The sequence below is a fragment of the Pseudarthrobacter sp. NPDC058196 genome, from assembly GCF_042882685.1.
Classification (GTDB): domain Bacteria; phylum Actinomycetota; class Actinomycetes; order Actinomycetales; family Micrococcaceae; genus Arthrobacter.
In genome coordinates this window covers 158,660-214,026 of the sequence record NZ_JBHVVN010000009.1, presented here as the reverse complement: position 1 = coordinate 214,026, position 55,367 = coordinate 158,660, and the positions used below count along the sequence as shown (strand labels likewise).

The following is a 55,367-nucleotide window of genomic DNA, read 5'->3' as shown; positions in this document are numbered from 1 at the left end:
ACGAAGAACTGCCGGAGGACAAGCCGCGCCACCTGCTGGGGATCTCCGAGCCCGACGACATTTTCACGGCCATCGAGAACGGCGCCGACACGTTCGACTGCGTCTCCCCTACCCGCGTGGCCCGGAACTCGGCCTTCTACACTCCTTACGGCCGGTTCAACCTTTCCGGCGCCAAGTACAAGCGCGATTTCGGGCCCCTGCAGGAGGGCTGCGACTGCTACGCCTGTGCCAACTATTCGCGGGCGTACATCCACCACCTGTTCAAGGCCAAGGAGATGGTCTCGGCCACGCTGATCTCCATCCACAATGAGCGGTTCGTGGTGAAGATGGTGGACGACGCCCGGCTGGCCATCGAGTCCGGCACGTTCTTTGACTTCAAGGCGGAAACCCTGGGCCGGTACTACTCCTGAGCGTTGCTCCCGGCTGCCTCCGTTATCCTGACCAGATGCTCATCGAGATCCAGGCCGCAGCAGGCCCTGCCGAAGCCCTTGTCGCCCGTCCGTCCAGCGGAACCGGCCCGTTCCCCGGGGTGATTCTCTACATGGACGCCTTTGGTTTGCGCCCGCGCATCGAGGAGATGACCCAGCGCATCGCGGACTGGGGCTACGTGGTGCTGGCGCCCAATGTCTTCTACCGTGAAGGGACGGCCGCAGAGCTGGCCCCGGCTGGTGACATGTCCAGCCAGGAGGGCCGGGAAGCTGCCGGTAAGGCTGCCTTCCCGCGGGTGGGCCGGCTGACTCCGGACAAGGCCCTGCCGGACATCGATGCGTGGGTCGCCGCGCTGGCCGGACTCGACGGCGTTGCCCGCGGCCCCATCGGAACCACCGGCTACTGCATGGGCGCCCGGCTCGCGGTCCGGACTGCCACCGCGCACCCCGAGGTGGTGGCAGCGTGCGGCGGCTTCCACGGCGGCGGGCTGGCAACGGACCAACCCGACAGCCCGCACCTGGGGCTTGGCAATGCACGGGCCCGCTTCGTGTTCGGCCACGCCGACAACGACAGGAGCATGGCACCGGACGCTGTGGCCCGCCTGGGCGGCGCGCTCCGGGACGCAGGACTGGAGGCATCCAATGAGATTTACGAGGGCGCGCCGCACGGCTACTCCATGGCGGACACCTCCGCATTCCACCCGGAAGCCACGGAGCGGCACTTCCGGGAGCTGCGCGCCCTGTTGGACGGGACGCTGAAGGCCTGACCCGGCCGCGCGCCGTCGAACTCGCCGGAAAGCTGCCGAATCGCCGGAACGTTGCGGCGAGCCGGACGGGTTCCGGCGATCCCGGGAGGCAGGACGGCCCTGGCGGGTTTTCCACATGACGACGGCGGCGCCTTACGTAGCTGACGGAGCGGGCGGATGCTGTCGGGATGACAGCGCAACGGCCAGTCCCTCTCCCCGCGCTTCCGGGCTCTGGCAACCTGTGGCGAACGGGGCAACTGCAGGAGGAAGGCCTCAATGACCGCGCCATCAAGGCCTTGGTCCTCCACGGGAAGCTGGTCCGCCTCCGCTACGGCTGCTATATCCGCGCCGAGCTATGGGAGAAGCAGACGCGTACCGTCCGCAGCCGGCAGCTGATCCGCGCCCATGCGCACGGGACGCTGACCACTGCCGCGGGAAACTATGTGTACAGCCATACCTCTGCGGCCCGTTTGCACAGCCTGTGCCTGTGGAACGTTGACGACACGATCCACCTTCTGCTGCCCGGAAATCCTTCCAGCCAACGGCTCGGAAAAGATGTCCGCGGCCATACGCGGCCGTGGACGCCACCGGAGGTGGTAACTCTCGGCGGCCTCCGGGTGACCTCGCTGGAGCGGACGGTGGTGGACTGCGCCATGATGTTGGGCTACCGGCAGGCGCTGGTGCTGACTGACCACGCACTGCGGCTCGGTGCCGACACAGCCCTCATGGAGTGCATGGCTGAGGGGCTGCAGGGACGCCGCGGTGTCCGGACCCTCCGGCGCGCCCTCGCGCACGCAGACCCACGTTCGGAGTCAGCCGGGGAAACACTCACGCGCGAACTCCTGGTGCGACTGAAACTTCCCCTGCCGGAGCCCCAGGTCGCGGTGGCTACGCGTGCCGGCCGGTACCGGCTGGATTTCGCCTGGAAGGAGAAGAAGGTGGCCCTCGAATTCGACGGGAAGACGAAATACTTCGATTACAGCCCGACGGCCGAGGTGCTGTTTCAGGAGCGGCAGCGCGAGAAGGCCCTCACCGAGAATGGCTGGACCTTCCTTCGTCTGACCTGGGCCGACCTCTTCCGCGAACATGAGTTCAAAGCCCGTGTCCTTACCGCACTTGGGCGGTAGCCAAACCGCGGGAACGCGACCAGGTCGCCGGTACTTTCCGGCGATCCAGCATCATTCCGGCGTGTGGAACGAGCCAGCCACGCGATCAGCAGTCAGAGCACCCGACGCCGGGTGGCAGGATGGAAGCATGACTTCCGTTTCACCTGACGCACCCCTGTCCGCCGCCGGCCCCGCCGTCGTCCTCACCATCGCAGGCTCCGAGGCAACCGGCGGTGCCGGCGCCCAGGCCGACCTGAAAACATTCCAGGAGCTGGGCGTCTTCGGCATCGCGAACCTGACCTGCATCGTGTCCTTCGACCCGAAGGACAGCTGGAACCACCGCTTCGTGCCCGTGGACCAGCAGGTGATCGCTGACCAGCTGGAGGCGACGACGGCGGCGTATGGTCCGGCGTCCGGCGCACCATCCGCGCTGGACACGGTGAAGATCGGCATGCTGGGCAGCCCGGCAACGATCAGCACGGTGGCCTCCGCGCTGCAGGAGAACAGCTTCGCCAACGTGGTCCTGGACCCGGTGCTGATCTGCAAGGGCCAAGAGCCGGGCCACGCGCTGGACACGGACCAGGCGCTGAAAGCCCAGATCCTGCCGCTGGCCACGTTTGTCACGCCCAACCACTTCGAGGCGGAGTCCCTGTCCGGGCTGGAAATCACCGACGTCGAGTCGCTGAAGGCCGCCGCCGTCCGGATCCACGAGCTCAGCGGTGCGGCGGTCCTGGCCAAGGGCGGGGTGCGGCTGGACGGCCCGGACGCCGTCGACGTGTTCTACGACGGTGAGACCCTGGAAGTCCTGAGTGCTCCCAAGGTTGGCGAGGTTGCGGTCTCCGGTGCCGGCTGCTCGCTCGCCGCCGCCGTGACCGCGGAGCTGGCCAAGGGCGCCAGCCCGCTGGAGGCTGCCCGGACCGCCAAGGAGTTCGTCACCGCAGGGATCCGCAACCGCGTCGCCTCCGGTGCCCCGTTCGACGCCCTGTGGCAGGGCGGCGCCCGCTAGAACCTCTCTCCCCGCGCCGGGTTCGCCGGAAACCCTCGAGATCGCCGGAAATTTGCGGCGAACCCGGCAGTTTCCGGCGAACTCGACATGTGCCTAGCGCCGGGGGATGTTGCGCAGGTTGCTGCGGGCCATGCTCACCGCTTCGCCGGCGCCGCGGTTCAGCACCACCTTGGACATGGCGGTGGCGAACCCCAGCACCTGTGAGCCGGAGATCTTGGGTGGGATGGACAGTGCCTTGGGGTCGGTGATGAGCTCCACCAGGGAGGGGCCGGGGTGCGCGAAGGCCTCACGGTATGCCGCCTCGATCTGGGTCGGATCCGTCACGCGCACAGCGTGGAAGCCCAGCGCCTGGGCCACTGCGGCGTAGTTGGCGTCCGGCACGTCCACGCCGAAGTCGGGGAGGCCGTCCACCAGCATCTCGAGCTTGACCATGCCCAGGGTGGAGTTGTTGAACACCACTACGTTGACCGGCAGCTTATAGGCGGCCGCGGTGATGAGCTCGCCCAGCAGCATGGACAGCCCGCCGTCGCCCGAGACCGAAATGACCTGGCGGCCCGGGTATGCCAGTTGCGCACCGATGGCGTGCGGGAGGGCGTTGGCCATGGAGCCGTGCAGGAAAGACCCGATCAGCCGCCGGGTGCCCAGCGGGTTGATGTAGCGCGCAGTCCAGACGTTGCACATGCCGGTATCCGCAGTGAAGATGGCGTTCTCTGCCGCCACCTGGTCCAGCAGCGATGCCGCGTACTCCGGGTGGATGGGCTGCTTCTTTTCCACCTTTCGCGTATATGCGCCCACGGCCTTGTTCATCAGCCGGTCGTGCTTCTTCAGCATCTGGTCCAGGAACCGCCGGCTCTTCTTGGCTTTAACCAGCGGCAGCAGGGCCCGCAGCGTGGGCAGCACGTCTCCGTGGACGGATATATCGACATCGGTGCGCCGGCCCAGGCGCTCCGCCGCCCGGTCCACCTGTGCTGTGCGGGTGTCCGGGAGGAACTGATCGTAGGGGAAGTCGGTGCCCAGGAGGATCAGCAGGTCGGCGTCCTCGATGCCCTCCGCCGCGGCACCGTAGCCCAGCAGGCCGGTCATGCCGATATCGAACGGGTTGTCGTACTGGACAAAGTCCTTGCCCCGCAGCGAGTGGCCCACCGGGGCCTTGGCCAGCTCGGCGAGCGCCATCAGTTCACTGTGCGCCCCCTCAACGCCGGCGCCTGCGAAAATGGCGACCTTGCCGGCGTCGTTGATGGCATCTGCGAGCGCCTGGACGCTGGCAGGGTCCGGGACCAGGCTCGCACGCCGGAAAGTGGCGGGCAGGGGCGTGGGTGCTGTGGCCTCCAGTCCGGCGATGTCGCCGGGAAGGGTCACGACGGCGACTCCCCCAAGCCCCAGCGCGTGCTGGATGGCGCTGTGCATGACGCGCGGCGCCTGCTCGGCGGTGCTGACGAGCTCCGAGTAGACCGAGCATTCGTTGAAGAGCCGGTCCGGGTGGGTTTCCTGGAAGAAGGTGCTGCCGATCTGCTTGCTGGGAATGTGCGAGGCGATGGCCAGTACTGGCGCTCCGGAACGGTTGGCGTCATACAGGCCGTTGATCAGGTGCAGGTTGCCGGGGCCGCACGAGCCGGCGCAGACGGCAAGCTTCCCGGTGAGCTGCGCTTCAGCCGCTGCGGCAAAGGCGGCCGCTTCCTCATGCCGGACGTGGATCCAGTCGATGCCGCCCTTGGCCGCGCCGCCGGTTTGGCGGACTGCGTCCACGATCGGATTGAGGCTGTCACCCACAATCCCGTAGATGCGCTGCACTCCCGCAGCCTGGAGTTGTTCGACGAGCTGGGTGGCAAGTTCCTTGGCCATAGGTGCAGACTCCCGCGATTGTGGTGGTGTTCTGACATGGCCAATATAGTCCGCCCGCGCCCGGCGGACCGCCCGCCGCCAGCGGCCGCGGTGGTGCAGCTAGCCGGGCGCGTTTGCCAGCGCTGCCTGCGCCTCCGCGAGGAGCGCGCCGGCGAGCAGGGTGGCGGTCCGCACAATGAACGCACGACGCAGGGCGGTGCGGTCAGGGCTGCTGCCCGCGAGGAGGGTGTCGATCTGGGGCAGGACGGGCCAGCCGTCGCAGAGGGTGATGACGGTGATCAGCAGGTCCGCGGCGTCCGTGCGGTCGATCCCGGGCAGGACGTCAAGCACCTGGCCCACCTTGATGGCGCAGTGGTCGGACCGGGTGGCGCGGCTGACGGTTTCCTTGCCGCGTTCAAGGCCTTCCCAGAACAGGAGCCGCGGCAGGACGCCGTCGGTGGTGTGCCGGTCAAAGAGGCGGCCGGCGTATTCCCCGAACGCTTCCGGCCCGCTGCCGGTAATGGGTACCTCGGTCATGACCCGGACCATTTCGGCGGCCAGGACGGCGTCGAAGAGCTCGTCCTTCTTGCCGAAGTACTGGTAGATGCGTTCCTTGTTGATCCCTGCGGCAGCTGCGATCCGGTCCACCCGCGCTCCGGCCAGGCCCTTGGCGCTGAACTCCTCCGTGGCAGCTGCGAGCAACAGCTCTCTGGTCCGCTCCGTGTTCCACGCCATGACATAAGTCTACGCAATTCCAACCAGGTAGTTGCAATTGCGTCTGGCCACATTTATTGTCGAGGCAAGCAAAAAGCAACTAACTAGTTGGAGTTTTCATGGACACGGTTTCACAGCCCGCAACCCCCGTAATCGCCCAACCGGCCGCACCAACCCCATCGGGGCCCGCAGCGCTGCCCGCTCCGCCGTCGATCCACGTCCGGGCCGCTATCACCTGGCTGGCGATCTTCCCGCTTGTCGCTATCGGCATGATGGCCTCCGCCCCCCTGACGGAAAACTGGCACCCCATCTTCCGCGCCATGGGGCTGACCATGGTGGTGGTGCCTACTGCGGTGTACGTGGTGCTGCCCCGCCTGTTCGCCGCCCACGGCTTCCTGGCGCGCCGGCGGACTGCCCGGCGCTAAGGACCCGCAGCGCACAAGGGAGGCGTACGACGGCGGCCTGGCAGCCGTCGTCGTACGCCTCCTTTTGGGAATCAGGCACCGTGGCGCCTCCCGGACTACACGCCGAGCGGATCCTTGTCCTTGCCGCCGCCCCGCGGCGCCTGTTCCCAGGCGTGGCCCTGTTCGTCGTCGAGGTGGGTGGCCTTCTTGTTCTTCAGGGCGAAGATGTAGACCAGCAGCGAGATGCCGATCGCCACGGTGACGTACGTGAAGAGGAGCTCAACCTGCCCGGCCTTCTGCAGCGCGGCACCGATCAAAGGCACCGTGCCGCCGAAGAGGGAGTTCGCGATCGCGTAGCCCAGGCCGACGCCGAGGGCGCGGATGGAGGCCGGGAACAGTTCAGCCTTCACCAGGGCGTTGATGGAGGTGTAGCCGCCCACGATCAGCAGGCCGCCCATCATCAGCATGAAGGCCACGAAGGGATCCTTCGTCCCGGCGAGCGCGGACATCAGCGGCCAGGTCAACAGCACGCCGGTGATGCCGAACCAGAGCAGCAGCGGCTTGCGGCCCACCTTGTCCGAAATGATGCCGTAGACGGGCTGGAGCAGCATGAAGATGAACAGCGCCCAGAAGTTGATCACCGACGTCGTCTCCTTGGCGATGCCGCTGGTGGTGTTCATGAAGCTGAGGATGAAGTTGGTGTAGGTGTAGAACGCCACGGTGCCGCCGAGGGTGACGCCAATGCAGATGAGCAGCGCCTTCCAGTGCTTGGTGAAGAGCAGCTTGAGGGTTCCCGGCTGGGCTTCCCCTGATGCCTTGGCGTTTGCTGCCGCCTCCACCTGGCTGGCAGAGACGGTTTCCTCCATGGAACGCCGCAGCCACAGCACCACCAGTGCGGCCACGCCGCCGATGGCGAACGGGATGCGCCAGCCCCACCCGGTTAGGGCCTCCTTGTCCAGGACGTTCTGCAGGACCACGAGCACCAGCAATGCCAGCATCTGGCCGCCGATCAGCGTGACGTACTGGAAGCTGGAGAAGAACCCGCGGCGTTTGGCGGTGGCAGCCTCCGACATGTAGGTGGCACTGGTGCCGTATTCGCCGCCCACCGAGAAGCCCTGGACCAGGCGCGCCAGCACCAGCAGGACCAGCGCCCAGACGCCGATCACGTCCTTGGTGGGCAGGATGGCGATGAAGAATGAGCCCGCGGACATCATGGTCACGCTCAGCGTCAGGGCCGCCTTCCTGCCCTTGCGGTCGGCGAACCTGCCGAAGAACCAGCTGCCGATGGGCCGCATCAGGAACGTGACGGCAAAGACCGCCGTGCCTTCCAGTGCGCCCTGCAGCGGATCTGTGGAGTTGAAGAAGTGTGGCTGGAAGTACGCCAGGAACGCCGTGTAGATGTAGACGTCGTACCATTCCACGAGGTTGCCCGCGGAGCCCTTCAGGATGTTGCCCACCGCCCGGCGGGTCTGGGCTGCCTCCGACTGGGGCGCGGCTTGTTGGGTGCTCATCGGTGAGTTCCTCCTGATAGTAACCTCGGCCTCCTGCGGCGGAGGGCCTCATCCACGGTATGGGTGATCCACCGCACAACCAACGAGGAACGCACTTTCCTAACACTTCCTTAGGTTTCGCCGACGGCCCGCTTTCCCTCCTGCCGGACCTCCGCCGTCGGGCAAATTGTGCCGCCACGCGGTAGTCTCACGGGGCGGGGATGAACCGGCAACTGGACCACGAACCACAGGAAACGCGGCAAGGAAGATGGCGATGGACGTGCTGATCGTCGAGGATGACGACGCCATGGCCGGCGCGCTCACGGCCGCCGTCGAAAGCGCCGGGCACCACCCGCTGCGGTTGTCCCGGGGCGCTGACGCGCTGCTCGCCCACCGGAATTTCCAGGTGATCCTGCTGGACCTGGGGCTTCCGGACATGGACGGCCTGGAGGTGCTGCGCAAGCTCAGGCAGGTGACCGACGTGCCCATCCTGATTTTGACCGCGCGCGACGACGAACGCAGCGTGGTGCTCGGGCTCCGCTCCGGCGCGGACGACTACCTGGTCAAACCGGTCAAGCTGGTGGAACTGCTGGCCCGGATAGAAGCTGTGACGCGCCGCGCCGGGCGCAGCGGGGGGAAGCCGCAGGAGGTGATCGTGCTTGATGACGTGGAGATCGACCTGGCCAAGCGCACCGCGTCCAGGGCCGGCGAACCGGTACCGCTGACCGCCACGGAGTTCGAACTCCTGGCGTTGCTGGCCCGCCACGCGGGCTCGGTGGTCACCAGGGAACAGATCCTGGACGCCCTCTGGGGTGACGCCTTCCTGGCCTCGTCCCGGTCCCTGGACGTGCACCTCACCGGGCTGCGGGCAAAACTCGCCAAGCCAGGATTCATCATCAATGTCCGCGGCGTGGGCTACCGCGTGGAGGCGGCTGCCGGATGAGGCTGCGGGTACTGGGGGTCCTCAGCGTGCTGTGCCTGGTGGTGGTCTTCCTGATTTCGGGGACCATCCTGACCTCCGCTTCCCGGGAGCTGACCCAGGAACTGCAAATCAACAGGGCGGCATCCTTGAACCGGCTGGCCCAAGTGGCCTTTGATGCCGCCGGCGACGGCGACACCGTGCGCCTGCAGCGGGAGATGGACACGTATTCGGGCCTTTACGGCGAAGGGATTGTGGTCCGCGTCCAGCAGGCCACCCTGCGGTCGGGGGACCTGGACGCTGGCCGGCCCGACGTGCAGGACGCGCTGTCGCTGGCCCGGCTGAATGTGAGCAACACGTCCCTGGAACCGCTGGAGCCCTTCGGAACGGGGTCGCACGTCATTTTCCGGCCTTTCGGCAGCGCCAGTCAGGTGCTCGGCGCCGTGGTCCTGGACGTCCACGCGGAGACGGCCCGGCAGAAGCTCCAGCAGCGATGGCTCGGTGTGGGCGTTGCTGCCCTGGCGCTTGCAGCCGTGCTCCTGGTGGGGGCGGCCAGGGTCACCGGGTGGGTGCTGCGGCCCGTCCTCCGGCTCGATTCGGCGGTGCACGAGCTGGAGCGGACCGGGCGCACCGAACGGCTACCTGAGGAAGGTCCCCCGGAACTGCGGGAACTCAGCCGGTCCTTCACGGCGATGGCCCGGACCGTGAGCGCCAGCATGGAAGCGCAACGGCAGTTGATCGCGGACACGTCCCACCAGCTGCGAAACCCCGTGGGCGCACTCCGGCTGCGGCTGGACCTGCTCCAGCTTGAGCTGGAATCCGATCGCGAGCACGACGCGGCGGACCGGGCCGTGGCGGAACTGGAACGGGTGGAGGACATCCTTGACGGGGTTTTGAAACTTGCCGCCGCGGAGCACCGGGCCTCGGAAGGGTCCCTGCGGGTTGCCGGCAGCCCCCAGGGGCACGCCACTGCCCCGCCCATCGACCCCTTCCCCGTCCTCCAGGGCGAAATCGAACGGGTGGCACCGTTGGCGGACCAGGCCGGGTGCCGCCTGGTGCTCGTGCCGGCGCCCCATCCGGCGGCCCTGATTGCGTGCCGGGCAGCCGAGCTGGCCCAGATGCTGGACGAACTGCTCGGCAACGCCTTCAAGTACGCACCGGGGGCCACCGTCACGGCCGCGGTACGGCTGGAACGGGAGGCGGTGGTGGTGGAAGTGTCCGACGACGGCCCTGGCCTTTCCGCAGCCGAGCGCGCCTCGGCTGCCGCCCGGTTTTGGCGCTCGCCGCGGCACGCCTCGGTTCCGGGAACCGGGCTTGGCATGACGATTGTGGATGAGCTTGCCGCAGCAAACGGCGGCCGGCTGGTCCTGGCCGAGGCCTCCCCGCACGGGTTGTCGGCACGGATCGAATTCCACGTCAACGCAAACGCCGCCCCTGATGCGATGCCCGGCGGTGGTACCGGTGCCTAGGTTTTCCACCCCGGCCCCGCACCCGTCGCGCCGGTCCGTGCTGACGTCGGCCATCGCCGTCGGACTTGCAACCGTGCTGCCGCCCGCCCTCAGTGCCTGCACCGCGGGTGGCCGGCCGGACACGCTGACGGTGGCCGGCGGCGAACCCGGCGGCTTCTACCTGGAGTTCTCGACACTGTTGGCGGCGGCCCTGGAGCGTCACGGCGTGGCCAACCATGCACGCGCCGTGGCCACTGGCGGAAGCCTTGACAACATTGCCGAGCTTCGGGCCGGGCGGGCCGCGTTTGCCGTGGCCCTCGCGGACGCTGCCAGCCAGGAGCCGGGCACTGACGCGTCCGGGATTGCCGCGATCGGCAAGGTCTACGAAAACTACGTCCACTGCGTGGTGCGCAAGGACAGTGGAATCCGGGGTGTCTCCGGGCTTGCCGGGCGCCGGGTGGCCGTGGGACAGCCGGGGTCCGGCACTTCCCTCACCACCCCCAGGCTCCTTGAGGCGGCCGGCCTGGGTGCCTCGGCCAATGCCGCAGCGCCCGCGGCCGGGACCGCCGTCGTCGAAAATCTTGGCCTGAACGACGGTATTGCGGCACTGAAGGCTGGGGCCGTGGATGCCTTGTTCTGGTCCGGCGGCGTGCCGACGGCCGCCATCGCCACAGCCCAGCAGGAGGTGGCGTTGGCCCTCTTGGACCTGTCAGCGCTGCTGCCGGAACTACGACGGCGGTACGGCGGGATGTACGACCGCGTGCTCATTCCCGAGGGCAGCTATCCCGGAATTCCCGCAGTGTGGACGGTGGGGGCTCCCAACCTGCTCCTGTGCCGCAGGGACCTGGACAACGCCACGGTGGAGCGGACGGTGCAACTGCTGGTGCATAACGCCGGCGAACTTATTCCGCAGTCCAGCCTGGGCGTGCAGTTCCTCAGCGCCGAAAGCCTCATCAATACCGCCGGCGTCCCCCTGCACCCCGCAGCGGCCGACGCCTACCGGGCCCTGCACGGCTGACCCAACGCCCGCTCACCTTTGACACCAAATCCCCACACGCCCGCTCACCTCCGACAGGAAGACCACCAACGCCCGCTCACCTCCGACAGGAGAACCACCAACGCCCGCTCACTTTCCTGGAGAAAGTGAGCGGGCGTGTAGGGAGTAACGGCAAGATCTGAGCGGGCGTTGCGGTCAGCTCCCGGAGTGGGCCTGCAGGAAGCTGTACACCTCGGTCTCGTCCACGCCGGGGAAGGCGCCCGGGGGCATGGCGGCCAGCAGGTGCGAGTGGGCCCGCGCGGAGGGCCACGCATTCCCTGCCCACTGGTTGGTCAGTTCGGCAGGCGGGCGCTTGCAGCAGGTCGGATCCGGGCAGTTGGAGGTGGCCCGGGCGGTGGTCTCCCGCCCTCGGAACCATTTCACATGCTGATAGGGCACCCCGATGCTCAGGGAGAACTCCCCGGCGGCGGAGCGCTCCGTGCGGGCGGTGCACCAGTACGTGCCCGATGGCGTGTCCGTGTATTGGCTGTAGGCACTGAACTTGTCCGGCACATCGAACACGGCACGGGAGGTCCAGGCCTTACACGACGGCTGCCCCTCGATGGCGCCGGTGTGGTCCTGGGGGAAGTTCACGCCGTCGTTCTCGTAGGCCTTGTAGATGATCCCGCTCTGGTGCGTTTTCTGGAAGTGCGTGGTGATGCCCAGGTGCTTGGTGGCCAGGTTGGTGAACCGGTGCGCTGCAGTCTCGTAGGAGACGGCGAAGGCGTCCCGGATGTCCTCCACCGCGATTTCCTTGGCAGCTTTGGCTTTCTGCAGAAATTCCACCGTGGCCTGTTCGGGCAGGAGCAGGGCGGCCGCGAAGTAATTGGTGGCCACCCGCTGGGCCAGGAAGTCGCCGTAGTTCTTGGGCGTTTCGTGGCCCAGGACGTAGTGGCCCAGGGCCTGCAGCAACACCGAGCGGGGGTCGTGATCCTGCCGCTGGCTCTGCGTCAGGTAAATTTTGCGGTTCTTCAAATCCGTCACCGAACGGGTGGAATGCGGCAAATCCCCCACGTGGTGCAGGGTGAATCCCAGGTGTTCGGCGATGTCCGCGATGACATGCTGGCTCAGCGGACCCGTGGTGTAGCCCACCTCCTTGAGGACCTTCTGGGCCTCGGCCTCGTACTCCGGAAAGTAGTTCCCCCGCTCCCGCATCATGGCCCGCAGTTCACCGTTGGCGCGGCGCGCTTCCTCGGGGGTGGCCACCTGTTCGTTCATCTTGCGTTCCAGCTCATGCAGCAGCCCCACTTGGGCCTCCAGGACATCCAGCGGAAGCCGCGAACTGATGCGGATTTTGGGCAGGTTCAGCGATTCGTACAGCGGTCCGCGCTGGTACCGTTCCAGCTCAATTTCCAGCGCGGCCCGGCGGCTGGGCGGCTCGGCCCCGAGCAGTTGGTCGATGCTGACATTCAGGGCGCCTGCCAGGTGCTGCAGCAGCGTCAGCTTGGGTTCCCTCTTGCCGTTTTCGATCAGGCTCAGCTGGCTGGGCGCGGTGCCGACGACGGCGCTCAGGTCATCGAGCGTCAGCCCGGCTTGTTTGCGGAGATGGCGGACGCGGCGGCCCAGCGCGATGACGTCCAGTTCCGCTGCGGCGGTGGACGGCGGCTGGGAAACGTCCCTGTTCCAGCTTGAAGGCGACATTTCTGAAGAATACGGGAAGAAGTGCATTTCTTTCCAGAGTTTTCATCTAGAAAGGAGGTTGAAAGTGCTGAAAAGTAGTGGTCACGGAAAGAAACACCGCACCGGATAAGCCGGTGGGAACCTCAACGACGCGGTTCCCACCTACCCGATCCGGAGCTCAATCAAGGAGATCAACGATGACTGCAGCATTTGAGCCCACCCAGCAGACGCCCGAACAGCAGGCCGCCGCCCTGGAGCTCGAGTGGGCCGCCAACCCCCGCTGGGAAGGTGTGACCCGTGACTACTCAGCGTCCGACGTCGTCCGCCTCCGCGGCCGCGTCTCCGAAGAACACACGCTGGCCCGCCGCGGCTCCGAGAAGCTGTGGAAGCAGCTCACCGAGGAGCACAAGACCGGCGGCTACACCAACGCGCTCGGTGCCCTGACCGGCAACCAGGCCGTGCAGCAGGTCAAGGCCGGGCTCCGCGCCATCTACCTGTCCGGCTGGCAGGTTGCAGCCGACGCCAACAACTCGGGCCACACCTACCCGGACCAGTCCCTTTACCCGGCAAACTCCGTCCCCACCGTGGTCCGCCGGATCAACAACGCCCTGCTCCGCGCAGACCAGATCGAATTCTCCGAGGGCATCCAGACCGTCGAGGACTGGCTGGTCCCGATCGTCGCCGACGCCGAGGCCGGCTTTGGTGGCCCGCTGAACGCCTACGAGCTCATGAAATCCATGATCCAGGCCGGCGCCTCAGGCGTTCACTGGGAAGACCAGCTCGCCTCCGAGAAGAAGTGCGGCCACCTTGGCGGCAAGGTCCTCATCCCCACCCAGCAGCACGTCCGCACCCTGAACGCCGCCCGCCTGGCAGCCGATGTCGCCGGCACCCCCACCGTGGTCATCGCCCGCACCGACGCCGAGGCAGCAACCCTCATCACCTCGGACGTCGACGAGCGCGACCAGGAATTCATCACCGGCGAGCGCACCCCAGAGGGCTTCTACAAGGTCCGCAACGGCATCGAACCCTGCATTGCCCGCGCCAAGGCCTACGCCCCGTACTCGGACCTGATCTGGATGGAGACCGGCACCCCGGACCTGGAACTGGCCCGCAAGTTCGCCGAATCCGTCAAGGCCGAGTTCCCGGACCAGATGCTCTCCTACAACTGCTCGCCGTCGTTCAACTGGCGCAAGCACCTCGACGACGCCACCATCGCGAAGTTCCAGCGCGAACTCGGCGCCATGGGCTTCACCTTCCAGTTCATCACCCTGGCCGGCTTCCACGCCCTGAACTACTCGATGTTCGACCTCGCCCACGGCTACGCCCGCAACGGCATGAGCGCCTACGTCGAACTCCAGGAGAAGGAATTCGCCTCCGAGTCCCGCGGCTACACCGCCACCAAGCACCAGCGCGAAGTCGGCACCGGCTACTTCGACACCATCTCCACGGCGCTCAACCCGAACGCGTCCACCCTCGCCCTGGTGGGATCCACCGAAGAGGGCCAGTTCCACTAACGCTTACGACGGCGGCGCTTCCGTCCGGCCTTCGGACCGGCATCGCTCTGCCTGCTATTCCCCACGTCCGGCCTTGGGCTCGTAGAACTCGCCGAGGCCGGACGCAGGGCCCCTTTTACGCAGGCTGCCGCGACACCGGCTCCTCGGCCTCGTGCCTCAGTCGCCACCCTGCCGCTACCCGCCGTCGAACTTCCCTTTCGTCTTTAAGGAGACTGAAATGAACAGCTTCACTGACAGCTTCACGATCAATGGAATTACCCTGACCGCACAGCCCATCTGCCGTCAGGATGAGGTGCTTACTCCGGACGCCCTGTCGTTTATCGCGAAGCTGCACCGGGCCACCGCCGACCGCCGGCAGGAGCTGCTGCAGGGCCGCCGCACCCGTCGGGCCGATATTGCCGCAGGCGCCGACCCGCGGTTCCTCCGGGAAACCGAGCACATCCGCACCGATCCGTCCTGGCGGGTCGCTCCCCCGGCACCCGGCTTGGAGGACCGCCGCGTCGAAATCACGGGCCCGGTGGACAAGAAGATGACCATCAACGCCCTGAATTCGGGCGCCAAGGTGTGGCTGGCTGACATGGAGGACTCTTCCACCCCCACCTGGCGCAATGTCATCAAGGGCCAGCTGAACCTCACCGACGCCCTGGAACGCCGGATCGACTTCACCACCGAAGAAGGCAAGGAATACAAGCTCCGCCCGGCCGGCGACCTGCCCACCATCGTGGTCCGGCCACGCGGCTGGCACCTGCCCGAGAAGCACATGCTCATCGACGGCCAGCCCATCGCGGGCGGCATCGTGGACTTCGGCCTGTTCTTCTTCCACAACGCCCGCCGCCTGCTGGCGCAAGGCAAGGGCCCGTACTTCTACCTGCCCAAGATCGAGAACCACCTCGAAGCACGGCTGTGGAACGACATCTTCATCCTGGCCCAGGACCTGCTCGGCATCCCGCAGGGCACCATCCGCGCCACCGTGCTGATCGAAACAATCACCGCGGCGTTCGAAATGGAGGAGATCCTCTACGAACTCCGCGACCACGCCTCGGGCCTGAACGCCGGCCGCTGGGACTACATCTTCTCCCTGATCAAGAACTTCCGGACCCGCGGCCCGCGCTTCGTCCTGCCGGACCGCGGCCAGGTGACCATGACCCAGCCGTTCATGCGGGCCTACACGGAGCAGCTGGTCCGCGCCTGCCACAAGCGCGGCGCCATGGCCATCGGTGGCATGGCAGCGGCCGTCCCCAACCGCAAGGACCCGGAAGCCAACGCCAACGCCCTGGAGAAGGTCCGCGCGGACAAGACCCGCGAAGCCAACGACGGGTTCGACGGTTCCTGGGTGGCCCACCCCGACCTGGTGCCCGTGTGCCGGGAAGTGTTCGACGGCGTCCTCGGCAGCAAGCCCAACCAGCTGGACCGGCTCCGCGAGGATGTCACCCCCGACGACCGCGCCCTGATCAACGTCGCTGCCACCACCGGCACCATCACCGAGCAGGGCATTCGGAACAACATCGAGGTGGGCATCCGCTACATCGAGTCCTGGCTCCGCGGCAACGGCGCCGTTGCCATCCACAACCTCATGGAAGACGCCGCCACCGCGGAGATCTCCCGGTCGCAGCTGTGGCAGTGGATCTTCGCCCGGGCCATCACGGACCAGGGCGAGATCGTCAGCCACGAGTGGGTGGAGGAACTCCTGGACGAGGAATTCGCCCGGCTGGAGCGCTTCGACGGCGACCGCTTCGAGGACGCCCGGGACATCTTCGAGGAAGTCACGCTCAGCCGTGAATTCCCGTCCTTCCTCACGCTCCCCGCCTACGCCCGCTACCTGACCGAGGCCCGCGAGAAGGCCACGGTCGAGGAGCTGGCAGCCGCCTGAACCACCACAACTTCCGTTTGCCGGGCCGGCATGCCCTTCGCAACAGGCCCCCCGAAATCCGGGGCGCCGGCCCGGCGACGGAGCACCACGCACACCCCCGCTCACTTGTTGCGGGAAAACCCGGAACGCCCGCTCACTGTCCCAAAGAAAGTGAGTGGGCGTTCCGCCGTTTGGTGCAATACGTGAGCGGGCGTTCCGCCATTTGGTGCAATACGTGAGCGGGCGTCGGGGTGGCGTAACGTCCGACGGCGGCGCCGCGCCTCAGCGGCCCTTCGGCACCTTTCGCACGGACAGGGTGGTGCTGGCAAAGAAGGTCAGCACGGAGGCCAGGATGACCAGCAGGGCCGGCGTCCATGATCCCGAGGTGTCGTGGACGAAGCCCACCAGCGGAGGAGCAACGGCAGCGAGGCAATAGCCAAGGCCCTGGACCGTTGCGGACATCCGGCCGGCGGAGGCCTGGTCGCGCGCCAGCTTGATCACGGCGATGAAGATCAGGGTGATGCCGCCGCCCTGGGCGATGCCGCCGGACGTGGACCACAGCCACCACAGCTGCGGCAGGACCAGGAGCCCCACGGGAACGGCAAGCCACAACGTCCCCAAGGTGACCGCCACCGCCGTCGTACTCATGTATTTGGCTGCAAACGGAACGCCGAGGCCGCCCACGATCGCCAAAATCTGGAAGATCGAGGACGCGGCACCGGCTTCGGTGGTGGACATGGCCAGTTCATCGTGCAGGTAGCTGGGCAGCCACGCGGTGACGCCGTAGTAGGAGAACGCCTGGCCGCCGAAGCCCGCCGTCAGCCCGAAGGTCGTCCAGCCGGAGGTGTGCGCCGTCGTCCGCTGCCCGTCCCCACCGGTGGCCTCATCCGGATCCGACACCAGGAAGGCCGTGCGCGGCCCCACCGCCAGGACCCAGACCACGATGGCGGCGACGGCAAGGACGGCGACGGCGGCCAGCGCCAGCCGCCACCCGGTGACCGCCGCCAGCGGGGCCATGGCCACCGAGGTCAGGAAGGACCCGATGTTCAAGGCCGCCGTGTAGATCCCCATGGCGGTCCCCTGCCGGCGCGGTGCGAAATCGCGGCGGATGATCAGGGGCACTGCAATGTTTCCCACCGTGATGGCCACCCCGATGAGCACCGTACCTGCCACCACGAGCACCGGGCCGCCGGCGGAGCGGACCAGCACACCGGCCAGCACCCCCAGGATGGTCAGTGTGACGGCGAACTCCGCCCCGAACCTCCGCGCCGCCAAGGAGGCCAACGGGGCAGCGAGCGAGAAACAGAGCACGGGGATACTGGTCAGCAGGCCTAGCAGGACCGGCGAAAAGTGCAGTTCCGCCTGCATGAGGTCCACCAAGGGCGCGACCGCCACGAAGGGGCCCCGCAGGTTCAGGGCCAGCAGGCCGATGCAGGCCAGCAGGATCCAGCTCTTGGGCATGCGGGAAAGGACGCCGGCGCTCACAGGGACAACATGGGGAATGGGCTTGGATTCATCACCCTCATTGCTATCACGCCGCGAGTGCCCGGGACTCCAGGGCCCTGCCATACGATGAACGTGACCCTGGACGACTGGACACCGCAAAGGACACCCTTGACGCACCGGCTTGCCATCCTTGATGACTACCAGGACGTGGCCCACGGCTTCGCCGATTTCGCGGCCCTGGAGGCTGCCGGCGTCACCATCACCTCGTACCGGGAGCCCTTCGCCTCCCGCGACGCCCTGGTCTCGGCGTTGGCGGGCACCACCATGGTGATCGCCATGCGCGAGCGGACCGCGTTCCCGCGTGAGGTGTTTGAACAACTTCCCGCCCTGCAGCTGCTGGTGACCACCGGCATGGCCAACGCCTCGATCGACGTCGCGGCGGCAACTGAACACGGAGTCACCGTGTGCGGCACGCCCGGCTCGCCCACCGCAGCCCCGGAGCTGACCTGGGCCCTGCTGTTGGCCATCGCACGGCACCTGCCGGCCGAGGACCACTCGCTGCGCGCCGGCGGCTGGCAGTCCACCGTGGGCTTTGAGCTGGCCGGGAAGACCCTGGGCATCGTGGGACTGGGCAAGATCGGCCGGCGGGTGGCGGCATACGGCCAGGCCTTCGGGATGGACGTGGTGGCGTGGAGCCGGAACCTGACGGCGGAGGCTGCAGCCGAAGCCGGCGCGCGCCTGGTCTCTAAGAAGGAACTGTTCACCTTGGCCGACGTCGCAACCCTCCACCTGCGGCTCTCCCCGCGCTCCGAAAACATCGTGGGCGAGGAGGAACTGCGGCTGCTGGGCCCCGAAGGCATCCTGGTGAACACGGCGCGGGGTCCCCTGGTTGACCAGGAGGCACTCCTCAGGGCGCTGACCGAGGGCTGGATCCGCGGCGCCGCCCTGGACGTCTTCGACCAGGAACCGCTGCCGGCCGGGCACCCGCTCCTGGCCGCCCCCAACACGGTACTCTCGCCCCACCTGGGCTACGTGACGCAGGAAAGCTACCGGCAGTTCTACGGCGGAGCCGTGGAGGACATCACCGCCTGGCTGGCCGGCTCACCCGTCCGCACCATCACCGCCTGAGCCGGAAGGAATCCCCATGACCCACAGCATTCGCAGGGCAACAGCGGACGACGCCGGCCCGCTGGCCGCGCTGGCTGCCGTCACCTTTCCGCTTGCCTGCCCGCCGTCGTCGTCACCGTCCGACATCGCCGCGCACCTGGCCAACACGCTCAGCGAAGGACACTTCGCGGTCTACCTCGCGGACCCGGACACCACCATCCTGGTCATCGACGCCGACGGTCCACTCACCGGCTACAGCCTGCTGGTGGACCGGCCCGCCATTGACCCGGACGTGTCCTCCGCGCTGACGCTGGTCCCGTCCGTGGAGATCAGCAAGTGCTACGTCCACCCTGACTACCACGGGCTGGGCGCTGCCGCTGAGCTCATGCACGCCAGCCTCGAGGCGGCCGCCACAACCGGTGCGGCCGCCGCCTGGCTGGGCGTCAACAGCCAGAACGCCCGGGCCATCCGCTTCTACGAGAAATCTGGCTTCCGCAAGGTGGGAACCAAGTCCTTCCGGCTGGGCAGCACGGTGGAACACGACTTCGTGCTGGAACGCCCCCTCCCTTAGGGGAGCCTGCGCGCGCCAAGGCCCGCTGCCGCCCCTTCCAACGGGTAGGCCAGCGGCGGCCGGGGCTCGGCCACCAGTTTCAGTCCCGGTGGAAGGCCTTCAATGGTGCCGGTGGTTCCGGTGGCTTTGATGGTCACCCGGCTCCCGTCCAGCAGGACATTTTCCGCCCGGAACGTGCCCACGGACTCCGGCAGGATCGGGGCCAGGTGCACCACCCCGCGGGTGAAGACGGGGTCGAACCGCAGCAGGATCCGTGCCAGTTGCACCGGCGCCGCCGCCGCCCAGGCCTGCGGCGAGCACGCGGTGGGATACGGAACCGGGCCAGGGTACTCGCCGCGGTCGAACCCGCAGAACAGCTCCGGCAGCCGCCCGTCGAAATGCCGGGCTGCGTCGAGGATCCCGGAGGCCACCCGCTTGGCCTCGTCCACGAACCCGTACCGCATCAGCCCGGTGGCCACCAGGGCCGTGTCGTGGGGCCACACCGAGCCGTTGTGGTAGCTGACCGGATTGTAGGCGCCCATGTCGGAGGCCAGTGTGCGGATGCCCCAACCGGTGAACATCTGCGGGGACATCAGGTTCTCCATGACGGACACTGCTTTGTCTTCGTCCACGACGCCGGTCCAGAGGCAGTGGCCGATGTTGGAGGTCAGCGCATCGACGGGCCGTTTGTCCTTGTCCAGGGCCACGGCATAGTAGCCCTTGTCCGGCAGCCAGAACTTCTTGTTGAACTCCTCCTTGAAGGCTGCTGCCTTGTCTGCCCAGTGCTTTTCGAGGGCGGAATCGCCGCTCCAGTGGGCCAGCAGGGACCTGCCAAGGTAGGCGGAGTAGACATACGCCTGGACTTCACAGAGGGCGATCGGGGCTTCGGCGATGGTCCCGTCGGCGAAGTTGATCCCGTCCCAGGAGTCCTTCCAGCCTTGGTTCACCAGGCCGTGGTCGTTGGGCCGGAGGTATTCCACGAAGCCGTCGCCGTCGCGGTCGCCGTATTTTTCGATCCATTCCAGCGCCCGGTCCGCGTGTGGGAGCAGCGGCTGGATCGCGTCCCGGGAGAGGCCCCACCGGCTCAGCTCGCCCAGGGTGGAGACGAAAAGGGGGGTGGCGTCGGCCGTGCCGTAATACGCCGTACCGCCCAGGGACAGGCCGGCGGTGACGCCGAGCCGGACTTCATGCGGGATGCGGCCGGGTTCCTCTTCGGAATCCACATCCACTTTGGTTCCCTGGATCCCGGCCAGGGTTTGGAGCGTGCCCAGGGCCAGGTTGGGGTTGACCATCAGGCTCATGTAGGAGGTCAGCAGCGAATCCCGGCCGAACAAGGCCATGAACCAGGGCGCCCCGGCCGCCACCGCAGCCCGGTTGGGATGGTGGGCGTCAAAGATGCGCAGGGCACCAAGATCGCTCTGGCTCCGGTTAAGCACGTTCTGGAAGCTGGAGTCCTCGATGCTGATCCGCGGAACGCCTTCCTCCCAGTCCAGGTGCCGGCGCACCCCTTCCCGGTGGTGGGGAAGCCGCCCCTCCTTGAAGGGCTCCTCCGGCGCCTCACCGTTGACCAGGGGCACCACGATGACGCTGGTGCTCCACTTGCCCCGCGCCGGAACCGTGACGTGGAACCGCAGCCCGTCCGTGCTGACCTCTGCTCCCCGTGCGCCGAAGGCGGTGCCTCGTTGCTGGCCATGCCGTGATGCCTCAATGACCAGCCTCCCGTCCGTGATGGCCCGGGTGGTGTCGTCCAGGCCGCTGGTACGGCCGCCCTTCACCTCGAAAAGGTCGGCCTGGTCGGCATCGACGAGCAGCTCGATCTCGCAGTCCACCGGCTCGGCTGCATAGTTTTCGAGGGAAATGTCGTCCTGCAGCCCCGGGCCGATGTGGCGGACCTGGCGGACCACCAGGGGGCTGTCAAACCTGCCGCCGGGCCATTTGGCGCGGCCCACGAACGTGGCCTCGAACGGTTGGGGACGCTGGGCTGACAATGGTTCGCGCAATGAGCCGTTGATCCGCAGCATCCAGCGCGAGATGATCCGCGTGTCCTGGAAGAAGACTCCGTTGGTGCCGGCGTCAGGACTGATGTCGCCCGTGCCGGAGGAGATGCAGAACGATGATCCCTCCAGGACCGTGACCGAGCCCGAATCGGATACTGCTGCCTCGTTGTCTGCATTCCAGGCGGTCATGGAAAGGCTCCCTTCTCGGGCAGATGCCCCCGGGGGATCGGGAAGCATTCAGGCCCCCAATAAATTCTGGTGTACCCGGGGGACCTGCGGAACCCCTGAGGGCGTCCTCCCTTCAATGAGTTCGGCGTAGAGCTCCAGGTGGTCGGCAACCATGCGGCCGGCGCTGAACCGCTCTTCCACCGTTTGCCGGCACACAGCTCTGTCCAGCCCGGCCGCGGCCGCCACAAAGCCGGCCAGTTCCTCGGTCTTTCCCAGGAATCCTGTCCGGCCGTGCTCCACGATTTCCGGGGCCGCGCCGATGAGCGTCCCGATCACCGGGGTGCCGGTGGCGAGCGCCTCGATCATCACAAGGCCGAATGGTTCGGACCACTGGATGGGGTTCAGGAATGCCGTTGCCCCGCCCACCAGCCGGTATTTGGCGGCATCGTCCACTTCCCCGACGAAGTCCTCGTTGGGGCCCAGGATCGGTTCGATGACTTCGCGGAAAAAGCGGACCTCTTCCGGTTCGCGCATCTTGACGGCAATTTTGAGGTGCATTGCCGCCTGCCTGGCGATGGTAATGGCCTCGAGCAGGCCCTTGTCCGGACTCGAGCGGCCAACGAAGCACAGATAGCCGCCGCTGCCGGTCCCCACGGGCACGGCGGAGAGGTCCATTCCGTGGTGGATGACGCGGGTGACGGGAACCGCGGGGGCGTGCGACGCCTGGTCCCTGGAAATGGCGATCACGGCCCCACGCCGGGCAACGGCACGGTAGATATCCGCCGCCTGGGCGTCGATGGGGCCGTGGATGGTGGTTACTACCGGCACTCCGGCCGGCCGGTGCAGGTAGAGGGGCCCGGCCATGGTGTGGTCGTGGATGATGTCCACATCCTGCAGACCCTCGTAGGCCCTGACAACATGGCTGAGCTCGCTGATGCTGGTACCCAGCCCCTCATACTCGGCGGCTCGCATCCCGGGAACGAGCCTTACCGGGCACGTACTCTCGAGCGGTGCCGCGAGCAGGACTTCATGCCCTGCGGCGGCGAAGCCCCGGGCCAAGGTGTCCACCACCCGTTCCGTGCCACCGTAGGTTGCCGGCGGGACCGGGATCCACGGCCCTGAGACAAGTCCAATCCGCATTCCTGGCCTCCCAGGTTACAGGCCGGGCTCCCCAGCAGGCCGGGCAAAATAACACCGGATGCGCTCTTGCACCCGATGATTCTTCGATTCCGAGGGCCCGCTGCATGACCGCCTGATCCGACTATTACCCACGACGGTCGCCGCCACAAGACCCAATGTGGCGGATCTCATAGCAGATGCCGGAATGGCGGCCCACTGCCGGCCGGTTATGCAGGCCATGAAGATTGAGATCTGGTCCGACGTTGCCTGCCCGTGGTGCTTCATCGGCAAGCGCCGCTTTGAGTCCGCCCTGGCGTCCTTCCCGCACCGTGATGCCGTTGACGTCGTGTGGCGGAGCTACCAGCTGGATCCCGGGCTGCCGGACCACTTCGATGGCACCGAACTGGAATACCTGAGCAGCCGCAAGGGGATGCCGGCGCAGCAGGTCTCGCAGATGTTCGACCATGTGGCGCAGCAGGCCAAGGACGAGGGCCTGGACTACCGCTTCGACAAGGTAGTGGTGGCCAACAGTTTCACGGCGCACCGGCTGATCCACCTCGCTGCCGCCCACGGCCAGCAGGACGCAGCCAAGGAGCGCCTGCTCAGCGACCATTTCGAGCACGGCAAAGATATCGGCAGCCGCGAGTACCTGGCAGGACTGGGCCGGGAGCTGGGCTTGCCGGAGCATGAAGTGGACGAACTCTTCAGCACGGACAAGTACTCGGACGCGGTCCGGTCTGATTTCCGGGAAGCCCAGTCCCTGGGCATCAGTGGTGTCCCGTTCTTTGTGATCGACCGCAAGTTCGGCCTCTCCGGCGCCCAGCCGGCGGAAACGTTCACCCGGGCGCTCCACCAGGCGTGGCAGGAAGCCAACCCGTTGGTGCTGGTCGATTCCACGGAAGCCGGGGCCTGCGGGCCGGACGGTTGCGCAATCTAGCGCCTTTTACTGACACATCGCGGTAAAGTGTCTGCATGCCCAGGATTTCAGCGGCCAGCAACGCCGAGCAACGCGCTGACACGCAGCGCCGTATCCTCACAGCCTTCGGCGAACTTCTTTTCACCCATGGCCTTCCCGGGTTGACCATGACGGACGTGGCCCGGCACGCAGGGGTGGGCCGGACCGCCGTCTACAACTACTACGCGGACATCGAAGAACTGTTGATTGCCTACGCGCTGGAGGAGACGGAAAAGTTCCTCTCGGACCTGCGCGATTCGCTGGGCCGCCTGGAGAACCCGGTGGAACGGCTGGCCCTCTACGTCCGCGCCCAGGTGGTTGACCTCAGCCGCCGCCACCTTCCGCCCGGGCCGGCCATGGGAGCTGTGCTGTCGCCGTCGTCCTTTGCAAAGCTCTCCGACCATGTCAGCGAGCTCAGCACCCTGCTGCAGGGCATCCTGCGTGACGGCATGGAGCAGGGCTACCTGCCGGTGGCGGACGTGGGCCAACAGTCCCAGTTGATCCTGGGCACGTTGTCCTCCAGTGCCGCCAGGGGCAGCGACGAGCCCGCCGAACTGGAAGCGCGCGTGGCCCGGACTGTGCGGTTCATCCAGTTGGGGGCGGGGGCAAGGTTCGACGACGAGGGGCGGCCGCTGCGCGTGGCCGGCCTCCCGGCGGCGGCCGGCTAAGCCGTGGTCAGCGCGCCGGCACGGCGGCCGGCGTCACCGGAAGCTTGTTGGCATCCGCAGTACGGCGGCTTTCCCGGGGGCAGCCCAATGTGCCAGGGGTCTGGTCCACCACGTCCGCCGGGACGAGGGCTGCGAAGTCATGGGCCAGGATCACGTCCACGCTGGCGTCGGTCCTGCTGTCCTGGAAGTAGTCGGACCCGGGCACATTCCGCTGCACCGTGAAAGCGGCAGCCTGCCCGGCGGCGCCTGAGACCACCGCCGCAACGCCCCGGTAGCCGGCGTTGACGTTCGAAACATTGCCCACCGCGAACTTCCGCGCCAGGAACTCATCCGCCACGGAACGGGCCAGGCCGGCCCGGGTGGTGGAGTTGTAGACGTTGAGGCTGACCTTCTCATTGGGCGTGTAGTCGAACACCGCAGCAGGGCACGAAGCCACGGCCTTCTGGCTCGGCTCGGCCGTCGGCACCTTCAGCCGCCCGTTAATGATGGCCAGGGCAACGATGATGGCGGCGGCGATCAGCCCCACCAGCAGGACCAGCACCACACCGTGCAGCACGCGGCGGCGGACCCGGGCCGTCTCGTCGGCGTCTTGGGCAGCTTCCATCGCCGCCCGCAGTTCGGCGCCGGACACCACACGGTGGCCATGCAGGACGCTGAGGTCCTTCGGCGCGCGGCTAGCCATCGAGCACCAGGACACGGGCGTGGATCGCGGTGCGCTGGTGCAGTGCCGTCCGGACCGCGCGGTGCAGGCCGTCCTCCAGGTAAAGGGTCCCCTGGTACTGCACCACGTGCGGGAACAAGTCACCGAAGAATGTGGAGTCTTCGGCCAGCAACGCCTCCAGGTCCAGCGTGCGCTTGGTGGTCACCAGTTCGTCCAGCCGGACCGGCCGCGGCGGCAGCGACGCCCACTGTTTCGGCGTGCTGTAACCATGGTCGGGGTAAGGGCGGCCCTCGCCCACAGCTTTGAATATCACCATGCAACAGTAGGCACCGTGCCGCCCCAGGGAAAGTATCAGGGCGGACCGGCGCCAGGTTGTAGCCAAACAGTGACCATCCGTCACATCGCTCCGCTCCACGGCGGCGGGGCGGTTCCTGCTGACAGAATGGAGCCATGACCGCATCCGAGTCCCCTGCCATGTCCGTGCCCGGAACCCGCCTGCCCTCCACGCCCCCGCTGGCGCTGCTGCTTGATGTGGATGGGCCGGTGGCAAGCCCGGTGACCCGCGACGTAAAGCCGGACATCATCCTTGACCTGGTGGCACTCGCAGCAGCCGGAATCCCCGTCATCTTCAATACCGGACGCTCGGACGCGTTCATCCGCGAACAGGTCATGGAACCGATGATCGCCGCCGGGATACCGGCGGGAACGGTCATCCACGCCGTTTGCGAAAAGGGCGCGGTCTGGTTCAGCTATACCTCCGCGGGGGCCGGCCCCATCCACGTAGACCGGGAACTCGCCGTGCCCGCAGCGTACGGCGACGACATCCGGCGCCTGGTGGCGGAGGATTACGCTGCCCACATGTTCTTTGACGAAACCAAACGCGCCATGGTCTCGGTGGAGCAGCACATCGACGTGCCAAGCGCCGACTACCTGGCCGAGCAAAAGCTGTTCGACGCGGACGCCATGGAGCTCATGGGCCGGCACGGACTGGGTGTTGTCCGGCTGGACCACCATGCGCCCAATTCCGACGACGAAGTGGATTACCGGGTGGATCCCACCATCATCTCCACCGACATCGAGTCCGTGCGGCTGGGCAAGGATCTCGGCGCCAGCCGCGCGGTGGAACTGCTGGCCGCCCAGGGCATCACGCCGCAGGCCTGGCGGACGGTGGGCGATTCCCGGACCGACTATGCGATGGCCGACTGGCTCCACCACAACGACCACCCGGTCAAGCACGTTGACGTCCGGCCCGCAGATGGTGTGCCCGGCAAGCCCTACCCGGTCCTCACGGCAGCGGACCTGGGGCTGGACAGCACGGTGATCCACGACGACGCCGGCGGCGCTTTCCTGCGCGCCTGGCGGGAGGCACTGGGCGCCTGAGTCCCTGCCGCCGCAGTCCGAAACCTGGCGTTACCACGGCAGGACTATCATGCAGGTAAGAAAGCTTACTTCGACCACCACGGAGACAACCATTACAGAAGCACCGGTCCAGGACGAGGTCTACTACGGCGGCCAGGCGTCCGTGGAGGAACAATTTCACGCTGAGATCACGTCGGCGGCGGCGGAACAGCGCCTCAGGCACCGCCCCGATGTCATCCGGCACAAGGGCCGCTACGCCCTGATCAACGACACCAGGACCCCGTACCAGGCAATGGTGGAGGACCTGCTGTTCCTGCGCAACGTCCTGGCGAACGCAGGCCTCGCCTACCTCCTGGTCCGCGGCAACAACGATCGGCCCGTGGTGGCGCTGGACTGGAAGAGCCGGAAGAAACTCCGCGCCGCCCTGGTTGAGGCGTGCAGGGACGAGCCCTTTTACTCCATGACCGTGGACGCCAAGAAGAAGACCTCCGTCCTGGTGGCCGACGGCGAGCTGTCCTCCAACCGGCAGGCACGGATCTTCCGCCTGTACCGGCCACGGGTGGAGCCGGTCGGCGGTTTCGAGTTCGGCGCCTCGGCCGGCGTCCAGATCGAGCTGTGGTCCTTTGAAGGCGAGGAACTGATCCTCCCCATCGAGAACTCCCTGACCCGCAGGACCATGCTGCGGCAGGACGCTGTCCGCGGCACCGTGGAACGCTACGGCCACACCTGGCCCACCATCGAGAACATGTTCGCCGACCATGCCAGCGACATCAGCTTCGATATCGACCTGGTCTTTTCCTGGGTGGACGGAAGCTCTCCGGAATACATCGCGGCCCGCCGCGCCCAGCAGCAAGGCGTGGTCCTTGGCGAGGGCGACGACCATGAGGCCCGGTTCCGCCAGATCAACGAACTCAAGTACGCACTGCGCTCCGTGTACATGTTCGCCCCGTGGATCCGCCGCATCTTCATCGCCACGGACTCCCCCGCTCCGGCCTGGCTGGCAGAGCACCCGTCCGTCACGATCGTCCGCAGCGAAGAGTTCTTTGCGGATCCCTCAGTGCTGCCCACGCACAATTCCCAGGCAGTCGAGTGCCAGCTGCACCATATCGAGGGGTTGTCCGAGCACTTCCTCTACTCCAATGACGACATGTTCTTCGGCCGGCCGGTAGGCCCGGACATGTTCTTCACCCCCGGCGGCATCACCAAGTTCATTGAGGCCGAAACCAGGATCGGCCTGGGCGAGAACGCTGCCGAGCGCAGCGGGTTTGAGAACGCCGCCCGGGTCAACCGCAAGCTCCTCTGGAACCGGTTCGGCCGGATCACCACCAGGCACCTGGAGCACACCGCCGCTCCGCTGCGGCGCAGCCTCGTGGCCCAAATGGAGGAGGAATTCCCGGAAGAGTTCCGGAAGACGGCGGCCAGCAGGTTCCGCGCGGCGGACAACATCTCCGTCACCAACTCGTTCTATCACTACTACGCCCTGCTGACGGGCCGCGCGGTTACGCAAACAGCCGCGAAGGTGCGCTACGTGGACACCACCATGCGGGCCGGGATTAACTACCTGCCCAAGCTGCTCGCCAAGCGGAACATGGACTTCTTCTGCCTGAACGACGGCAGTTTCCCCGAAGTCAGTGCCGACGAACGCGCAGAAGCCGTGACCGAGTTCCTAGACAAGTACTTCCCGATCAAGGCGCCCTGGGAAAAGTAAGTCCGGGCACGAGTGCCCGGACTTACCGGCTGGCCGTCTCCGGGAGCCGCCGCTCCTAGTTGCGGCTGGTCACTCCCTGCTTGGTGCTTCGGCGCTGCTTGGCGGTTTCGGGGATCCGAACTCCGGCAGCTGCCAGGCGCCGGGCGGTTTCCTCGGGCGAGACGTACTCACCCACCGTGGCCGCATGGCCCATCGGCACCACGGAGTGCACGATCGTGTGCTCGTAGACGTGCACCAGGTTGAAGGCCTGTCCGCCGTCTTGCCCGCGGGTGCCTCCCACCGGAACGTTGAGGTCCTGCGTGTAGCAGGATGCGGAAGCGACCGAGACCGGAACACCGGCGAAGCTGGCCGTGGTGGAGTAATGCAGGTGGCCGGCCAGGATGGTGCGGACGTCAGAGTTGCGGACCACCGCTGCCAGGGAGGCCTGGTCGCGCAACTCCACCAGCACCGAAAGATCGAGCACCGATGGGACCGGCGGGTGGTGGAGCGCCAGGATGGTGCCGTCCGGGGCGGGCGTCTCAAGTTGCCGGGCCAGCCACTCAAGCTGCGCTGCACTCAGCTCGCCGTGGTGAAACCCTGGGACGGTGGTGTCCAAGGTAATGACGCGCAACCCGTTGATGAAGTAGCTGTGGTCCACCGGCTCATCGGTGCCTGGCTGGTCCAGCAGGCCCCGGCGGAAGTTCGCGCGGTCGTCATGGTTCCCCATGGCCCAGATCACCTTGGCGCCGAGTTCCTCGCATGCCGGGTCCACAATGGCCCGCAGTTTCACATAGGCTTCGGGATCGCCCTTGTCTGCGAGGTCGCCCGTGAAAATCACGGCCTCCGGCCGTGCGCCGGACGCTTTGACTTCCTCGAAGAGCTGGATGAGGCGTGCTTCGCTGTCGACGGTTCCGTAGAGGGGTTCTGGACCTCCCAACAGGTGGGGATCACTCAAGTGGAGTAGGAAGTGGCGTGGCCGGGGATGTTCGGCCTCGATGTGCTCCATTGCTACCTCTATGGTCGGTGGGAAGCCGTTCTTCCCTTGTACCCTTCAGTAATATTTATCCAATCAGACATTTGGCAAACTTGGGGTGAATCGCCGTAGCTGATGTGGAAAAAATCAAAAGAACTGCGCTTCTGCAGACTTAATTCGGCCTGCCCGGCGTATCAGCCCAGCGCATCCTCTATCGCTTCGATGACCTTGGGCGAGTCCGGCTCCACGGTGGGGCCGAACCTGGCCGCCACCGTCCCGTCACGGCCCACCAGGAACTTTTCGAAATTCCACTTCACCGCTCCCGGCAGCAAGCCGGTCCGGAACTTGGTCAGCTCGGAATACAGCAGGTGCTGGTTCCGGCCCCGGACGTCCGCCTTGGCCGTCAGCGGGAACGTCACCCCGAAGTTGCGCTCGCAGAACTCCGCGATCTCACTGTCGGTGCCGGGCTCTTGTCCGGCGAACTGGTTGCACGGGACACCGAGGATCTCGAAGCCGCGTTCGCGGAACTTTCCATAGAGTGCCTCGAGGCCGGCGTACTGGGGCGTGAACCCGCAGTTGGAGGCGACATTGACCACCAACACCACCCTCCCCTTGAACTGGCCGAAGTTCGTCCTCGTTCCGTCGTTGAGGAGCAACGGGATCGGGTACAGGGGTGCCGGGCGCTGCGTCTGCGAAAGGAAGCTCATACGGGGAATTCGTTGCCGTCGGCACGGTGTACGGGTCCGGAGTTGAAGAATTTTCCCGTCTAGGACGTCGTCGGGGCGGGTGTTGGCTCGAGCGTTGTTGGGGCAGGCGTTGGCTCCACCGTCGTCGGGGCGGGTGTTGGCTCGAGCGTTGTTGGGGCAGACGTTGGCTCCACCGTCGTCGGGACAGGTGCCGGAGTCGGCTCGGTGAGCGCCGTCGTCGGCGTCGGCATCGGGTCGGGCGCGGGCGTCGTCGTCGGCATCGGGTCGGGCGCGGGCGTCGTCGTCGGGTCGGGCGCGGGCGTCGGGGCGGGTGCGAGCGTCGGCTCAGTGGGTGTCGGCGTCGGCATCGGTGTCGGGGAGGGCACGCCCGTCGGCGTTGGCGTCGGACCACTCGGCGTCGGGGTCGGCTCAGCTGGAGACGGGGACGGCGACGCCGTCGGGGTGCCGGAGGTCGGGTCGGACGACGACGGCGGGGCACTGGGCGAAGGCTGGGCAGCCGCCGCCGGGGCCGGCGTCGTCAACTGGCCGTTGGACATTGGAAAGAAGGTAGCGGACGGCGCCGGACCAGGCAGCAGGGGCGCCGGGCCGGGCGATGCCTCCAGCCCGGCGGCCGGGGACGATCCCCGGTCCACCTGGAGCGGGATGGTCCAGCTGATCCTCCCATCGGACACCCCAGGGCCGGGGCCGTAGGAAACCATGCCGGCCGGGAGCTCCTGGCCCAGGGGGCGCAGGTGGAGGAAGCTCCAATTCAACGGATTGGTGTAGCGGCCGTCCTGGATGGTCTCGAAGTGCAGGTGGCAGCCGGTGGACCAGCCCGTGGTTCCCACCCTGGCGATGACCTGGCCCACCTGTACCCGGTCGCCGGTATGGACGCCAATCGACTCAAGATGGTTGTACGTGGTGATGAGGCCGTCACCGTGATCGATTTCCACCCGGTTGCCTCCGCCCCAAGGATGCCATCCCGCTGCCCGGACCACCCCGGAGTCAGCCGCATGGACGGGGGTTCCGCAAGCTGCCGCATAGTCCTGGCCAAGGTGGAAGTCTCCCGATGTCCCGCTGAGGGGACTCACCCGGAAACCGAAGGGCGAGCTCGGGGCGAGCAACTGGAGCGGCGCCATCAGGAAGCCTGCAGGCGGCCGGTCCACACCGGCCGGGCCGACCACCAGTCCCACCGACGGGTCCTGGAAACCGCCCAGCGCTGCGTGCGGGAAAGTCAAAGTCACATTGGGATCCGAAGCGATGGCTGGGGGAAGCGACCCGGCACCAACCCGGTCCGAGGCCGGCGGCCCGGCATTGCCGTCCGCCGCCCGGGTGTCCGCACCCTCGACCGCCCCGGCCGACGCCACGCCACCGTCAGTCCCGGCCCGGTCCACCGCCCCTGCCAACCGGACGGGTCCTGCCGCGCCCCCGGAGAGGTTGACGGCATAGACCGCAGCCGCGACCACACCGGCGGCGGCCGCGGCACGGGCCAGGTGGGGAAATGTTCGCTGGGCCGGTTTGCCGTTACCAGGCACCCAAGACTTGCCCATTGATTGACTCCAGGACGGGGGTTGCCGCACGTTGTCTCGACGGTACGTCCCATGGGACCACAGGTCCGTCCGCCGGGGAACCCTGGAGCAGCACAATGCGGGTTTTTTGTGGGCGTTAGGGGCGGGGACATGCCTGCCGGCCAAGCCGACGACTGACGCGCAGTCCGAAATGGGCAAGAATGGCTCATGCGCAATGTCCTTCGTACCTGGCGGGACGAAATCAAGAAGACGTTCTCCGGGAACGCCGACGCACCACCGGAATGGTCGCTGCGGCTCGCGGAGGGCGACGACGCCGGCTACCACCTCCCAGGGTCGGCGGTGTGGGCGGTACACGGCTCCATGTCGCCCATCGTGGGCGGAATCCGGACGCTGCTCATGCAGTCGCTGCATCCCGGTGCCCTGGCGGGTGTGCACGAGCACTCCAACTTCCGCGAGGATCCCCTCCGCCGGCTGGCCAATACCATCCGCTGGATTTTCACCGTGACCTACGGTTCCACGGCCGCCGCGGAGGAGGCCTCACGGCGCGTCCGCCGCCTCCACGAGCCGGTGCAGGGAAGCTACCAGGATAACGGCGGCACCGAACGCGCATACAGCGCCAACGATCCCGGGCTGGCGGCCTGGATCCATATTGCCTTTACGGACGGATTCCTGGCCGCGCACAGGATCTGGGGCGGCCCGATCCCCGGCGGAGAAGATGCGTATGTCCGCGAGTGGGCCCAGGCCGGCCGGCTCATGGGCGTGGAGGATCCGCCAGTCACCCGGGCACAGATGCGCCGCCAACTGGACGCTTGGTACGAGCAGGGCGAACTGCGGGCCGACGGCAGGGTCAAGGAAACGGTGGAGTTCATCCGCAACGCACCCCTGCATCCACTCTTGAGGTCGGGTTACCGCGTATTGTTCGCGGCCGCCGTTTACAGCCTTGAGCCCCGGTACCGCCGGATGCTGGGACTCTCCGTTCCACGGCTGGGCCCCTTCCCCCTGCCGGTGAAGCTGGCAACAAAGCTGGTGCTCGGCGTCGTCCATCTCGCCCTTGGCGGACTCCGCAGGCGTAAAGGTCCCAGCGAATCAGCAGCCCGGGAACGGCTGCGCCGCCTGGGCGAACCCGCCGCGGATCCGACCTGAGCATTGCCCGCTGTCCCATTGGGAAGGCCTGGCTGGTTAAACGAAAGAACCCGGCCCCTGGCAGCTGCCGGGACCGGGTTCCAACCGGCGGAGAATGGGGGATTTGAACCCCCGAGGGCGTTAACCCAACACGCGTTCCAGGCGTGCGCCATAGGCCGCTAGGCGAATTCTCCAACTGCTTCTGAATCAAAAGCAGGTACCAGATTACCTGAACTTTTCCGCATCGCCCAATTGGACCGCCCGGGCCCTGTTTTCGGACGCGCCCTGCAAGAGCTTCCGGGTCCCGCCAGGCTCCGTCTTTGCTCCGGCAATGGACGCCCCCAATGCGCCCATTCCCTGGTGCTGCACCGTTGAGCTGCCGGGTCCGGTTCGTTCAGCCAGGCCACGCAGCTCACAATCTTGAGATTGCCCCAATCGGTGTATATACAAATGATCGCGGCTGCCCCGGGGATAAGCAATGGAAATCCGCGACGTGACCGGCGTTTCCTGCCTCGCGCCCCCTCCGTCACAGCGGCAGCCGGCCGATTCGAGTCGCGCCGCATGTTCAGGTAAAGTGTTTGACGGCCCCTCATGTGGCGTCATCCTGTTGAACTCCCCCAGGACCGGAAGGTAGCAAGGGTAAATGGGCTCTGGCGGGTGCATGGGGGGTCTTTACTATTCCCCCACAGGGCGGCAGGATGTCAGCCCGGATTGGTAGGGTTTTCTCCGTGACAGTTACCACCGCCCTGTACCGCAGATACCGTCCCGACTCGTTCGCTGACGTTATCGGGCAGGAGCATGTCACCGAACCGTTGATGACGGCTTTGCGCAAGAACCGCGTCAACCATGCCTACCTTTTCTCCGGCCCCAGGGGCTGCGGCAAAACCACTTCCGCCAGGATCCTGGCACGCTGCCTCAACTGCGCCCAGGGCCCCACCGACACCCCGTGCGGGACCTGCCCCAGCTGTGTGGAACTGGCCCGTGGCGGCTCAGGTTCCCTCGACGTCATCGAGATCGACGCCGCGAGCCATGGCGGCGTGGACGACGCCCGGGACCTCCGTGAGCGCGCCACCTACGCCCCGGTCCGGGACCGCTACAAGATCTTCATCATCGACGAAGCCCACATGGTCACCTCGGCCGGGTTCAACGCCCTCCTGAAGATTGTCGAAGAGCCGCCGGAACACATCAAGTTCATCTTTGCCACCACGGAGCCGGACAAAGTCATCGGCACCATCCGCTCCCGGACCCACCATTACCCTTTCCGGCTGGTGCCGCCCGAGCCGCTGATGGCCTACCTTGAGCTCCTGTGCCGCCAGGAGAATGTTCCGATCGCTCCCGGCGTGCTGTCCTTGGTTATCCGGGCCGGCGGCGGTTCCGTCCGCGACTCCCTGTCCGTCCTGGACCAGCTCATGGCAGGCGCCGGACCCAACGGGCTGGACTACGAGCTCGCCGTCGCACTGCTCGGCTACACCCACGCCTCACTGCTGGACGACGTCGTGGAGGCGGTGGCCGCTTCGGACGCTGCAACGGTCTTCCGAGCCGTGGACCGCGTCATCCAGACGGGCCATGATCCGCGGCGGTTCGTGGAAGACCTGCTGGAACGCTTCCGCGACCTCATCATCGTCCAGGCGATGCCGGAAAGCGCGCACGTCATCCTGCGCGGCATGCCGGCGGACCAGATCGCACGGCTTCAGAACCAGGCGCACAACCTTGGCGCCGCTGAGCTGTCGCGGGCTGCGGACGTTACCAACACGGCCCTGACGGAGATGACCGGAGCCACGTCGCCGCGGCTGCACCTTGAACTCTTGTGCGCCCGGATCCTCCTGCCCAGCTCCGAGCAGAACGAACGCGGCATGGCGGCACGGATCGACCGGGTGGAACGGCGCCTCAACTACGCCGGGAACGACGTCGGTGCTGCCGCGGCGGCGGCTTCCGTCCCCGCACCAGGGAACCCAGTCCAGGCGCAGGTGCCCGCCGACCCGGCTTCCGTTCCTGCGTCACCCAGCCAACGCCCTGCCGAGGAAGCCGCCCGGCCCGTTCCCCACCCCGGCCGGGATTCGGCGGACCAGCCATCGAATGCTTCGCCGCCCGCCGTCCGCCCGCGGGAAACCGAACAGGCAGCGCCCGCCCAGGCCGGACCGGCCGCCCCTGCGGCGCCGGTTCCTTCCGCGGGACCGGAATCCCCCGCAGGGCCGGCCTCCGGAAGCAGCCAGGCAGCGCCCTCGCCGGATTACCGCAACTCCCTCACTCCCCCACGCGTAAGCACCAACGACTGGCCGGTGGAGGAGCCAGCCCGTGGCCGCCCAGCTCAGGCGCCCGCTGCGGCAGCAGCCCCCACCGCAACGCCGCCGGCGCCGCAGGAGCAACCGGTGCGGTCCACCACGGCCGCACCCCCGGCAATGGGTGACGTTGAAGTCCTCCGCAGGGCTTGGCCTGATGTCCTGCAGACCCTGTCGAAGATCAAGCGCAGCACCTGGGCCTTGGTGGAACCCAACGCACAGGTCAGCGCCTTCGACGGCAGCATCCTGACCCTCTCCTTCACCACGCCTGGACTCGCCGGAGCCTTCGGCCGGGCGGACCACTCCGACAATCTGCGCCAGGCCATCCACAAGACGGTAGGCATCGACCTCCAGATCAACGCGGTTGCCGGCGGCGCCAGCCATGCGAGCTCTGAGCCAAACCCAAAAGTGCCGGCCAGCCCGGTGGTTCCGGCCACTTCAGCTGACGTTGCCTGGGGACTTGCTCCGGCCCCCGCCAAATCAACCACGGACACGGCAGACAATGCTGCCGTGCCCATGCCGGCTGCCGCGCCTGCGCCTGCGCCTGCACCTGCACCTGCACCTGCACCCGCAACGGCACCGGCATCTGCACCTGCGGTATCGCCGACACCAGCCGTAGCACCAGTAACGGCATCTGCATCCGTCCCGGCCCAGGCCGCGTTGTCGCCCGCACCCTCCGGTGACAACCAGCGCCGGGAGTCCGTCCAGCCGGCATCCGAAGACGCAGGAGGCCCGGGCAAGGCGGCCGGCCCCGCACCGACGCAATCTCCGTACCCCTCCGCCGCCGGAGACTACTCCTACTCGGACGACGACTGGGGCCCGCCCCGGGACGAGGACGCTCCGCCGCTGGATGAAGAGCCTCCCATGGACTGGGAACCTTCGGCCCCTACCGCCGGCCCCACCGCTCCGCCGGGCCCCACCGCCGGCACGGACCGGCCTTCCGGCAACAACCGCACAGAAGCCGCGCGTAACGCGGGACCCGCCACCGCCCCTTCCGGCAACACCGGACACGGAGGGGCCCCATCTGCGGGAGCCGCGCCCGACCCTTGGGCCCGGGCCGTGGAGCAGGCACCGGGTGTCTGGGTGGTTGGAGACAAAAGCAACGTTGGTGCACCGTCAGCCAGTGCTTCCGTGGCCGAATCGGCGACGCCACCTGCCGCGGCTCCGCATTACGAACCAGCCACCGCCCAAGTTCCGCCTGCCATCCCGGCCTCCGCAACCAAGGCCACGGCGGAGGCGGACTGGAGTGTGGGAGCGGTCAACGACGGCAGCCGTGAGGACTCGGTCCGGGAAGCTCACCCGCCTGCACCGGCCCAGCCTGCTCCGGAACCCGAACTGGCCATGGCATCAGCCGGGCCCGCTGCACCTGCCCCGTCGCGGCCACAGGCTCCGGCGGCCGCAGCCTCAACAGGACGGCCTGAAACGCGGCAAAGCCTCTACCAGCGGCTGTCCAACAGCCCGGAAGCCGAGGCCGGCCGAGCCAAGGCGCCCGCCAGGGCCGCAACCGCACCCAGCGCGTACGTCCAGGACATCCCGAGCGCCGACGACGAAACCATCGAAGAGTCCGGGGTCTTCGGACGCGCAGCAGTGGAGCGTATTCTGGGCGGAAAGCTGATCGAGGAACGGTCCACGGACGGCAGTCCCATAGCGCCCCGGTACTGACCTGCCACAAAGCCACAAACCGTTGGTCCGCACCTGTTGACCTGCCCGCCATCCACATCGAACTAAAGAGGGAATTGTGTACGAAGGTGCTGTCCAGGAGCTGATTGACGAGCTCGGACGCCTTCCAGGGGTGGGACCCAAGTCGGCGCAACGGCTGGCGTTCCACATCCTCGAAGCCGATCCCCAGGACATGAAACGGCTGGTCGAGGCCATTACCACGGTCAAGGACAAGGTCAAGTTCTGCACCGTCTGCGGCAACGTCACCGAACAGGAACTCTGCAACATTTGCCGGGACCCACGCAGGGACCCGTCCTTGATCTGCGTGGTGGAGGAGTCCAAGGACGTCCTGGCCGTGGAGCGCACCCGGTCCTTCCGTGGCCGTTACCACGTACTTGGCGGCGCGATCAATCCCATTGCCGGCATCGGGCCGGAGCAACTTCGGATCCGCGAACTGCTCACGAGGCTGAACGACGGCGCCATCCAGGAAGTCATCATCGCCACAGACCCCAACCTTGAGGGCGAGGCCACGGCAACCTACCTTGCCCGCATGCTCAAGACGATCGGGATCACGGTCACCCGCCTGGCGTCCGGCCTACCGGTGGGAGGCGATCTCGAATACGCGGACGAAGTCACTTTGGGCCGCGCCTTCGAAGGCCGTCGAAACGCCCTGGCCTGAGGGGCTGCCCATCGGCTGCAGCATCAGGCCCGGCCGGATTTTCCTGCCGAAGACGACGCCGCCAGGACGCCACCTGAGCTCCAGCCACCAGCAAGCCGCCAACGCCGCCCTGGATCACGAGGCCGGAAGCACCCAACGGCACGTGCGCGGCCTCCCCGCCCAGTGGTTCTCCGTTGACGCATGGAACCTGGGTCCCGTCGGCTGCTTCCTGCAGTCGGGATGAGAGCCAGCCGAACGGCTCCACAGCGGTGTCCTGCTCCGCGACAAGCATGACGAACACCACGCTGGGGCTTGATGCGGCCAGCCACATGATGCGCTCGGTCCGGTAAACCTCAGTGGTTCCTGCCTGGACTCTGGAGCATTCATAGGCCAGGAAGGTCCCGTCCGGCGCCTGTTGCACATTAATGGCCACGGTTACCGGTTCCTCCGCACGGACAGCCGGGAGCAACAGGACACAGGTCCCGATTCCGCCGGCCACCAGGAACAGGGCCACGAACCAACCCGCGACGCCGGCCCGGGCACGGGTCCGCACGAGGGACGCCACTGCCGCCCCCATTACGCTGAACAAGACTGCTTCCACCACCGCAACCATGGCGGAGACCCCTGCCGGCGCTCCAGGCTGCCGGGCAAGCGCTGCCTGTGCCAGCAGGACGGCCAGGATGAGCACCGCGAATACCAGGCAGCGCATGATCGAAGCAACGATCGGGGCCACCAGGCCTGCGGGCCGCTCCTGCCCCCGGGACCCGCGCCAACAGGCCATACCCCAGTGCATTGCGACGAACGCGGATGCGGCCGGAAACAGCAGGAGCGCCAGCAGATAGGCAGACACGGACACGGGCATCGATTCGGCGGACTCGTCCGCACTTCGGGACAGCCAGGAAACCGTCCCAACAACAACCCCCATGGCGACGGCGGCGCCCAGGGTGAACGTCCAAAAACGCAGCGTACGCACTGCCCGCCACCAGTCCAGCGCCGCCGTCCGCAGCGCCGGCCCGAGCACCGGACCGGCCGTTGGTTCACCCCGGTCATCGCCCGGAGGTTGCCGGCCGCCGTCGTCCCGGCCGATGGGTTCAAAGTAGGGCCCGGGCAGTTGGGGATCAGGGAGGTGCCAATCGCCGGCCACGTGCGGACTCCTTTCACCGGACGGGCCCCGCCCAGGCGTTGTCCGGCCTGGCCGCCGCCATCTGGTTCAGAGCGCCATCTGGTTCAGATTAGTCCCATCGTGGGCCGGTATGTGGTCATAATTCAACGTCCCTCCGGGCACGGCGATAAACTGTCGGAGGAAGTCGCGCCGCCAGGCTTCATGGCCTCCAAAACTCCAACTGATCCGATGAAGGTACGCGCATGAGTACGCCCACTACCGAACTGCACAACGCAACCCAGCCGCTGGTGGCGCCCGCCGCCGGCGCGGTGACCAAACAGCTCATCGTGCAGAAATTCGGCGGCTCCTCCGTGGCGGACGCCGAAGGGATCAAGCGCGTGGCAAAGCGCGTGGTCGATGCCCAGGACGCCGGCAACGAGGTGGTGGTCGTCGTCTCGGCAATGGGCGACACGACGGACGAACTCCTGGACCTCGCCGCGCAGGTGACGGATTCCGCCCCCGCCCGCGAAATGGACATGCTCCTGTCCGCCGGCGAACGCATCTCCATGGCGCTGCTGGCCATGGCCATCAACAAGCTCGGCGCGTCCGCACAGTCCTTCACCGGATCCCAGGCCGGCATGATTACGGACGGCATCCACGGCAAGGCCCGGATTATCGACGTCGACCCACACCGTATCCGCACCGCGCTGGACAAGGGGAACATCGCCATTGTTGCCGGCTTCCAGGGCATGAGCCGGGCCACCAACGAAATCACCACGTTGGGCCGTGGCGGCTCGGATACGACGGCTGTGGCACTTGCAGCGGCGCTCGAAGCTGACGTGTGCGAAATCTACACCGACGTCGACGGCATCTACACCGCCGATCCGCGCGTAGTCCCTTCGGCCCAGAAGATCGACACCATATCCAGCGAGGAGATGCTGGAACTCGCCGCCTCCGGCGCGAAGATCCTGCACCTGCGCTGCGTGGAATATGCCCGCCGGTTCGGTGTGCCGTTGCACGTCCGTTCCTCATTCAGCCAGCATGAAGGCACTTGGGTCATTCCCGGCGCCGACGACAAGATCACCACTCAAGAGGGAGTTGCCTTGGAGCAGCCAATCATCTCCGGCGTTGCGCATGACCGTTCCGAAGCGAAGGTCACCGTGGTCGGCGTTCCAGACATTCCCGGCAAGGCCGCGGCCATCTTCCAGGTCATCGCAGACGCCCACTCGAACATCGACATGATCGTCCAGAACGTTTCCACCCACGGCACGGGCAAGACGGACATCTCCTTCACCCTGCCGATCGTCGAGGGTGCCGATGCCCTGGCCGCCCTTCACGCAGCGCAGGACCAGATCGGGTTCGAGGCCATCGAATACAACGAACAGATCGGCAAGCTGTCCCTGATCGGCGCCGGCATGCGTTCACACCCCGGAGTTTCGGCCACGTTCTTCAAGGCCCTGTCCGACGCCGGCATCAACATCAACATGATCTCCACCTCTGAGATCCGCATCTCGGTGGTAACCCATGCCGACCTGCTGGACGAGGCCGTGCGCGTGATCCACCAGGCGTTCGGCCTGGACAGCGAAAGCGAAGCAACGGTTTACGGCGGCACCGGCCGCTGAGCAGACAGAGAAAAGCCTGGCTGCCGTTACCTTTGCAACGGCAGCCAGGCTTTTGCGTATCAGGACTCCCGGTCCAGGTCTTCCCGGCGCACGGCGTAGTGGTGGCCTGTTGAATCGGTTTCCACCACGAAATGCGAAAGGTCCTCTTCGGAGGCCTGCTCAAATTCGTCGTGTTTGTGCACCACGGGCGTGTCGGCATCCAGCCGGGTGGCAGGGCCGAAGAAGAAGCGGAGCCTCTCGGTCAGGCCCATGAAACCGCTGAGGACATGTGCCACTATTTTCCACCCCCTTCCCGAACCTCGGGAGAAAGCTGCTGCCTCCGACCGGAAGCAGTGCCCTCATTCTAATCCCGGGGCCGGAAAAAGGCGCCGGTCGGCGCAGTGCGGCAGGGCTGGCGCAGTGCGGAAGGGCTGGCGCAGGGTGGCTAGGCTAGCGCAGGGAGCGGTCTTCAGGGTTCCTGGGGACCACATACGTGCTGCCGTCAGGCCTGGTAATGGTCTCCCACTGCTGGGTTTCCGCCTGGCGCTGCGCGAGCAGCCGGAGGTTTTCCTCGGTCATGTCGTGCCCCAGCGCAGAGCGGTTGGCCGGGCCGAAGACAGCCCTGAGTTTTCCCGTGGCGCGCATAAAGCGCTGGGAGGCGTTGCCTTTGTCCCCGGACCTGTCCCTGGCCATGACCGCGTTCCTTCCATTACTGCTCGTGTCCAACAAATGTACACTAATTATTAGTGCCCTAACAGTGTGAGGAAGCCATGACCGCCACATCTCCCGTCGATGCCGTCCAGGATGAAGACCTGCTGCTGGAACACCAGCTATGCTTTGCCCTGACGGTGGCCGCCCGCAGCGTCGTGGGCGCCTACAAGCCGGTGCTCGAAAAGCTCAACCTCACGCACCCGCAGTACCTGGTGATGCTGTGCCTGTGGGAGACCAGCCCGCGTACGGTACGGAACATCAGTGAGGCGTTGGCCCAGGAGCCGGCCACCATCTCTCCGCTCCTGCGCAGGCTCGAGGCGGCAGGGTTGATTACCCGGGACCGCGCGGAAGGTAACGAACGTGCCCTCGCGGTTGCCCTGACGCCCGAAGGAAGGGCCCTCCGGAAACAAGCACTGCAGGTTCCGGGGACCATGATGGAACGGCTGGGCCTCACCCGGGAACAGGTGACCGAACTGCACGCGTCCATGATGGGACTCATCGCCGCCACGTTGGAGCGCACGCGCTGACTGGCCAACCATCAAGCGGCCCACCCGCCGGCCCGGGGGTTTCCGCAACACGGGCGACTAGAATTGCATGACGAAGGGGAGGTGGCCTGATGCGTAACCTACGGTTGGCCGCTGCGGTCCTGGCCATGAGTGCCGGGCTGCTCTCCGGCTGCAGCAGCTCGTCCAACGGCGGGCCCTCCGCGTCCAGCAGTTCACCCGCAGCGCCCTCCGCCGATACTGAAACTTCGCCGGCGGCTCCTGCGCCCGCAACCTCACGTCCCGGCAACGGGCCCGGGCAGGGAAACGCCGAGCTTGCCATTACCGTGGTGCCATCCGAGGGCGTACCCGCGCTCGACTACACCCTGGTCTGCACCTCCGGAACCCCCGCCGCGGAAAGCAGCCACCCGGATCCCGCTGCTGCCTGCGCGGCCCTCAAGGCAAACCCCGCCATCGTTGCTCGTGCCGCCCTGGGAAGCGCCCGGCCCTGCACCCAGCAGTATGGCGGCCCGCAGAAAGCGACCGTAAAGGGGGTCGTGGAGGGCGTCGCCGTCGAATCCTCCTTCGCCCGGACCAACGGCTGTGAAATCAGTGCATGGGATGCTGCCAAGGATGTGCTCGGTGCCGCCGGTGGAGCCTCTTAGCCTGCTGGCGGAGGACAGCGCGCAGGCCCGGGAGGAAGCCCACCTGCAGCGCGTCAGCCGCTACGCCGATCCTTACCTTGCCCGCCGGTCGGCTGGCCAAAAGCATCCGGTGGAGGATTTCCTTTTCACCTATTACACCCAGAAGCCGGGCCAGTTGAAGCGCTGGCACCCGGGGGCCGGGGCCGTCCTCACCGGCGGGCAGGCAGCCGCCCGGCAGGGGTGGAAGCACTACCGGACGCTCGACGACGGCGAGCTTGCCTCGCTGGGGCTGGCTGCGGGGAGCACGGCAGTCACCTTTGACCGGGCAGCCTTCCTTGCCGACCGCAAGGAGGCAGTGGCGTTCGCCGGGGTGATCCTTCGCGGCACGGCGGCACGGCCCGCACAGTTCGGCTGCTTCGGCCTGCATGAATGGGCCATGGTCTACCGGCAGGACAAGTTCGACCTCCGCCACGAATACCTGCACCTCCGGCTGGGATCAGCGGGTACGGACAAGGTGGTGGAGGACAACAAGATCCGGTGCACCCACTTTGACGCGTTCCGGTTCTACACCCCTGATGCCATTCCGCTCAACGAGTTTTCACCCAGCCGGGAATCGCAGCGCCACATGGAGCAGCCGGGCTGCCTGCACGCCAACATGGACCTCTACAAGTGGGCGTACAAGCTGCTTCCGGCCCTTTCGAGCGAACTGGTCATGGACTGCTTCGAACTCTCCTGGCGCATCCGGGCCATGGACATGCAGGCTTCCCCGTACGACCTCGCCGAGTGGGGCTACCCCGCCATTCCCATCGAAACTCCGCAGGGCAAGGCTTCCTACGTTGAGCACCAGCGCAATTTTGCCGCTGAGGCTGCCGCCTTGCGGGAGAGGCTTGCGCTGGACCTTGACGCCCTCGCTGCGGGAGCGCCGATGTGATCGATCTGTCCATCAGCGTCCGGGAGGCCCCGGATGCCCCCGAGTACGTTTTCCGGCTGCTGGTGGCGGAGGACGGAACTCCGGTGGCCGGGACCACCCTGCCGGCCCCCGAGGCCGCCCTGGCGGCCGTGGAGGAATTCGGGGAGGACATCTTCTTTCCCCGGCCCGGGCCACCGAGGCTGTGCACCCAGCAGTACGGCGGACCCCAGGTCGCCGTCGTTTCCGGCACATTCCACGGACGCGCAGTCCATTCGGTCTTCACCCGGACGGACGGCTGCGAGATCGCCCGGTGGAAGGCCATGGCTCCCCTGCTGGGCGGCAGCGCCGCCTGACCGCCGCCAGCCGGGCGCGAAAAAGGGTCCCGGACGAATAATCGTCCGGGACCCTCCCCCCATGCTCAGGTGATGGTCAGGCTCCGGGGACTGCCTGCGCAATGCCCATCCGGGGAGCGCCGGCCGGAGCCTGGGCAGAGCCGGAACCCACCTGCACGTTGACCCAGGTCTTGATGCCGTTGCTGCCCAGGCTCAGCCGCGAAAGGTACGAGCCTTCAGCAAGGCCGGTCCAGTTCAGGGTGGCCGAGGTGGCCGTCCCATTGGGTGCCACGATCGGGTTGGGGTTGACGGTGAGGTTGCCGGCGTCGCCCGCAAAGCTCACAGCCTGGACCGAGGCACTGGCCGGCCCGTTGTCCGGGGTGGCGTACAGGTTGGCCACCACGTAGTAGGTGCCTGCCCGCGGCGATTCCAGGTCCAGGAACTCGCTCGCGGAGGCCGTTGCCACCTGGGTGGCCGTCAAGCCGCCCGAACCGTTCGGTGCGTACACCACCATGTCCCAGTCGACGTCGTTCGACTGCGCCTGGATGCCAAGCCGCGCGAAGGTGGAGCCGGCCGGAACCTCTACCTGGACCAGCGCATTGTGGGCGTCATTTGTGGGTGCATACCCGCCCGGGGTTTTGGTGATGGCGGTCTGACTCAGGGGCGCCAGGCCTTCCACCCCGACGGCAATGGGGCTGTCCGAGCCCGACACCAGCTCCATGGAGCCGCTTCCCGCTCCGGTGGCCGAGCTGAACGAGAACGACGGAGCGATCTGGGCATCGACCGGGCGGATGGCAATCGGCGATGTGACGGTTCGCGGCCCCTTCCAGGTGAGGCTTCCGGTACTGAACTTGCCGACCGGTGCGCTGACGTTCCGGATCGTCAGGGTTACTTCACGCGTTTGTCCGGCTTTGGCGAAGTTCAGCGCCTTGGGCTCGACGTTGACGTTGAAGCCCGGCATGTTCACTTCGGGCCGGTACATGCCCGGCACCAAGGCCGTCAGCTTGCGCTTGACCTGGACTTCGCCCACGAGGCTGCCCAAGGCGACCGAGGGAAGGTTGAGGTCGCGGGCAGCGATGGAGCCGGCCTGCGGGGCCCCTGTTTCAACGCCTTGTCCGTTCAGGAAACCAAGCCAGTCCTGGATGCCGGAGTCGTAAACGAGGCCTGGATCGAGGACGCGGGTGGAGTCGATGTGGCCGGCGCCGCCCTGGAACGGATCCGTATTGGGCGAACCATCCGCATTCACCAGCGGGTAGGCCGTGGTCATCATGGCGGACTTCACCGTGGCGGGTGACCATTTCGGCTGCTTGCCAAGCACCAGGGCACCGAAACCGGCAATGTGCGGCGCGGCCATGGACGTGCCGGACATGAATCCGAACTGGTCGCCATGGTTGCCGATCGTGGAGACGCCGGCGAGCACGTTCACGCCCGGGGCCGAGATATCGGGCTTGAGCAGGTCACCGCCCGATGCCAAGGTGGGCCCGCGGGACGAGAAGCCCGCGATCTGGGGCGCCGGCGCCGGGGGAAGTCCGGTCAGGTCACCCTTGACCAGGCTCACCGTCAGTGCCGTGTTTGCCTGCAGCTTCGACTTCAGTTCCAGGCTCTTGGGGGCGTTGACATGGACAGTGGGAATGACGTGGTTGTCGGCGTCCTCGGAGCTGTTGGTGAGATTCACCAGGATCATGCCAACGCCGCCCTTGTTCTGGACTTCCTGGCTCTTGGCTGTCCGGTCCACGACTCCACGGTCACAGACCACCACTTTGCCGGCCACCTTGGCGGGGTCCAGGGTTCCGGGACCGCACAGGTTGGCGTTTGCCGCCCCGGGGGCCGCGGCAGCAGCGGCCACCACGACGGGCTTGTCCGCAACCTCGGATTTCATGATGGACGCGCCGCGGTACAGCGAGCCATCGGAAACCTTGACCGTTCCCACCAGGTCGCTGGGGAAAGTTGAGGCGGCCACGGTGGTCAGCCACGGTGAGGCATGGTTCACGGTGGAGGCTGTCGGGCCGGAGTTGCCGGCCGAGGCCGACACGAAGACGCCTGCGGCGGCTGCGTTAAGGAAAGCGAGCGCCACGGGATCAGTGGTGCTGTTGTTGTTGCCCGAAATTGAGTAGTTCAGGACGTCCACGCCGTCCTTGATGGCTGCGTCGACGGCCTCAACCGACGATGACGAGTAGCAGCCGCCGGTGTCCGGGTTGGTGTCCTCCCAGCAGACCTTGTAGACCGCTACCTTGGCTGCCGGAGCCACGCCGGAGCTCTTTCCGAAGCTGGCTCCATCGATGACCTGCTCGACGTTGGCGTTGCCGGCTGCCGTTGTTGCCGTATGGGTACCGTGGCTGCCCACGTCCACCGGGGAAATCTGCTCCTCGGGGGCGCGGTCGCCGGAGGGTACGTACTGGAGGAAAGAGTCGGCGAAGTAGCGGGCGCCGATCACCTTGGAGTTGCAGAGCGAGCCGTCAAAGCCGGCCCCGGTTCCCTGGCCTTTTTTGCATTCGCCTTCGAAGGTGGTTCCGTCCGACTTGAGCATCGCAATCTTGCCGTCGCCGGTGCGGTAGGGGACGCCCACCTGCGGCGTCCCTTGCAGGGGCTGCAGCGGCTCGCCCTGGAGGAAGGGGTTGTCAGGTGCGTAGCCGGAGTCGATGACGCCCACCACTACGCCCTTGCCGGCGTTGGCTTCACCCCCGAACTGCTTGGCCCAGGTCCCGTCCGGACCGGTGAGTTTGAGGAAGTCGGTGGTGGTGTAGTCGGGCTTGTTCTCAACGTCTGGCGCCACCACAAGCACGCGTTTGTCCTTGGACAGTTCGGCGGCCTGGTGAGCGGTCAGTTCCGCAGTGAATCCGTTGAGTGCGGCGGTGTACTGCTTGGCCGGGGATACCCCCTGGGCGGCAGCAACGTCACGCTGCTGCTGGCGCAGGTGCGCGTCGTAGGCCTTGTAATTAGGGCTGCCCGCATCCAGTTTGCGGCCTTGCTGCGGCTTGGTTGCGCCAAGTCCGGCGGCTCCCCCTTCGTAGGCTGCGGCAGCCGGGCCGGCCAGAACCACGATGTACCGGCCATCCTTGAACTGGCTGTCTTTCGTAGTGGCGGCATTCTCGAGGCCTTGGCTCCCCGGCGCCGCCGTGGCCGGCGTTACTGCCAGCGAGCTTATGAGGAGGGGCAACCCAACAGCCAGGGCGGCCGCTTTCCGAAGTCCCCCAGCCCGCAAGGGGCTCTTTCCAGTTGATTTCACGCGCAACCCTTTCACGATGTACCGCCCAGACTTGGTGGGCGCCCCAAACGACTGGAACTGCAGAAGGAATTACAGATCCTGTAATTACCTGAGACCAGACTGTTCACAGAGTACAGACTGAGAGCGCGATATGACATAGAGCACATCTTGGAAATTTCCGCTTGTCATATCCGTGCCGCCGGAGCGTCCGGACATACAAAAGGGCGCCCCGAAGGACGCCCCGGAGTTACAGGGGAAGAATCTGCGCGGCTAGTGGCGGGGGGTCCGCACCACGTCGCTGATCCACTGCCTGGTCTTCTCATCCAACGGGCCCGCAACCCGCGTTTCGCGGGCCGCGCGGTCTGCTTTCACCTTCTGCAGCACCATCCTGCCCAGGCCGGCAAACACGGCAGCGGCAACCATCGGCAACAGCACGGACTTGGAATTTTGCGCCATCAACCAATCCTAGTGAACGCCCACCGGCAACTCCAGAAGCACATCCTTCCGGCTTCCACCCGGCCCTCCCGGACGGGGTTCCGGTCCCTGAACCTGCAGGATGCGGCGGCATGGGCCCGGGCCGGTAGAATGATAGGGCAAGCTCGCGGAGCGCCCGTCCACCATGTCCCCCGACACCCCGGTACGGCGTGAGACGGCACCACTCCGCTGCGCCCTTAACCAAGCTCACGCACAGGAGTTGCCGGATGCCCCGGATCGTTGTTGACGTCATGCCCAAGCCCGAGATTCTGGACCCGCAGGGGAAGGCGATCGTTGGCGCTCTCCCCCGGCTGGGCTTCACCAGCTTCAGCTCTGTCCGCCAGGGCAAGCGCTTCGAACTGACAGTTGACGGCGAGGTGACGGAAGAGATCCTGGCCCAGGCCCGCGATGCCGCCGAAACCCTCCTGTCCAACCCCGTGATCGAAGACGTCGTCAACGTCGAGGTCGTCGAGGCCTGAGATGACTGAACTTCCCCTGATCGGCGAGGCAGTCGCCGTCGCCGCGGAGCCGCGCCTCGCCGGCGCCCGGATCGGCGTCGTGACCTTCCCCGGAACCCTTGACGACCGCGACGCCGCCCGCGCCGTGCGCCTGGCCGGTGCCACCGCCGTCGAACTCTGGCACGGCGACACGGAACTCGGCGACGTGGACGCCGTGGTCATCCCCGGCGGCTTCTCGTACGGCGACTACCTGCGCGCCGGCGCCATCGCCCGCTTCGCCCCGCTGATGTCAAAGATCATCGATGCCGCCAACAGCGACGCCAAGCTCCCCGTGCTGGGCATCTGCAACGGCTTCCAGATCCTCACCGAGTCGCACCTGCTGCCCGGTTCCATGATCAAGAACGACCACCTGAAGTTCCTCTGCCGCGACCAGGTGCTGCGCGTCGAGAACACGAACACCGCTTGGACGCTGGACTACGACGCGGGCCAGGAGATCACCATCCCGCTGAAGAACCAGGACGGGCAGTACATCGCGGACGAGAAGACCCTGGACGCCCTCGAGGCCGAGGGCCGCGTTGTGTTCCGCTACGTGGGCTTCAACCCGAACGGCTCCCGCCGCGACATTGCCGGCATCTCCAACGCCGCCGGCAACGTGGTGGGCCTCATGCCGCACCCTGAGCACGCCGTTGAGCCGGGCTTCGGCCCCGAGGCTGCGTTCTCCCGTGAGACGGGTGCCGGCGGTTCCGACACTGACGGCCTCGGCTTCTTCACCTCCGTACTGAACAAGATTGTGGGAGGCGACAAGTGACCACCGAAACCACCAAGAAGTTCAACATCGACACCGTCGAGAACGCAGCCAAGACTCCGGACACCGAGCTGCCCTGGGCTGAACTTGGCCTGAAGCAGAACGAGTTCGACGAGATCGTCAAGGTCCTGGGCCGCCGCCCCACCGGCGCCGAACTGGCCATGTACTCCGTCATGTGGAGCGAGCACTGCTCCTACAAGTCCTCCAAGAACCACCTGCGCCAGTTCGGCCAGAAGGTCACGGAGGAGATGAAAAAGGACATGCTGGTGGGCATCGGCGAAAACGCCGGTGTTACCAACCTGGGGGACGGCTGGGCCGTCACCTTCAAGATCGAATCGCACAACTCGCCGTCGTTCGTTGAGCCTTACCAGGGCGCCGCGACCGGCATCGGCGGCATTGTCCGCGACATCATCTCCATGGGCGCCCGCCCCGTGGCCGTCATGGATCCGCTGCGGTTCGGCGCGATCGACCACCCGGACACCGCCCGCGTCATGCACGGCGCCGTGGCCGGCATCGGCGGCTACGGCAACTCCCTGGGCCTGCCGAACATCGGCGGTGAGATGGTGTTCGATTCCGTCTACCAGGGCAACCCGCTGGTCAATGCACTGGCAGTCGGCGTCATGCGCCACGAGGACATCCGGCTGGCCAACGCCTCCGGCAAGGGCAACAAGGTGGTCCTGTTCGGTGCGCGCACCGGCGGCGACGGCATCGGCGGCGCCTCCGTGCTGGCCTCCGAGTCCTTCGATGACACCAAGCCCTCCAAGCGCCCCGCCGTGCAGGTGGGCGACCCCTTCGCGGAAAAGGTGCTCATCGAGTGTTGCCTGGAGCTCTTCAAGGGCTCCCTGGTGGAAGGCATCCAGGACCTCGGCGCCGCAGGCATCTCCTGCGCCACGTCGGAGCTGGCCTCCAACGGCGACGGCGGCATGCAGGTTGAGCTGACCTCGGTCCTGCTGCGCGACCCCACGCTGACGCCGGGCGAGATCCTGATGTCCGAGTCGCAGGAACGCATGATGGCCGTGGTCACCCCCGAGAACGTGGAAGCGTTTGAGGCCGTGATGGACAAATGGGCTGTCGAGTATTCCTGGCTGGGCGAGGTGACCGACACCGGCCGCCTCATCATCACGTGGGAAGGCGCCGTGATTGTCGACGTCGATCCCCGCACCGTGGCCCACGACGGCCCGGTCTACGACCGCCCGTTCGCCCGCCCCGTGTGGCAGGACGCCGTCCAGGCCGACACCTTCACGGGATCCGTGCAGGACGCCGGCCGCCCGGCCGCTCCTGCTGAGCTGGCCAAGGCCGTCACCGAACTCGTGGCATCGCCGAACATGTGCTCCAAATCCTGGATCACCAACCAGTACGACCGGTACGTCGGCGGCAACACCTCCATGGCGTTCCCCGATGACGCCGGCGTGGTCCGCGTGGACGAGGAATCAGGCCTGGGCGTTGCCCTGGCCACCGACGCCAACGGCCGCTACACCTACCTCGATCCATACCACGGTGCGCAGCTGGCCCTGGCGGAGGCCTACCGCAACGTGGCCACCGCGGGCGCCATCCCCATGGCCGTCAGCGACTGCCTGAACTTCGGCTCCCCCGAGGACCCGGACGTCATGTGGCAGCTCGCCGAGGCCATCCGCGGCCTGTCCGACGCCTGCATGGTGCTGGGCATCCCGGTCACCGGCGGCAACGTGTCGCTGTACAACCAGACGGGCACCACGCCTATCCACCCCTCCCCCGTGGTGGCGGTCCTGGGCAAGCTCGACGACGTTGCGCGCCGCACGCCGTCGGGCTGGCGCGAAGACGGCCAGGCCATCTACCTGCTGGGCACCACGGGCGCCGAGCTGGATGGTTCCGAGTGGGCGAACATGCGAGGCCATCTGGGCGGCCAGCCGCCGAAGGTGGACCTTGAGGCCGAACGCGCCCTGGGCGAGATCCTGATCAACGCGTCCCGCGACGGCATGATCGACTCCGCGCACGACCTCTCCGAAGGCGGCCTCGCGGCTGCCCTGGTTGAGTCTTCGCTGCGCTACGGCGTCGGCGCCCGGATCGCCCTGCAGGACATCGTGGACCGGGACGGCGTGGACCTGTTCACGGCGCTCTTCTCCGAGTCGCAGGGCCGTGCCGTGGTTGGCGTTCCCCGTTCCGAGGAAGTCCGCTTCACGGATATGTGCACCGCCCGCGGCTTCGCCCACGCCCGCATCGGCGTCGTGGACGCAGCCAGCGGCACCCTGGACATCAATGGCGTGGAGAGCCTGTCCCTGGACGCCCTCCGTGAAGCCCATGAGGGGACGCTGCCGAAGTACTTCGGCTAGGCCCCACAGAACGCGGACGGACACTCAAGCCCATAGAGTGGGCTTTGGGTGTCCGTCCGCATTGAATGACCGGTTCAGTCCTCGCTGTGGAGCTCCCGCTGGCGGGCGCTGAGCAGCTCAATCTCCGGCAGCCCCGCCACGAAGCGTTCGACGGCGGAAAGCACCTCCACGAGGTGCGCCCGGTCAGCGGAGACCAGGCCAACGCCGATACTGGTCCGGCGGTGTTGGTCCTGGTCTCCCACCTCGGCCACCGAGACATCGAAGCGGCGCCTTACTTCAGCCAGCAGGGGCCGGACGACCGAGCGTTTCTCCTTGAGGCTGTGGACAGGTCCCAGCAGTATGTCGAATTCGATCCAACCGATCCACATGCCCCCATGCTAGGCCTGGATGGTGAGTTCGCCCATCAGGTCCCAGCCTTCGCCGTCGAACTGGCGGCTGACGATTTTCGGTGTTTCCACAAGGGCCTGCGGCATGTCCGCCATGGCCTTCTTGAAGTGGTCACTGTTGACGTGGTCGCCGGCGGCGTCGTCCTTGAAGGCTTCCACCAGGACGTACTCGTTGGGGTCCTCCAAGCTGCGGGACCAGTCGAACCACAGGTTGCCCGGTTCCTGCCGGGTGGCCTGGGTGAAGTCCGCAACGAGGTCCGGCCAGCGTTCAGACCATTCGGGCTTGACCTTGAACTTGACGACGATAAAGATCACTGGGATGTTCCTTCCGCGGCGAGAGAGCGTGCCCCTTCAATGTACCGGGAAGTAACGTGCCGCTGCGCCGCGCGGGTTACCAGTCCGCCGGCGGCGTAGAACCAGTTGGCGGGCTTGCTGAAGGCACGGATTCGAAGCCACACCGCTCCCTGGCCGTCAAGCTCCACTTCGAAGGACTCCTCGCCACGGGCGGGGTGGCCGGGAAGCGTACCGTAGCCAAAGCCGGCGGATTGCGGGCCGTCCAGGTTCGACGGTTCGTGGACCCACACCACTTGGCACGGCGCATTAAGGCGGAAGGGCCCGACGCCGAATCCGCTCACCACGCGAGCACCGGGAACCGCCCTCGGCGACCCCGGACGGACCCGCAGCCCTGCCCGCCGCTGCAGCTCCCAGCCCAGGATGCCGTCCGCGACGCGCCGGTAGACTTCCGGCCCGGAGCCAAGGAATGCCTCCTTGAGGACACGGCCATACCCAGCCGGCGCTGCGCCGGTTTCGGTGCTGCCGATGCCGGGGTAGTTCAGGCCACTCCCAGGCTGTCCCTCCTTAGTCATCGCCGCCGGCCCTTTCGAGGCGCGCCCACCCCAGTTGCTCCTGCTGCTTCCGGCTCAGGCCGGCCACCACCAGGTCATAGGAGTCCTCCACCATGTCCCGGATCATCGCCGCAGGCAGGTTGCCATCAAGACGCACGCCGTTCCAATGGGTCTTGTTCATATGCCACGCACCGGTGATCTCGGGGTGCACTGCGCGCAGCTGTACCGCCAGGGCCGGTTCACACTTCAGGCTCACCGAAAAGTCGCGCTCGTCCATGGTGGACAATGCGAACAGCTTGGCCTCGTGCTGGGCGCCCCCGGCGATGTGGGCACGGACCTTGAAGACTGAGGTTTCCGGGCCGAACGGAAAATCTTCGTACGCTCCCGGGAACGAAAGGCAAATCGTCCGCAGCTCAGTTGGGTCATGAAGGAAGCCTATAAAGCCGGGCTGCGCGGTGCTAGTCTGCGAGCATGTCACACGACCAGGGCGCCATACCTGTTCTGGACCTGCATTCCGCACGGCAGGCGGACGGCTCTTTCAGCCCGGAATTCATCGAACAGCTGCGTCACGCCACCCACAATGTCGGGTTCTTCCAAATCACGGGATACGGGGGCAGGCCAGGGCAGGCCGAACAGCTTCTGGACATTATCCGGCGGTTCTTCAATCTCCCGCTGGACGAGCGGATGAAGCTGGACAACCGTTTGTCACCGCACTTCCGCGGCTACACCCGGATGGGTACCGAAGTCACCCAGGGGCGTGCGGACGCCCGGGAACAGATCGACTATTCGCCGGACCGCGAGCCGGTTACGGAGGTCCCGTCAGACCAGCCTTACTGGCTTTTGCAAGGCCCCAACCTCTGGCCGGGTGAGGCGTTCCCCGAACTCCGCCCGGCCGCCATGGAATGGGCCGGGCTGATGTCGGGTGTGGGCATGGAACTGCTCAGGGCCATCGCCGTCTCGCTACGGCTCCCCGAAGACTACTTCGACGAGCCTTTCCGGGATGCTCCCGCCTGGATGGGCAAGCTGGTGCACTATGTGGGCGGGGTGGTGGAGGCCGCAGGCGACCAGGGCGTTGGCTCGCACGCTGACTACGGCTTCGTGACCCTGTTGCTGCAGGACAATGTGGGCGGACTTGAAGTGCTGCCGCCGGGAACCAGCCGATGGCTGCCGGTGGAACCGCTGCCGGGGGCGCTGGTGGTGAACCTGGGCGAGATGCTGGAGGTAGCCACCGAGGGGTACCTCGCGGCCACCATCCACCGGGTCCAGGCGCCGCCACCGGGCGTCGACCGCTACTCGGTACCGTTCTTCTGGTCCCCCCGGCTGGACGCGGTGATCCAGCCGGTCCCCCTGGCTCCAGAGCTGAAGGCGGCGGCCCGAGGTATCACTGATGATCCCTCCAACCCCCTGTTGGCGTCTTTTGGCCTGAACATGCTCAAAGGCCGCATGCGTGCTCATCCGGATGTCACCGAGCGGCACTATCCGGAGCTGATGAAGCGCTAGAGGTTGTACTTCCAGGCCAGTTGGGCCGGGCAGGCGTTCATCACCACGTCCAGGCCCGCCGCCTTGGCGCGTTCCGCGGCGGCTTCGTCGATAACCCCCAGCTGCAGCCATACGGCTTTGGCGCCCGTGGCGATGGCCTGGTCCACCACGTCACCCACCCGCTGCGAGTTCACAAAGCAGTCCACGACGTCGATGGGCCGTTTTTCCGCCGGAATGTCGGCGAGGGTGCGGTACCCGGTTTCGCCATGGACAGGATCGCCCGGCAGGTTGACCGGAACGATCTCCATGCCGAGCTTGTCACGGATGAACAGCGACGTATCGTAGGCGGCGCGCCACTCATTAGTGGTGAGGCCCACGATAGCCCACCGCCCTTTGGTGCGCATGAGGCGTTCGATGACTGCGGGATCGTTGGTGTGGCCCATGCGATCAGCCTACGCTGCAGCTTCCGGGGCCGTTTATCCCCGGCAATGGTTGGGCCACGAACTACTTCGCCGGGGATCCAGTCCGAGCGCTGCCTTGGCCCGGCGCCTGGACCGCTGGTGCGGGCGCAGCAGCTGACTTGGGCGCGGCTGCGCCGGGTCCATCTTGGCCCCCTGCCGGGGTGATCGCCCCTGGCGCGTCCTGCTTGCCCGTTCCAGGCGCCCCCGATGGCGCGGCGTCCGCCGCGGGTGGGGCGCCGCTGTCGCTCCGGCTGCGACCGTTCCCGTCCGTCACGCCTCCAGGCGCGGCGGGGAAAGCAGCCCCGGGAGGGGCCGGCACGCAGGCTCCCGGTCCGCTGCCGTCGTCGTGCGTGGAAGGTCCGCCGCAGCTTCGCCGGCCGCCACGGCCGGCCACTCCGGCAGAGCCTTCAAGATGACGGGACGCGTGGCTTCCGTCTTGCGCGGCCGCGGCGGACGAGGCGGATGAAACCGGGCCCGGGACTTCCCCGTCGGCGGCGATGGCCGGCGACCGGTAGCCGCCTCCTGCGGCCGAAGCACTGGTTGTGGACGGCGGGCTCCACGGTGGCGTCCATATCGCCACCAGCTGCTGCACTGGGCCGCCTCCGGGCACTGTGGAGCTCGCGGCCACCCCGCCAACTCCCAATCCCATCCCGGCCACCAGGACGAGGCCCAGCGCGGTCGGGCGGTGGCGCCGCCGACGACGCCGCGCGAGGTCGTCGTCGGGTGCCTCCCGGGCAGGAGGATGTTCCACGGTGTCTCCCACCGCGGGCGGACCGGCCGGTGCCAGCAAAGCGGCGAGCTCCCCGCCGGGTGCCGGGGCGGGGAGCGATGCCAGCGCGCCCAGAGAGAGCAGCGTGGCGCGGAGTTCGTGATCATCGCCGCAGCCGGCGTCCTCGAGCATGTCGTCGACAAGGGAGGCAAGGTTGCTTGATGGTGGTGTCATGGCGCGAGGTACTCCTTCACTGACGCCAGTTCCCGGAGTTTCAGCAGCGCACGGCGCTGGAGCTGCTTCACGGAGCCGGGGCTCTTGTCCATGGCCTCCGCCGCCTGTTCCACGGTCAGGCCTCCCACCAAGCGAAGCGAAAGCACTTCGCGCTGGTCTTGGGGCAACCCGGACAGGAGCCCCAGGACCTCGCCGGGCGAGATGTTTCGCAGGGCTTCTTTTTCGGCGGAGGTGTCTTCGCGCTGGTCCAGCTCGGGCTCAAACGGCAGCTTTACCGGGTGACGGCTTTGGCGCCGGTGATCGTCCACCATGCGGGCATGGGCAACGCTGAAGATGAAGGTCCGCAGTCCCGCTTCCCCTCCCCGCACGGTATCGAGGCGGGGCAGGACGGAAAGGAACACTTCCTGCATGGCCGCCTCCGGATCCTCGACTCCTCGGGCCGCAAGGTAGCCCAGGACTTGTGATGCGTACGTTTTGTAGACGAGGCTGAAGGCAGCAGGCCCGGGGACGGTATGGTCCGGGGCCGCATCTGTCTGTGCATCGGTCACTGACGTGGTGCTTTCAATCAAAAGGGCGTGGGTCAGGGTAGCGTCTCACGTGGATCCGGAACGCTCCTCTTACATTACCCTTCAGTAACCTCGCTGGCCGGTGATCGCCACGGGACGCCGCCCGCGCGGCGGCCTTGCCAAGAGATCAAAAGGGCCGGCCTGGAACGTGATGGGGGACAGGTTCCAGACCGGCACTTCACAGGGGTAATCGCTGCGGACCCTTGCAGGGTTACGCCCTTGCGAAAGTTTTTTGGACTTTTTTTCCGAGGGTCCTCAGCGGGCAGCTGCTGTGGTCCAACGCGGCGGCGAGGCCTGCCTGCGCGGCGTCTTCGCCAAGGCGTAGGCGTGCAGCCTCACCGGCAGCCGCCGGTCATCGCACGCGGGCACGACGACGGCGGGCAGGTCGCCGGGAGCGGCGTCGGTGGCCGCGGCGGGGACAGCGGGGGGACGGGAGACTGAGACGGCGGGGCTGAGGTCGGTCACCAGGCCTGTCCCGGCACATTCACGCACGGCCGCGATACCGGCAGCTACCGCCGCCTTGTCCTCGAAGCCTTGCGAGACGGCCATAACCGACCCATCGGGCCCCAGCAGCCGGAACCTGTAAAGCAGCTCCGGATCAAGAAAAACTTCAAAGTTTCCTGCCACGGCATGTCCTTCCGGTCTGGTGATTTCGACCGGCGACGGCTCTCCGCGGGTGCATCACTGCACCCGCCAAACGCGTGGTGGAATCGTCCGCTGATCAGTTCAAATGGTGTTAACGAGTCTGGCTGCGGCGCCTGCAGGGCTACAAGACCAACCGCGTTAAGCCTGTGTAAATTACTGCCCACGCCGCCAAAGACCAGCGGCGGGCCCCCACCCAAACCGGGGGCCCCCCCCCCCGGGAAACGCCTGGCCCGGGGCGTGTGGGGGGGTTTTGTGGTGGTGTAAAACCCAGGGGTGGTGACCGTG

The 55,367-nt window shown here is 66.9% G+C and carries 53 protein-coding genes, 1 tRNA gene and 1 other RNA gene (1 of these 55 cut by a window edge); 29 read left to right on the top strand and 26 right to left on the bottom strand.

Annotation, left to right across the window (positions count from 1 at the left end):
- The 4 genes from tgt to ACFVVC_RS14860 form a co-directional block, all read left to right on the top strand.
- Positions 1–410, top strand: partial view of a tRNA guanosine(34) transglycosylase Tgt gene (gene tgt / locus ACFVVC_RS14875; RefSeq protein WP_387454678.1) — the 3' portion only. It extends 877 nt beyond the left edge of the window; the window shows 410 of its 1,287 coding nt (coding positions 878–1,287); its start codon lies beyond the left edge, outside the window; it ends in the stop codon at positions 408–410.
- Between the two features lie 35 nt (positions 411–445).
- Positions 446–1,195: a dienelactone hydrolase family protein gene (locus ACFVVC_RS14870; protein ID WP_387454675.1), complete on the top strand. Its 750-nt coding sequence runs from the start codon at positions 446–448 to the stop codon at positions 1,193–1,195.
- A gap of 167 nt (positions 1,196–1,362) precedes the next feature.
- Entirely contained in the window at positions 1,363–2,301 is a 939-nt protein-coding gene (locus tag ACFVVC_RS14865; RefSeq protein ID WP_387454672.1) for a hypothetical protein, read from the top strand.
- Positions 2,302–2,428: 127 nt separating this feature from the next.
- A complete protein-coding gene (locus tag ACFVVC_RS14860) occupies positions 2,429–3,286 on the top strand; it encodes a hydroxymethylpyrimidine/phosphomethylpyrimidine kinase (protein ID WP_387454669.1) in 858 nt (285 codons plus the stop codon).
- 93 nt (positions 3,287–3,379) lie between these two features.
- Here ACFVVC_RS14860 and ACFVVC_RS14855 read toward each other — a convergent pair whose 3' ends face one another.
- Both ACFVVC_RS14855 and ACFVVC_RS14850 read right to left on the bottom strand, forming a co-directional pair.
- Entirely contained in the window at positions 3,380–5,128 is a 1,749-nt protein-coding gene (locus ACFVVC_RS14855) for a pyruvate dehydrogenase (RefSeq protein WP_387454666.1), read from the bottom strand.
- 99 nt (positions 5,129–5,227) lie between these two features.
- The gene (locus ACFVVC_RS14850) at positions 5,228–5,842 is read right to left on the bottom strand and encodes a TetR/AcrR family transcriptional regulator (protein ID WP_387454663.1); all 615 of its coding nucleotides are present in this window, start codon (positions 5,840–5,842) and stop codon (positions 5,228–5,230) included.
- Between the two features lie 98 nt (positions 5,843–5,940).
- Here ACFVVC_RS14850 and ACFVVC_RS14845 point away from each other — a divergent pair, with 98 nt between their 5' ends.
- The gene (locus tag ACFVVC_RS14845; protein WP_387454660.1) at positions 5,941–6,246 is read left to right on the top strand and encodes a hypothetical protein; all 306 of its coding nucleotides are present in this window, start codon (positions 5,941–5,943) and stop codon (positions 6,244–6,246) included.
- Positions 6,247–6,341: 95 nt separating this feature from the next.
- Here ACFVVC_RS14845 and ACFVVC_RS14840 read toward each other — a convergent pair whose 3' ends face one another.
- Positions 6,342–7,754, bottom strand: coding sequence for an MFS transporter (locus tag ACFVVC_RS14840; protein WP_387454757.1), 1,413 nt, complete (start codon positions 7,752–7,754; stop codon positions 6,342–6,344).
- Between the two features lie 235 nt (positions 7,755–7,989).
- On the opposite strand from ACFVVC_RS14840, the gene ACFVVC_RS14835 reads away from it, so the two are divergent.
- From ACFVVC_RS14835 to ACFVVC_RS14825, 3 genes are read left to right on the top strand one after another with little or no spacing between them, the layout of a single operon-like run.
- Entirely contained in the window at positions 7,990–8,658 is a 669-nt protein-coding gene (locus tag ACFVVC_RS14835) for a response regulator transcription factor (RefSeq protein ID WP_387454658.1), read from the top strand.
- A complete protein-coding gene (locus ACFVVC_RS14830; RefSeq protein ID WP_387454655.1) occupies positions 8,655–10,103 on the top strand; it encodes a sensor histidine kinase in 1,449 nt (482 codons plus the stop codon). Before ACFVVC_RS14835 ends, ACFVVC_RS14830 begins: the two co-directional genes overlap by 4 nt.
- Positions 10,072–11,100: a TAXI family TRAP transporter solute-binding subunit gene (locus ACFVVC_RS14825; protein ID WP_387454652.1), complete on the top strand. Its 1,029-nt coding sequence runs from the start codon at positions 10,072–10,074 to the stop codon at positions 11,098–11,100. Before ACFVVC_RS14830 ends, ACFVVC_RS14825 begins: the two co-directional genes overlap by 32 nt.
- A gap of 174 nt (positions 11,101–11,274) precedes the next feature.
- Here ACFVVC_RS14825 and ACFVVC_RS14820 read toward each other — a convergent pair whose 3' ends face one another.
- Positions 11,275–12,786 carry a helix-turn-helix domain-containing protein gene (locus ACFVVC_RS14820; protein WP_387454649.1) on the bottom strand — a complete coding sequence of 504 codons (1,512 nt, stop codon included), beginning with the start codon at positions 12,784–12,786 and terminating at the stop codon, positions 11,275–11,277.
- 149 nt (positions 12,787–12,935) lie between these two features.
- Between ACFVVC_RS14820 and aceA the strand changes: the two genes are divergently transcribed.
- Together aceA and aceB are read left to right on the top strand one after the other, a co-directional pair.
- Positions 12,936–14,252: an isocitrate lyase gene (aceA, locus tag ACFVVC_RS14815; protein ID WP_387454646.1), complete on the top strand. Its 1,317-nt coding sequence runs from the start codon at positions 12,936–12,938 to the stop codon at positions 14,250–14,252.
- Between the two features lie 217 nt (positions 14,253–14,469).
- Complete coding sequence (gene aceB, locus ACFVVC_RS14810; RefSeq protein ID WP_387454643.1) at positions 14,470–16,122, top strand: malate synthase A; 1,653 nt, start codon at positions 14,470–14,472, stop codon at positions 16,120–16,122.
- Positions 16,123–16,383: 261 nt separating this feature from the next.
- Here aceB and ACFVVC_RS14805 read toward each other — a convergent pair whose 3' ends face one another.
- Positions 16,384–17,586, bottom strand: coding sequence for a CynX/NimT family MFS transporter (locus ACFVVC_RS14805; protein WP_387454640.1), 1,203 nt, complete (start codon positions 17,584–17,586; stop codon positions 16,384–16,386).
- Positions 17,587–17,715: 129 nt separating this feature from the next.
- Here ACFVVC_RS14805 and ACFVVC_RS14800 point away from each other — a divergent pair, with 129 nt between their 5' ends.
- The gene (locus ACFVVC_RS14800; protein WP_387454637.1) at positions 17,716–18,675 is read left to right on the top strand and encodes a D-2-hydroxyacid dehydrogenase family protein; all 960 of its coding nucleotides are present in this window, start codon (positions 17,716–17,718) and stop codon (positions 18,673–18,675) included.
- A 16-nt stretch (positions 18,676–18,691) separates the two neighbouring features.
- A complete protein-coding gene (locus ACFVVC_RS14795) occupies positions 18,692–19,225 on the top strand; it encodes a GNAT family N-acetyltransferase (protein ID WP_387454634.1) in 534 nt (177 codons plus the stop codon).
- Here the strand turns inward: ACFVVC_RS14795 and ACFVVC_RS14790 are convergent.
- A complete protein-coding gene (locus ACFVVC_RS14790) occupies positions 19,222–21,390 on the bottom strand; it encodes a glycogen debranching N-terminal domain-containing protein (RefSeq protein WP_387454631.1) in 2,169 nt (722 codons plus the stop codon). The genes ACFVVC_RS14795 and ACFVVC_RS14790 overlap by 4 nt on opposite strands.
- Before the next feature lie 48 nt (positions 21,391–21,438).
- On the bottom strand, positions 21,439–22,509 hold the full coding sequence (locus tag ACFVVC_RS14785) for a glycosyltransferase family 4 protein (RefSeq protein ID WP_387454628.1): 1,071 nt from the start codon (positions 22,507–22,509) through the stop codon (positions 21,439–21,441).
- 217 nt (positions 22,510–22,726) lie between these two features.
- On the opposite strand from ACFVVC_RS14785, the gene ACFVVC_RS14780 reads away from it, so the two are divergent.
- Both ACFVVC_RS14780 and ACFVVC_RS14775 read left to right on the top strand, forming a co-directional pair.
- Positions 22,727–23,425 carry a DsbA family oxidoreductase gene (locus ACFVVC_RS14780; RefSeq protein ID WP_387454625.1) on the top strand — a complete coding sequence of 233 codons (699 nt, stop codon included), beginning with the start codon at positions 22,727–22,729 and terminating at the stop codon, positions 23,423–23,425.
- Between the two features lie 35 nt (positions 23,426–23,460).
- Positions 23,461–24,111, top strand: coding sequence for a TetR/AcrR family transcriptional regulator (locus ACFVVC_RS14775; RefSeq protein ID WP_387454622.1), 651 nt, complete (start codon positions 23,461–23,463; stop codon positions 24,109–24,111).
- Between the two features lie 7 nt (positions 24,112–24,118).
- On the opposite strand, the gene ACFVVC_RS14770 is transcribed toward ACFVVC_RS14775, so the two are convergent.
- Together ACFVVC_RS14770 and ACFVVC_RS14765 are read right to left on the bottom strand one after the other, a co-directional pair.
- Positions 24,119–24,793, bottom strand: coding sequence for a LytR C-terminal domain-containing protein (locus ACFVVC_RS14770; RefSeq protein ID WP_387454619.1), 675 nt, complete (start codon positions 24,791–24,793; stop codon positions 24,119–24,121).
- Positions 24,786–25,085 (bottom strand): type II toxin-antitoxin system VapB family antitoxin, encoded by a 300-nt coding sequence (locus ACFVVC_RS14765; protein WP_026264985.1) that lies wholly within the window; start codon positions 25,083–25,085, stop codon positions 24,786–24,788. Before ACFVVC_RS14765 ends, ACFVVC_RS14770 begins: the two co-directional genes overlap by 8 nt.
- A gap of 137 nt (positions 25,086–25,222) precedes the next feature.
- On the opposite strand from ACFVVC_RS14765, the gene ACFVVC_RS14760 reads away from it, so the two are divergent.
- Both ACFVVC_RS14760 and ACFVVC_RS14755 read left to right on the top strand, forming a co-directional pair.
- Positions 25,223–26,152, top strand: coding sequence for a hypothetical protein (locus ACFVVC_RS14760; protein ID WP_387454616.1), 930 nt, complete (start codon positions 25,223–25,225; stop codon positions 26,150–26,152).
- 49 nt (positions 26,153–26,201) lie between these two features.
- Positions 26,202–27,839, top strand: a complete 1,638-nt coding sequence (locus ACFVVC_RS14755) for a stealth family protein (RefSeq protein ID WP_387454614.1) — start codon at positions 26,202–26,204, stop codon at positions 27,837–27,839.
- A 55-nt stretch (positions 27,840–27,894) separates the two neighbouring features.
- Here ACFVVC_RS14755 and ACFVVC_RS14750 read toward each other — a convergent pair whose 3' ends face one another.
- The 3 genes from ACFVVC_RS14750 to ACFVVC_RS14740 all read right to left on the bottom strand — a co-directional run bounded on the left by ACFVVC_RS14750 (position 27,895) and on the right by ACFVVC_RS14740 (position 31,027).
- Positions 27,895–28,824: a phosphodiesterase gene (locus ACFVVC_RS14750; protein ID WP_387454612.1), complete on the bottom strand. Its 930-nt coding sequence runs from the start codon at positions 28,822–28,824 to the stop codon at positions 27,895–27,897.
- 161 nt (positions 28,825–28,985) lie between these two features.
- On the bottom strand, positions 28,986–29,498 hold the full coding sequence (locus tag ACFVVC_RS14745) for a glutathione peroxidase (protein WP_387454609.1): 513 nt from the start codon (positions 29,496–29,498) through the stop codon (positions 28,986–28,988).
- A 59-nt stretch (positions 29,499–29,557) separates the two neighbouring features.
- Positions 29,558–31,027: a peptidoglycan DD-metalloendopeptidase family protein gene (locus ACFVVC_RS14740; RefSeq protein ID WP_387454606.1), complete on the bottom strand. Its 1,470-nt coding sequence runs from the start codon at positions 31,025–31,027 to the stop codon at positions 29,558–29,560.
- A gap of 186 nt (positions 31,028–31,213) precedes the next feature.
- On the opposite strand from ACFVVC_RS14740, the gene ACFVVC_RS14735 reads away from it, so the two are divergent.
- On the top strand, positions 31,214–32,149 hold the full coding sequence (locus ACFVVC_RS14735; RefSeq protein WP_387454604.1) for an oxygenase MpaB family protein: 936 nt from the start codon (positions 31,214–31,216) through the stop codon (positions 32,147–32,149).
- Positions 32,150–32,237: 88 nt separating this feature from the next.
- Here the strand turns inward: ACFVVC_RS14735 and ACFVVC_RS14730 are convergent.
- A tRNA-Ser gene (locus tag ACFVVC_RS14730) sits at positions 32,238–32,322 on the bottom strand.
- A gap of 386 nt (positions 32,323–32,708) precedes the next feature.
- Here ACFVVC_RS14730 and ffs point away from each other — a divergent pair.
- The 3 genes from ffs to recR all read left to right on the top strand — a co-directional run bounded on the left by ffs (position 32,709) and on the right by recR (position 36,745).
- Positions 32,709–32,805, top strand: an RNA gene (gene ffs, locus ACFVVC_RS14725) — signal recognition particle sRNA small type.
- A 21-nt stretch (positions 32,806–32,826) separates the two neighbouring features.
- Positions 32,827–36,069: a DNA polymerase III subunit gamma and tau gene (locus tag ACFVVC_RS14720; protein WP_387454601.1), complete on the top strand. Its 3,243-nt coding sequence runs from the start codon at positions 32,827–32,829 to the stop codon at positions 36,067–36,069.
- Between the two features lie 76 nt (positions 36,070–36,145).
- A complete protein-coding gene (gene recR, locus ACFVVC_RS14715) occupies positions 36,146–36,745 on the top strand; it encodes a recombination mediator RecR (RefSeq protein ID WP_387454598.1) in 600 nt (199 codons plus the stop codon).
- Here recR and ACFVVC_RS14710 read toward each other — a convergent pair.
- Positions 36,699–37,868, bottom strand: a complete 1,170-nt coding sequence (locus ACFVVC_RS14710) for a hypothetical protein (RefSeq protein ID WP_387454595.1) — start codon at positions 37,866–37,868, stop codon at positions 36,699–36,701. The two genes, recR and ACFVVC_RS14710, sit on opposite strands and share 47 nt — an antisense overlap.
- Positions 37,869–38,089: 221 nt before the next feature.
- On the opposite strand from ACFVVC_RS14710, the gene ACFVVC_RS14705 reads away from it, so the two are divergent.
- On the top strand, positions 38,090–39,448 hold the full coding sequence (locus tag ACFVVC_RS14705) for an aspartate kinase (protein ID WP_387454592.1): 1,359 nt from the start codon (positions 38,090–38,092) through the stop codon (positions 39,446–39,448).
- Between the two features lie 59 nt (positions 39,449–39,507).
- On the opposite strand, the gene ACFVVC_RS14700 is transcribed toward ACFVVC_RS14705, so the two are convergent.
- A complete protein-coding gene (locus ACFVVC_RS14700; protein ID WP_387454589.1) occupies positions 39,508–39,723 on the bottom strand; it encodes a hypothetical protein in 216 nt (71 codons plus the stop codon).
- Between the two features lie 154 nt (positions 39,724–39,877).
- Positions 39,878–40,120 carry a hypothetical protein gene (locus ACFVVC_RS14695; protein ID WP_387454586.1) on the bottom strand — a complete coding sequence of 81 codons (243 nt, stop codon included), beginning with the start codon at positions 40,118–40,120 and terminating at the stop codon, positions 39,878–39,880.
- 77 nt (positions 40,121–40,197) lie between these two features.
- Between ACFVVC_RS14695 and ACFVVC_RS14690 the strand changes: the two genes are divergently transcribed.
- From ACFVVC_RS14690 to ACFVVC_RS14675, 4 genes are all read left to right on the top strand, one after another.
- On the top strand, positions 40,198–40,665 hold the full coding sequence (locus tag ACFVVC_RS14690; RefSeq protein WP_387454583.1) for a MarR family winged helix-turn-helix transcriptional regulator: 468 nt from the start codon (positions 40,198–40,200) through the stop codon (positions 40,663–40,665).
- 89 nt (positions 40,666–40,754) lie between these two features.
- The gene (locus tag ACFVVC_RS14685; RefSeq protein ID WP_387454580.1) at positions 40,755–41,285 is read left to right on the top strand and encodes an SSI family serine proteinase inhibitor; all 531 of its coding nucleotides are present in this window, start codon (positions 40,755–40,757) and stop codon (positions 41,283–41,285) included.
- Positions 41,263–42,195, top strand: a complete 933-nt coding sequence (locus ACFVVC_RS14680) for a 3-methyladenine DNA glycosylase (protein ID WP_387454577.1) — start codon at positions 41,263–41,265, stop codon at positions 42,193–42,195. The genes ACFVVC_RS14685 and ACFVVC_RS14680 overlap by 23 nt, the downstream gene beginning before the upstream one ends.
- Entirely contained in the window at positions 42,192–42,527 is a 336-nt protein-coding gene (locus ACFVVC_RS14675) for a serine protease inhibitor (RefSeq protein ID WP_387454574.1), read from the top strand. Before ACFVVC_RS14680 ends, ACFVVC_RS14675 begins: the two co-directional genes overlap by 4 nt.
- Positions 42,528–42,603: 76 nt before the next feature.
- Here ACFVVC_RS14675 and ACFVVC_RS14670 read toward each other — a convergent pair whose 3' ends face one another.
- Together ACFVVC_RS14670 and ACFVVC_RS14665 are read right to left on the bottom strand one after the other, a co-directional pair.
- Positions 42,604–45,732 (bottom strand): S8 family serine peptidase, encoded by a 3,129-nt coding sequence (locus ACFVVC_RS14670; protein WP_387454571.1) that lies wholly within the window; start codon positions 45,730–45,732, stop codon positions 42,604–42,606.
- 249 nt (positions 45,733–45,981) lie between these two features.
- Complete coding sequence (locus tag ACFVVC_RS14665) at positions 45,982–46,167, bottom strand: hypothetical protein (RefSeq protein WP_387454568.1); 186 nt, start codon at positions 46,165–46,167, stop codon at positions 45,982–45,984.
- Positions 46,168–46,412: 245 nt separating this feature from the next.
- On the opposite strand from ACFVVC_RS14665, the gene purS reads away from it, so the two are divergent.
- Genes purS through purL form a run of 3 tightly spaced genes read left to right on the top strand, consistent with a single transcriptional unit; the run spans position 46,413 to position 49,757 of the window.
- The gene (gene purS / locus ACFVVC_RS14660) at positions 46,413–46,664 is read left to right on the top strand and encodes a phosphoribosylformylglycinamidine synthase subunit PurS (protein ID WP_015935902.1); all 252 of its coding nucleotides are present in this window, start codon (positions 46,413–46,415) and stop codon (positions 46,662–46,664) included.
- Between the two features lies 1 nt (position 46,665).
- On the top strand, positions 46,666–47,451 hold the full coding sequence (purQ, locus tag ACFVVC_RS14655) for a phosphoribosylformylglycinamidine synthase subunit PurQ (RefSeq protein WP_387454565.1): 786 nt from the start codon (positions 46,666–46,668) through the stop codon (positions 47,449–47,451).
- Complete coding sequence (purL, locus tag ACFVVC_RS14650) at positions 47,448–49,757, top strand: phosphoribosylformylglycinamidine synthase subunit PurL (RefSeq protein WP_387454561.1); 2,310 nt, start codon at positions 47,448–47,450, stop codon at positions 49,755–49,757. The genes purQ and purL overlap by 4 nt, the downstream gene beginning before the upstream one ends.
- Positions 49,758–49,831: 74 nt before the next feature.
- Here purL and ACFVVC_RS14645 read toward each other — a convergent pair whose 3' ends face one another.
- From ACFVVC_RS14645 to ACFVVC_RS14630, 4 genes are read right to left on the bottom strand one after another with little or no spacing between them, the layout of a single operon-like run.
- Complete coding sequence (locus tag ACFVVC_RS14645) at positions 49,832–50,125, bottom strand: DUF503 domain-containing protein (protein WP_387454558.1); 294 nt, start codon at positions 50,123–50,125, stop codon at positions 49,832–49,834.
- Positions 50,126–50,134: 9 nt separating this feature from the next.
- On the bottom strand, positions 50,135–50,458 hold the full coding sequence (locus ACFVVC_RS14640; protein ID WP_387454555.1) for a putative quinol monooxygenase: 324 nt from the start codon (positions 50,456–50,458) through the stop codon (positions 50,135–50,137).
- Positions 50,455–51,009 carry a DUF1990 family protein gene (locus ACFVVC_RS14635; RefSeq protein WP_387454552.1) on the bottom strand — a complete coding sequence of 185 codons (555 nt, stop codon included), beginning with the start codon at positions 51,007–51,009 and terminating at the stop codon, positions 50,455–50,457. The genes ACFVVC_RS14640 and ACFVVC_RS14635 overlap by 4 nt, the downstream gene beginning before the upstream one ends.
- The gene (locus tag ACFVVC_RS14630; protein WP_387454754.1) at positions 51,002–51,427 is read right to left on the bottom strand and encodes an MmcQ/YjbR family DNA-binding protein; all 426 of its coding nucleotides are present in this window, start codon (positions 51,425–51,427) and stop codon (positions 51,002–51,004) included. Before ACFVVC_RS14630 ends, ACFVVC_RS14635 begins: the two co-directional genes overlap by 8 nt.
- A gap of 32 nt (positions 51,428–51,459) precedes the next feature.
- Between ACFVVC_RS14630 and ACFVVC_RS14625 the strand changes: the two genes are divergently transcribed.
- Positions 51,460–52,488 carry an isopenicillin N synthase family dioxygenase gene (locus tag ACFVVC_RS14625; RefSeq protein WP_387454549.1) on the top strand — a complete coding sequence of 343 codons (1,029 nt, stop codon included), beginning with the start codon at positions 51,460–51,462 and terminating at the stop codon, positions 52,486–52,488.
- Here ACFVVC_RS14625 and ACFVVC_RS14620 read toward each other — a convergent pair.
- The 4 genes from ACFVVC_RS14620 to ACFVVC_RS14605 all read right to left on the bottom strand — a co-directional run bounded on the left by ACFVVC_RS14620 (position 52,485) and on the right by ACFVVC_RS14605 (position 55,064).
- On the bottom strand, positions 52,485–52,910 hold the full coding sequence (locus ACFVVC_RS14620; RefSeq protein ID WP_387454546.1) for a CoA-binding protein: 426 nt from the start codon (positions 52,908–52,910) through the stop codon (positions 52,485–52,487). The two genes, ACFVVC_RS14625 and ACFVVC_RS14620, sit on opposite strands and share 4 nt — an antisense overlap.
- A gap of 61 nt (positions 52,911–52,971) precedes the next feature.
- Positions 52,972–53,871, bottom strand: a complete 900-nt coding sequence (locus tag ACFVVC_RS14615) for a hypothetical protein (protein WP_387454543.1) — start codon at positions 53,869–53,871, stop codon at positions 52,972–52,974.
- Positions 53,868–54,419 carry an RNA polymerase sigma factor gene (locus ACFVVC_RS14610; RefSeq protein ID WP_387454540.1) on the bottom strand — a complete coding sequence of 184 codons (552 nt, stop codon included), beginning with the start codon at positions 54,417–54,419 and terminating at the stop codon, positions 53,868–53,870. The genes ACFVVC_RS14615 and ACFVVC_RS14610 overlap by 4 nt, the downstream gene beginning before the upstream one ends.
- 273 nt (positions 54,420–54,692) lie before the next feature.
- Positions 54,693–55,064, bottom strand: coding sequence for a DUF1508 domain-containing protein (locus ACFVVC_RS14605; RefSeq protein WP_387454537.1), 372 nt, complete (start codon positions 55,062–55,064; stop codon positions 54,693–54,695).
- Positions 55,065–55,367 lie beyond the last annotated feature (303 nt).

What these genes read in the sequence shown, in the direction of transcription:
- ACFVVC_RS14755 (WP_387454614.1), top strand. Translation starts at nt 26,202, where the DNA reads ATGCAGGTAAGAAAGCTTACTTCGACCACCACGGAGACAACCATTACA.
- ACFVVC_RS14735 (WP_387454604.1), top strand. Translation starts at nt 31,214, where the DNA reads ATGCGCAATGTCCTTCGTACCTGGCGGGACGAAATCAAGAAGACGTTC.
- ACFVVC_RS14635 (WP_387454552.1), bottom strand. Translation starts at nt 51,009, where the DNA reads ATGACTAAGGAGGGACAGCCTGGGAGTGGCCTGAACTACCCCGGCATC.
- ACFVVC_RS14830 (WP_387454655.1), top strand. Translation starts at nt 8,655, where the DNA reads ATGAGGCTGCGGGTACTGGGGGTCCTCAGCGTGCTGTGCCTGGTGGTG.
- ACFVVC_RS14615 (WP_387454543.1), bottom strand. Translation starts at nt 53,871, where the DNA reads ATGACACCACCATCAAGCAACCTTGCCTCCCTTGTCGACGACATGCTC.
- ACFVVC_RS14820 (WP_387454649.1), bottom strand. Translation starts at nt 12,786, where the DNA reads ATGCACTTCTTCCCGTATTCTTCAGAAATGTCGCCTTCAAGCTGGAAC.
- purQ (WP_387454565.1), top strand. Translation starts at nt 46,666, where the DNA reads ATGACTGAACTTCCCCTGATCGGCGAGGCAGTCGCCGTCGCCGCGGAG.
- ACFVVC_RS14775 (WP_387454622.1), top strand. Translation starts at nt 23,461, where the DNA reads ATGCCCAGGATTTCAGCGGCCAGCAACGCCGAGCAACGCGCTGACACG.
- ACFVVC_RS14870 (WP_387454675.1), top strand. Translation starts at nt 446, where the DNA reads ATGCTCATCGAGATCCAGGCCGCAGCAGGCCCTGCCGAAGCCCTTGTC.
- ACFVVC_RS14690 (WP_387454583.1), top strand. Translation starts at nt 40,198, where the DNA reads ATGACCGCCACATCTCCCGTCGATGCCGTCCAGGATGAAGACCTGCTG.
- ACFVVC_RS14685 (WP_387454580.1), top strand. Translation starts at nt 40,755, where the DNA reads ATGCGTAACCTACGGTTGGCCGCTGCGGTCCTGGCCATGAGTGCCGGG.
- ACFVVC_RS14825 (WP_387454652.1), top strand. Translation starts at nt 10,072, where the DNA reads ATGCGATGCCCGGCGGTGGTACCGGTGCCTAGGTTTTCCACCCCGGCC.
- ACFVVC_RS14865 (WP_387454672.1), top strand. Translation starts at nt 1,363, where the DNA reads ATGACAGCGCAACGGCCAGTCCCTCTCCCCGCGCTTCCGGGCTCTGGC.
- ACFVVC_RS14665 (WP_387454568.1), bottom strand. Translation starts at nt 46,167, where the DNA reads ATGGCGCAAAATTCCAAGTCCGTGCTGTTGCCGATGGTTGCCGCTGCC.
- ACFVVC_RS14760 (WP_387454616.1), top strand. Translation starts at nt 25,223, where the DNA reads ATGACCGCATCCGAGTCCCCTGCCATGTCCGTGCCCGGAACCCGCCTG.
- ACFVVC_RS14645 (WP_387454558.1), bottom strand. Translation starts at nt 50,125, where the DNA reads ATGTGGATCGGTTGGATCGAATTCGACATACTGCTGGGACCTGTCCAC.
- ACFVVC_RS14705 (WP_387454592.1), top strand. Translation starts at nt 38,090, where the DNA reads ATGAGTACGCCCACTACCGAACTGCACAACGCAACCCAGCCGCTGGTG.
- ACFVVC_RS14740 (WP_387454606.1), bottom strand. Translation starts at nt 31,027, where the DNA reads ATGGGCAAGTCTTGGGTGCCTGGTAACGGCAAACCGGCCCAGCGAACA.
- ACFVVC_RS14795 (WP_387454634.1), top strand. Translation starts at nt 18,692, where the DNA reads ATGACCCACAGCATTCGCAGGGCAACAGCGGACGACGCCGGCCCGCTG.
- aceB (WP_387454643.1), top strand. Translation starts at nt 14,470, where the DNA reads ATGAACAGCTTCACTGACAGCTTCACGATCAATGGAATTACCCTGACC.
- ACFVVC_RS14850 (WP_387454663.1), bottom strand. Translation starts at nt 5,842, where the DNA reads ATGGCGTGGAACACGGAGCGGACCAGAGAGCTGTTGCTCGCAGCTGCC.
- ACFVVC_RS14855 (WP_387454666.1), bottom strand. Translation starts at nt 5,128, where the DNA reads ATGGCCAAGGAACTTGCCACCCAGCTCGTCGAACAACTCCAGGCTGCG.
- ACFVVC_RS14625 (WP_387454549.1), top strand. Translation starts at nt 51,460, where the DNA reads ATGTCACACGACCAGGGCGCCATACCTGTTCTGGACCTGCATTCCGCA.
- ACFVVC_RS14780 (WP_387454625.1), top strand. Translation starts at nt 22,727, where the DNA reads ATGAAGATTGAGATCTGGTCCGACGTTGCCTGCCCGTGGTGCTTCATC.
- ACFVVC_RS14835 (WP_387454658.1), top strand. Translation starts at nt 7,990, where the DNA reads ATGGACGTGCTGATCGTCGAGGATGACGACGCCATGGCCGGCGCGCTC.
- ACFVVC_RS14720 (WP_387454601.1), top strand. Translation starts at nt 32,827, where the DNA reads ATGTCAGCCCGGATTGGTAGGGTTTTCTCCGTGACAGTTACCACCGCC.
- ACFVVC_RS14695 (WP_387454586.1), bottom strand. Translation starts at nt 40,120, where the DNA reads ATGGCCAGGGACAGGTCCGGGGACAAAGGCAACGCCTCCCAGCGCTTT.
- ACFVVC_RS14745 (WP_387454609.1), bottom strand. Translation starts at nt 29,498, where the DNA reads ATGAGCTTCCTTTCGCAGACGCAGCGCCCGGCACCCCTGTACCCGATC.
- ACFVVC_RS14750 (WP_387454612.1), bottom strand. Translation starts at nt 28,824, where the DNA reads ATGGAGCACATCGAGGCCGAACATCCCCGGCCACGCCACTTCCTACTC.
- aceA (WP_387454646.1), top strand. Translation starts at nt 12,936, where the DNA reads ATGACTGCAGCATTTGAGCCCACCCAGCAGACGCCCGAACAGCAGGCC.
- purS (WP_015935902.1), top strand. Translation starts at nt 46,413, where the DNA reads ATGCCCCGGATCGTTGTTGACGTCATGCCCAAGCCCGAGATTCTGGAC.
- ACFVVC_RS14860 (WP_387454669.1), top strand. Translation starts at nt 2,429, where the DNA reads ATGACTTCCGTTTCACCTGACGCACCCCTGTCCGCCGCCGGCCCCGCC.
- ACFVVC_RS14785 (WP_387454628.1), bottom strand. Translation starts at nt 22,509, where the DNA reads ATGCGGATTGGACTTGTCTCAGGGCCGTGGATCCCGGTCCCGCCGGCA.
- ACFVVC_RS14790 (WP_387454631.1), bottom strand. Translation starts at nt 21,390, where the DNA reads ATGACCGCCTGGAATGCAGACAACGAGGCAGCAGTATCCGATTCGGGC.
- ACFVVC_RS14845 (WP_387454660.1), top strand. Translation starts at nt 5,941, where the DNA reads ATGGACACGGTTTCACAGCCCGCAACCCCCGTAATCGCCCAACCGGCC.
- ACFVVC_RS14770 (WP_387454619.1), bottom strand. Translation starts at nt 24,793, where the DNA reads ATGGCTAGCCGCGCGCCGAAGGACCTCAGCGTCCTGCATGGCCACCGT.
- ACFVVC_RS14620 (WP_387454546.1), bottom strand. Translation starts at nt 52,910, where the DNA reads ATGGGCCACACCAACGATCCCGCAGTCATCGAACGCCTCATGCGCACC.